This window comes from Micromonospora narathiwatensis, assembly GCF_900089605.1.
Classification (GTDB): domain Bacteria; phylum Actinomycetota; class Actinomycetes; order Mycobacteriales; family Micromonosporaceae; genus Micromonospora; species Micromonospora narathiwatensis.
The window spans coordinates 4,448,038-4,504,538 of the sequence record NZ_LT594324.1; the positions used below are offsets into that span (position 1 = coordinate 4,448,038).

Sequence of the window (56,501 nt, forward strand, 5' to 3'; positions counted from 1 at the left end):
CGCTTGTTGGCGCCACCGATGCCCATGCCCGTGAAGCCACTGGTCCCCTCGATCCCCGCCAGCGGCGCAACGGTCAGATTCAGCTCGGCCTGAACCTGGACCTGGTGCACCTGCGGAACCGACGGTCGAGCGGCAAGAGCCACCCGCACGGCCGACAGCGGAGCGCAGGCAGCTGGCAGCGCCGCCGGACGCTCGTAGACGTAGATCTCCATTGGTGCCACCTCCCTGACTTTCCTCGTGCCGACCATGGACTCATCCCCCCTGAGCAGCCCGAATGGCGCTGCTCGCGAGGTGTGCTCTGAGGCTATTCCTCGCCTCCGGGCGAGGGCAAACGATTTAAGGCCAGATCTAAAAACTTTTCTGTGGGCAGACATCGTCCACCGCCGCGCCCGCCACCAGGGCCAGTACGGTATCCCCGTAAAGTCCCAGTTTGCGGGGGCCGATCCCGGCGATCGCGATGAGTTCCTCGCTGCGTCCCGGCCGCCGCTCGGCCAGCGCGGTCAGCGTCGCGTCGGTGAAAACCACGTACGCCGGCACCCGCTGCGCCTCGGCCACCCGCTGCCGCCACTCGCGCAGCCGCTCGTGCAGCTCCTCGTCGAGGTCGGACGGACAGGTCGGGCAGCGCCCCAGCTTGCGATCCGCGCCGGCGAGCAGGGTGGCGCCGCAGATCCGGCAGGAGACCACCTGGGTCCGGCGCCGCTCGGTCCGCCGGGCCGCGCCGGCACCGGCCCGCTCGGTGCCGCCCGAGCGGTCGAGCTGCGGCAGAAAGCGGGACGGCCGCCGGGCCCGGCCGCCCGGCGAGCGGGCCCCGGCGTACGACAGCCAGAGCCACTCCCGAGCCCGGGTGATCCCGACGTAGAGCAGCCGCCGCTCCTCCTCGACCTGCTCCGGGGTCTTGGCGTAGGAGGTGGGCAGGGTGCCCTCGACGAGGCCGACCAGGAAGACCGCGTCCCACTCCAGGCCCTTGGCGGAGTGCAGCGAGGCCAGCGTCACCCCCTCGACGGTGGGTACGTGCTGCTGAGCCGCCCGCCGGGCCAGCTCCTCGTTGAAGTCCGCGAGGGTCACCGGGCGCTCGACCGCGGCGGCCTCCCCGATCGGCACCACCGGCGGGGTCGCCGCGTACTCCTCGGCGAGCTGGACCAGGGCGGCGAGTGCCTCCCACCGCTCGCGGGCGGCGCCGCCGGCCGGGGGCGCGTCGGGCGCCCAGCCGACCGCGGCGAGCCCCTCGACCACGGCGGCCGGCAGCGGGGTCTCCCCCGGGATGGACCGGGTGGCGGCACGCAGCGCCACCATCGCCTGCCGCACCTCGGGCCGCTCGAAGAAGCGTTCCGCCCCCTGCACCTGGTACGGCACCCGCGCCTCGGTGAGCGCCTTCTCGTACGCCTCGGACTGCGCGTTGGTGCGGAACAGCACCGCGATCTCCCGGGCCGGGGTGCCGCCGTCGATCAGCGCCCGGCAGCGGGCCGCGACCGCGCTGGCCTCGGCCGGCTCGTCGGTGAAGATCCGCAGCTCGGGTTCGGGGCCGGGCGGCCGCTGGCCGTGCAGCTCCAGCCGCAGCCGGGCCTCGGTGCCCCGGGCCTGCGAGATCACCGCGTTGGCCAGCCCGACCACCTGCGGCGTCGAGCGGTAGTCGCGGACCAGCCGGACCACCGTGGCGGTGCGGTGCCGGCGCGGGAAGTCGACCAGGTACGCCGAGGTCGCCCCGGTGAACGAGTAGATCGTCTGGCTGGCGTCGCCGACCACGGTGAGGTCGTCCCGGCCGCCGAGCCAGGCGTCCAGCAGCCGCTGCTGGAGCGGGTTGACGTCCTGGTACTCGTCGACGACGAAGTGCCGGTACTGGCCGCGTACCTGCTCGGCGACGTCGGCGTGCTCCTCGATGCCCCAGACGGCGGCGCGCAGCATGTCCTCGAAGTCGATCACGCCGTTGCCCCGCTTGAGCCGCTCGTACGCGGCGAAGACCTCGGCCACCTTCGCCGGCTCGTACGGGGTCTCGCGCAGCGCCTTGGCCGCGGCCACCACGTACTCCCCGGGCTCCACCAGGGACGACTTGGCCCACTCGATCTCACCGGCGAGGTCGCGGGCGGCGGCCCGGTCGGCGCGCAGGCCCACCTTGGCCGCGGCCAGGGTGACCACCCGGACCTTGCTGTCCAGCAGCTCGGGCATGGCACGCCCCTCCAGCAGCCGGGGCGCGAAGTAGCGCACCTGGCGCAGCGCCGCCGCGTGGAAGGTGCGTGCCTGTACGCCGGCCGCCCCGAGCGCGGTGAGCCGGGCTCTCATCTCGGCGGCGGCGCGGGCGGTGAAGGTCACCGCCAGCACGTGCCGGGCGGAGATGTCGCCGGTGAGCGCGCGGTGGGCGATCCGGGCGGTCACCGCCCGGGTCTTGCCGGTCCCGGCGCCGGCCAGGATGCACACCGGACCGGCCGGTGCGGTCACCGCGGACCGCTGCTCCGGATCCAGTCCGGCGAGCACCCGTTCCGCCGCTGAGTGAACCGCCACAGCCAGGAATCATCTCAGCCCTCCGTGATGTTGCAGCGGTTAGCCTGGCCTGATCGGACCGGGCGCGAGCCTTCCCCTTGGAGGACCTGACCATGTTGACGATGTATTCCACCCCGTGGTGCGGCTACTGCCATCGGCTGAAGTCGCAGCTCGACCGGGAGGGCATCGGGTACGAGGTGGTCGACATCGAGCAGGATCCGCAGGCCGCGGAGTTCGTGATGAGCGTCAACGGCGGCAACCAGACCGTCCCGACTCTGCGTTTCGCCGACGGCAGCGCGCTCACCAACCCCTCGATCACCCAGGTCAAGCAACACCTCGCCGCCCTCACCGCCTGACCCTGGAGCGCCCGCCCCGCCCCGGTGTTATCGCCCCCGAGCACGGCGTGTCGTGCCAACAACCTCGTGATCGACGGCGGCCTCGGGGGGCCGGCGGGGAGCGGGGATCGGGACGCGGGGGCCGGCAGACGAGGGCGGGGTGAGGCTGCGGTGCTGCCAGAGGTAGGCGCCGGCGGCGGTGGTCACCATCCCGACCAGGGCGAACAGCAGGCGGTAGTCGAAGACGCCGACGAGCAGTGCGCCGGTGCCGATGGAGACCGCCTGCGGGCCGCTGACCAGCGCCTCGGAGGCGGCGGCGACCCGGCCGAGCAGCTTCGGCGGGGTACGCCGCTGGACCAGCGTGTTGAGCCCCACCATGGTCAGCGGCAGCGACACCCCGGCGAGTAGCAGCGCCACCACGCCGAGCCAGAGCCGGGGGTACGCCAGCGCCAGCGCGGCCGGCCCGAAGAACGTGATCCCGGCGGCGAGCGCACCCAGTTCCCCGGCCCGGCGTACCACGCGGGCCGAGACGAGCCCGCCGACCAGCCCGCCGACGCCCTGCACGGTGACGAGCACGCCGACGAACGCGGCGTCCCGGTGCAGCCCCAGGTCGACGTACGCGAAGATCAGCGACTCGGTGAAGCCCATCACCAGCGAGCCAAGCCCGTAGCCGAGCAGGGCCCGGCGCAGCGCGGGCTCGCCGGCCAGGTGGCGCAGGCCGGCGCCGAGTTCGGCCGGCCAGCGCAGGACGGCGTCGGGCGGCCCGGACTCGCTGACCCGGAGCAGGCCGACCACGGCCGCGGCGGTGAGGAAACCGGTCATGGCGAGGGTGACCAGCAGCCACCCGCCGACGGCGGCGTAGAGCCCGGCCCCGGCGAGCGGGCCGACCAGCCGCAGGCCCTGCCGGACGGTCTGCAACACCCCATTCGCGTCGGCCAGCAGCTCGCTCGGCACGAGCTGGCGGATCAGCCCGCTCAGCGCCGCGCTCAGCGCGATGTACGACAGGCCGTAGCAGGCCGCCACCGCGTAGATGATCCAGACGTCGGCGCGATCGTGGACCGCGAAGAGCGGGCCGAGCAGCACCGCCGTGCCGAGGTTGGCGACCACGAAGAAGGGTCGACGGCGGTACCGGTCGACGACCCAGCCGACCAGCGGGGCCAAAGTCATCGGCGCGATGATCGCGAAGATGGTCGCCCCGGCCATGCCGTCCGAGCCCGTCACGTCCTTCGCCCAGACGGCGAGGGCCAGCAGCAGGATCGACTCGGCCGCCATACTGGCCAGCAGCGCGGCGAAGAGCAGGCGGAAGTCGGGGCGGCGCAGAACGATGCGCATCGGGTTCCCTTCGGCGGGGGTGCGTCGGGGGGTGCCTGACCGGCCCGGACCCTGCCGTCCGGACCGATCGGGTGACCCGCCACGGTCCTCTTTTTGTCTCAAGACACGCCCTCGCCGGAACCTCCGACACCGGTCGCGCCGTCCATACTGACCGTGGGGGGCGAACTTCATACAGTTACCGTCGCGTCCTGCGACGGTCGACGGAAAGAGGACACCGTGCCTCCTGCCGTACCAGGCCCGATCCTGCGCCGTCGCAGGCTCGGCACCGAGTTGCGCCGGCTGCGTGAGCGCGCCGGCCTCACCGGCGACCAGGTCATCGAGCGGATCGGCTGGGCCTCCGCGTCCAAACTGTCGCGTCTGGAGAACGGGCGCAGCCGTCCCGACCCCGACGACGTCGGCGTCCTGCTGACCCTCTACGACGCGGACGACGAGCTGCGCGAGGAGCTGCTGGGGATCACCCTGGAGGCCGGCGACATGCGGGGCTGGCTGCGCAACTTCCCGGTGATGACCCAGCAGCAGCGCGGCTTCGCCGAGCTGGAGGCCGGCTGCGCCGAAATCTGCGAGTACAACCCGGTGCTGGTCCCCGGGCTGCTCCAGACCCCGGGGTACGCCCGGCACCGGATCAGCTCCGCGTCCCGGGTGGCGGAGCAGGCCGGCGACCCGGAGGGCGAGGACCCGGAGACCGAGGTACGCGCCCGCCAGGCCCGCCAGTCGCTGCTGACCCGCTCCGCCGACGCGCCGCGCTACACGGCAGTGCTGGAGGAGGCGGCGCTCGGCCGACGGGCCGGCCCGCCGGCGGTGCTGCGCGAGCAGATCGTCCACCTCTGTGAGCTGGCCATGCTGCCGAACGTGACGCTGCACCTGCTGCAGCGCGACACCCGGATCGGCGACTGGTACCTCCCGCCGACCGCGTTCTCGGTCTACCGGTTCGCCGATCCGCTCGACCCGGAGACGCTGGCCATCGAAGGTGGGTTCACCGACGTCATGTCGACCGAGGCAAACACCCTAAATCGCTATAAAGTGGTGTTCGAGTGGCTACGCTCGGCGGCGCTCTCCGCATCGGACACCCTCGCCTGGCTCATCGAGGCGACGGGGCGGCTGGCCGACCCGGCAGTCGAGTCCACCGCGGCGTTCGGGCCGGCAACGGCGCCGGCCCAGCGCCGCCGCGGCTCGGGGCGCCTGACGACGGACCGGTGATCCACGCGCACCTGGCCGTCCGGCCCGCGCGGCGTCACTCGTCCCCATCGGAGCACTCCAGACCAGGAGCAGAACCATGAACGAGATCCGCAACAGCTCGTCCGACCTCGCGCAGCAGCTCGCCGGCGCCGCCTGGCGCAAGAGCACCCGCAGCCAGACCTCGAACTGCGTGGAGGTCGCGCCCCTGCGTACCGGTCCGGCGGCGGTGGCGCTCCGGGACAGCAAGGACCCGAGCGGGCCGGTGCTGCTGTTCAACCGGGCCGGATGGCTGGGCTTCATCGCCGGCGCGAAGAACGGCCAGTTCGCGCTGAACTGATCCACCGAGTGCACCGGGGCCGTCGGCGTCGCGCCGGCGGCCCCGTCGTGTATCCGCCCCTGACAATGGTGCTGACCTGGACTCGCCCGTTCGGTCGACGCCCACGAACGATCGTCGAGTTTCACTTGCTGGGAAGGGTGCCGGGCGTAACATGTCGAAAGAGTGACGTGGAAGTTCCAGCGCGTATCCGTCCGTCCCGGGGGATATCCATGCGGTTCCTGATCGTCCGCACCGAGATCCGTGCCGCCGCCGACACCGACATCGTCGCCGCCTGGGCCGGCGGGGGCCGGCTGCGGGACGAGACCACCGCGCCGGAGCCACGCCGTCAGGTCGTCCACGCCGAGGACCGGGACGCCGCCCTGCTGCTGGCCCGGGCGCTGGCGTGCGTGGGTGCCGTACGCGCCGGCCGACACCGGGTCAAGGTGCTCCCGGTCGAGGAGGCCGACCCCGGCCACCTCTACCGCTGGGACGGCAGCTGACCCCATCTCACGTCCGTCGTGGTCGGACCGGCTCCCCCGCCGTGTTCCCTGCCTCAACCGGCCGCGACGGCCCGTGTTCCCGGCCCGGGACCGCCGCGGCAACGACGGTCCTGGGCCGGGGCCGCGTCCCGCCCCCGCCGGTCAGCAGTGGCCGTCGAGCCAGCGGTGGACGAGAAACAGGGCGATCGAGGAGGGCGGCGGGAGGAGCAGCCGCTCCCCGCACGCGTCGACCGTCTCCCCGGCCAGCGCGGCACCGATCTCCCGCCGGGTGAACCAGCGGGCGTGGGCGATCTCGGCGGGGTCCACCCGGATCGGCTCGTCGGCGTCGGCGCGGGCCAGGAAGCCGAGCATCAGCGAGCCGGGGAACGGCCAGGACTGGCTGCCCGCGTACGCGATCTCCGCGACCTCGACGCCGACCTCCTCGCGGACCTCGCGGAGCACGGCGGCCTCGGCCGACTCCCCGGGCTCGACGTAGCCGGCCAGGCAGGAGTAGCGGCGCTCCCCCGGGGTGTGTGCCCAGGCGGCGTTGCTGCCGAGCAGGCAGCGCCCCTCCGGGCCGTCCACCGCGTCGTGGACCAACACGATCATGGCCGGGTCGGTGTGCGGCCAGACCCGCTCGCCGAGCGCGTCGACCCGCGACCAGCCCGCCTCGTCGACCTGAGTGGAATGCCCGCTGACCGACGAGTAGCCGTGCCGGACGTGCCAGTTCAGCAGGGCGAGCCCGGTGGTGAAGATCCCCGCGTCCCGGTCGACCAGCAGGTGCCCCACCTCGCGCAGGTTGGCCCGGCGGGTGCCGGGCAGCTCCGGCAGCGGCGCGTCCACCGCGAAGACCGGTACGCCGTCCGGCTCGACGCCGAGAAACATCGGCACCGACCGGGGCACCTCGGGCAGCTCGCCCGGGCCCACCAGCACCAGCTCCGGCGGGGCGGCCTCGCCGCGCACCAGCGCCCGGCCGTCGTCGGCCGAGTCCAGCACCAGCACCCGGGCCCGCTCCCACGCCTCGGCGAGCCAGTCCGGGTCGGTACGCCGGTGCGCCGCCCGGTCCAGCGTGGACCGCGCCAGTGGCGGGGCCGCCTCGCCGCTCACGCCGTCGCCCCGCTGCTGAGCCCGATGGTTCGCTCGCTCACGCCGCCTCCGTCCGGACCTCGGTGAGCGTGGCCAGCGGCCCCGCGATCCGCTCGGCGTCACCGAGGATCACGGTGACCGCCTTCGCCGGGGCGAGGTAGCGCGCCGCCGCCTCGGCCACATCGTCCACGGTCGCCTTCGCCAACCGGGCGGCGTGCTCGGCGAGGAAGTCCAGCCGCAGCCCGTTGCCGGCGTACGCGCTGGTCAGCGACGCCAGCCCGGCCTGGGTCGACATGCCGAGCTGGAGCGTGCCGAGGGCGTACTGGCGGGCCTGCTCCAGTTCCTCCGGCTTCGGCGGCAGGGCGGCGAGGCGCCCCAGCTCGTACGTCGTCTCCAGCAGCGCGGGCGCGGTGACCTCGGTGGCCACCTCGGCGGCGGCGATCAGCACCGACCCGGCCACCGAATGCTCCACCACCGAGTGCGGCCCGTACGTGTAGCCCTTGTCCTCCCGGATGTTCTCCACCCAGCGGGAGGAGAAGTAGCCGCCGAAGAGCAGGTTGGCCAGTTGCAGGGCGGCGTGGTCGGGATGGGTGCGGGGCACCGCCGGCAGGGCGATCCGCAGCGAGGACTGCACCGAGCCGGGCCGGTCGACCAACAGCAGCGGGCCGGGCTCCAGCGGCGGCGCGGGCGGCAGCTCGGCGACGTTCCCGGCCCCGTCCCAGCCGGCGAGCGCCTGCTCGGCGGCGTCCAGGGCCCGTTCCGGCTGCACGTCGCCGACCAGCACCAGCACCGCGCCGGCCGGGTGCACCCGCTCGGCGTGCAGCCGGCGCAGCACCGGTGAACGGACCGTCCGGACCTCGTCCGGCTCGGGGGTCTGCACCGCGTACGGGTGCTTGCCGTAGATCCGCTTCAGCAGCGCGGTCCGGGCCAGGTGGGCGGGCTGGCTCCGGGCGACCTGGATACGGTCGACCAACCGGTCCCGCTCGGTCTCCACCCAGTCCCCCGGGTACGTGGCCCCGGTCAGCACGTCGGCGAGCAGCTCCAGCATCCGGCCCAGGCCGGTGACCAGGCTGGCCCCGGAGAGCATCAGCCGGTCCGGATCGATCCCGGCGGAGAGCCCGCCGCCGACCTTCTGCAACTCGGCCGCGATCTGGGTCGCGGTGTGCGTCGCCGTACCCGAGAGGATGGTCTGCGCGAGCATCGCGCCGCGCGCCAGGTGGGTACGCCCGAACGGCATCCACAGCCGCAGCTCGACCAGCGGAATCGCCTGCCGGCGTACGGCGATCACGGTGAGCCCGTTGGCGAGCGTGCGCTCGGCCTGCGTGGGCACCTTGAGCTTGCGGGTGGGGCCGAGCGGCGGCAGCGGCCGGGTCCCGGTCTCCACGGTTGCCGTCACTGAACTTCCTCCGTTCGCGACTGCGGGGCTCGCAGAACCGGCTCACTCCTCGCGCTCACTGGACCGGCCACCGTTCGCGACTGCGGGGCTCGCAAAACCGGCTCACTCCTCGCGCTCACTGGGCACCCCCGGCGATGACCTCGATGGACGCGCGGCGCTCCGGCCGCAGGGTGGCGGCGGCAGCGAGGAGCTGCTCCTCGGTCACCTCGCCGACCAGCCGGGGCAGTTCGTTGAGCACGCCCGGCTCGCCGCGCTGCTGTTCGAGCACGGCCATCCGCAGCGCCCGGCCGAGCACCGCGTCGGTGTCCCGTAGCAGGTGGGTGGCCATCCGGGCCTGCGTGCGCGCCAGCTCCCCCTCGGTCAGCCCGTCGGTGGCGAGCCGGTCCAGTTCCTCGTCGATGGTGCGCAGCACCTTGTCGACGTCGCCGCCGGGCGGCAGGTGGGCCTGGAGCAGCAGCGCGGTGGGGTCGCGCACGTCGAACGGGTCGCCCATGAAGCCGAGGTAGCCACCGATACTGGTGACCGTGCGGTCCCGCTGGACCAGCCGCTCGACCAGCCGGGACGCGTCACCGTCGGTGAGCACCTCGGCCAGCACCACGTACGGCAGGTAGCCGGCGAAGTCGGTCACCGGGTCGGGCACCCGCCACGCCCCGGCCACCGCCGGCAGCGGGGCCAGCCTGTCGGTGTACGAGGTGCGCCGCTCGGCGGTCAGGTCCGGCTCGGCGAAGTCGGGCCGGCGCGGGGCCGGCCGGGCCGGCACGTCGCCGAAGTGCCGCTCGATCAGCGTGGTCGCCTCGGCCACGTCGATGTCTCCGCTGACGGCGAGGACGGCGTTGCCGCTGGCGTAGTAGCGCCGGAAGAAGTCGGCGGCGTCAGCGACGGTGGCCGACTCCAGGTCGTCGAAGGAGCCGTAGCCGTCGTGCGCGTTGGGGAAGGTGTCGAACATGACCGGCGGCAGGGTCAGCCAGGGAAATCCGCCGTACGGCCGGTTGAGCACGTTGACCCGGATCTCCTCCTTGACCACGTCGACCTGGTTGCGCAGGTTCTCCTCGGTCAGCCGAGGGCCGCGCATCCGGTCGGCCTCCAGGAAGAGCGCCCGTTCCAGCGCGTTGCTCGGCAGGGTCTCGAAGTAGTCGGTGTAGTCCAGGTGCGTGGAGCCGTTGAAGGTGCCCCCGGCGCCCTGGACGTGCCGGAAGTGGGCCAGCTTCTCCAGGTTCTCCGAGCCCTGGAACATCAGGTGTTCGAAGAGGTGGGCGAAGCCGGTGCGGCCCTCCGGCTCGGACCGGATGCCGACGTCGTAGACCACCGCCACCCCGATCACCGGGGCGCTGCGGTCGGGGGTGAGCACCACCCGCAGGCCGTTGTCGAGGGTGAACCGCTCGACCGGGTACTTCGTCGCTGGAATTCTCGCTCTCGGCGGCACGGATCGACCCTAACGTGTCCGCCCCGGCCGCACCGGCGGTGTGGCCCGCCACTCCGGACGGCCGTCGCGGCGATGGGCCGACCAGCTCCGCCTACTCCACCGAACAGGTAGGAAATATCGAGAACCCCCAGGTCGCGTTTCCCGGATCGTGGATGGGCCTTGACGCCGCTCCCCGCCTGACCCAGTCTTCCTACCAACTAAGTAGGAATACTGCGGATTGGAATCACGATGAGACGGCTCCCTTTCCGTCGGCTACTCTCCGTCGCGACCCTTGCCGTGGTCGGCGCGGCCACCCTGGGCACCACGGCGGCCTGCGGCGACGACACCGACGCCGCAGGCGGGTCCGGTCCGGTGACGCTGCGCCTCGGCTACTTCCCCAACATCACCCACGCGCCGGCGGTGGTCGGCGTGGAGAAGGGGATCTTCACCGAGAAGCTCGGCAGCGGCGTCAAGCTGGAGACCACCACCTTCAACGCCGGCCCGTCCGCCATCGAGGCGATCTTCTCCGGGGCGATCGACGTGACGTACATCGGTCCGAACCCGACCGTGAACGCCTTCTCCAAGTCCAAGGGTGAGGCGATCCGGGTCATCTCCGGCGCCGCCTCCGGCGGCGTCGCCCTGGTGGTCAAGCCGGAGATCACCTCGGCGGAGCAGTTGCGCGGCAAGAAGATCGCCACCCCGCAGCTCGGCAACACCCAGGACGTGGCGTTGCGCTACTGGCTCAAGGAGAAGGGCCTCACCGCCACCAAGGAGGGCGGCGGCGACGTCAAGGTCGTCCCGCAGGAGAACGCGCAGACGGTGGAGACCTTCAACAGCGGTGCGATCGACGGCGCCTGGGTGCCGGAGCCGTTCGTCTCCCGACTGGTCAACGCCGGCGGCAAGGTGCTGATCGACGAGCGCGACCTCTGGCCGGACAAGAAGTTCGTGATCACCAACCTGATCGTCAGCACCAAGTTCCTGAAGTCCCACCCCGACGTGGTGAAGAAGCTGGTCGAGGGGCAGGTCGCCGCGAACGAGTTCGTCAACACCAAGCCGGACGAGGCCCAGCAGGCCGTCTCCGACCACATCGGCAAGATCACCGGCAAGCCGCTGGACCTCAAGCTGATCAAGCAGGCGTGGCCCACCCTGGAGTTCACCAACGACCCGATCCCGGCCTCGCTGAAGACCGGCCTGGACCACGCGGTCGCCGTCGAGCTGACCCAGCCGGTCGACCTGAACGGCCTCTACGATCTGAAGTTCCTCAACGAGGTGCTCAAGGCGCAGGGCAAGGCCGAGGTCACCCAGCCATGACGTCGGCCACGACGAGCCCGCGCAGCGCGACCGGCTCGGTCGCGCTGCGCGGCGTGACAAAGGTGTACGGCCAGGGCGAGCACGCCGTCCTGGCCCTGGACGGGGTGTCGCTGGACGTCGACCCCGGCGAGTTCGTCTGCCTGGTCGGCGCCTCCGGCTGCGGCAAGAGCACCCTGCTCAACCTGGTGGCCGGTCTGGACCGGGTCAGCGGCGGCGGGATCGAGCTGAGCGACGGCGTCAACCCCGGCCTGATGTTCCAGGAACCGGCCCTGTTCCCGTGGCTCACCGTCGAGGCGAACGTCGAGGTGCCGCTCAAGCTGCGCGGGCTGCCCCGGGCCGAGCGCAAGGCCAGGGTCGCCGAGCTGCTGCGCACGGTCCACCTGGCCGACTTCGGTCGCAAGCGCCCGCACCAGCTCTCCGGCGGCATGCGGCAGCGGGTCGCGCTGGCCCGTACCCTCGCCCTGGACACGCCGGTGCTGCTGATGGACGAGCCGTTCGGCGCGCTCGACGCGATGACCCGGGACATCCTGCACGACGAGCTGGAACGGATCTGGTCCGAGCGGAAGCTCACCGTGCTCTTCGTGACCCACAACGTCCGTGAGGCGGCCCGCCTCGCCGACCGGATCATCCTGCTCTCCAGCCGACCCGGCCGGATCATCTGGTCCACCCGCGTCGACGTGCCCCGGCCCCGCCGGATCGATTCCCCGGAGATCGCGACCATCGCCGCCGAGGTCACCGAACGGCTGCGTACGGAGGTGGGCCGCCATGGCCAGTGACACGCTCGCCGGGTCCTCGCGTACCGACGCGGAGATCACCGGCCTGGACGCCCTGGAGATCGCGGGCCGCGAGCAGGGCCCGACCCGACTGCGCCGGGCCTGGTCGGCGCTGTGGCCGAAACTTGCCGCGCTGGCCCTGGCCGTCGCGATCTGGCAGGCCGTGGTCTGGACCGGCTGGAAGGAGGAGTGGGTCCTGCCCGGCCCGGCGACGGTCTTCGCCGACCTCGGCCACTACCTGGCCAGCTCGGCGCTCTGGGACGGCCTGGCCACCACCGGCCGGCGGGCCGCGATCGGCTTCGCCGCGGCTGTCGCGGTCGGGCTGGTGCTCGGCCTGGCGGTGGCCCGGGTGAAGGTGCTCCGGGCCGCGCTCGGCTCGATGATCACCGCGCTGCAGACCATGCCGTCGATCGCCTGGTTCCCGCTGGCCATCCTGCTCTTCCAGCTCAGCGAGCAGGCGATCTTCTTCGTGGTGGTGCTCGGCGCGGCGCCGTCGGTCGCCAACGGCGTCATCCACGGCGTCGACTACCTGCCGCCGCTGCTGGTCCGCGCCGGTCGTAATCTCGGCGCCCGGGGACTCAACCTCTACCGGTACGTCATCGCGCCGGCCGCGCTGCCCGCCATCGTGGCCGGGCTCAAGCAGGGCTGGGCGTTCGCCTGGCGCAGCCTGATGGCCGGCGAGCTGCTGGTGGTCATCGCCACCCGCACCTCGATCGGCGCGCAGCTCACCTACGCCCGGGAACTCAGCGAAGCGGCCCGGCTGATGTCGATCATGATCGTCATCCTGGTGGTGGGACTCGGCGTGGACGCCGCCTTCGGCGCGGCCGACAAGGCGATCCGGCGCCGGTGGGGCGTGCTGGACCAGGCCGGCAACTGACGCCGTGTACGTCTCAGCGCGCGCCGACTACGCGCTCCGGGCCATGCTCGCCGTCGCCGACGCCGCCGGGTCCCGCGACGGCGGCGAGTACGGCGACGGCGAGCTGGTGAAGGCGGCGGCCCTGGCCGAGAGTCAGGACATCCCGCTCAGCTTCCTTCAGGGCATCCTGCTCGAACTGCGCCGGGCCGGGCTGCTGCACAGCCACCGCGGCACCGAGGGCGGATACGCGCTCACCCGCCCCGCGGCCGAGATCAGCGTGGGCGACGTCCTGCGCGCGGTCGGCGGGGCGCTCACCAGCGTCCGGGGTCTGCCGGCCGATCATGCCGGCTATCACGGGGTGGCCGTCGGGCTGCGGGACGTCTGGCTGGCGGTCGACGGGGCGATCGCGCTGGTGGTCGACCGGACCACCCTCGCCGACCTGCTGGGCGACCGCACACCGACGGTCTGACCGGGTGGGACGCCGGGGCGGTGGCCTCAGCCGGCCCGGCGGCGGCTAGCCCGCGGTCGGCCCGGCCGCCGGAGGCTGCCCCTCGTCCGGCCCGTGCAGTTCGACCAGGCTGGCCGGGGCGGCGTGACCTGGCCACTGGGGCCAGGGCGCGAACGCCGCGAGCACGGCGAGCAGCAGGCCCGCGCCCGCGACCACCAACACCATCAGCAGCTCACGCGCCGTCCCCGACTCGGCATCGCCGGCCATGCGCACCCCTCCCGCGAGGCCGACTCCGCCGGCCCGTGCTCCCCCACGCCAAGCATTGATCACGCCGACGGCCCTGGCCAGTCGTCAATCGGACTCTTTCCCGCCCGATACCCGACTCGAGATCCCGGCCGCAAAAAGGAGGCGCGGCCGGCCGCCGAGGGAGGCGGGCCGGCCGCGCCGTCACGCCCGGGTGGGCGCGCCGCGTGTCCCGACGTGGGAAATGCGCCGGCTCAGAGCGGGCGGATGTTCTCCGCCTGCGGGCCCTTCTGGCCCTGGGTCACCTCGAACTCGACCCGCTGGTTCTCGTCCAGCGAGCGGTAGCCGGACGACTGGATGGCGGAGAAGTGGGCGAAGACGTCGGCGCCGCCGCCGTCCGGGGTGATGAAGCCGAAGCCCTTGTCAGCGTTGAACCACTTGACAGTGCCGATGGCCATTGTTCGTCTCCTTTGACGGAACGGTCCGACCCACGCCTGTCGCGGGCCGGAATGGTGGTGCGCCATCCGGCGCACCCGTCGCTGCTGGTCGCCCCGCCCGGAGAACTCCGGACACAACAAAAGCGCGCCTGGGGCCACAATCCGCCAGGCGCACACAGAGTCTCTGGAACCAAAACTGCAACGTCGTCAAGGTACCACGGTTCGCTGCCGTCCGCCCAGGAACGCGCCGACGACGTTCGCGCCCGGCCAGCCGCACCCGAGGTGTCAGGGCCGGTGGGTCGGAGCGGCCTCGCTCGGAGTCTCCGGCACGTCGGCGATCAGGGCGGTCAGCCCGTCGGCGTCGAGCAGGTCCGCCGGCCGGACGGTTGCCCCGTCCCGGACGTAGTGGAAGGCCGCCCCCACCCGCTCGACCGGCACACCGGCCAGCTCGGCCCAGGCCAGCCGGTAGACCGCGAGCTGCACCGCCGCCGCCTCGGCTTCCCGCCCGGTGGGCTGCCGGCCGGTCTTCCAGTCGACCACGTCGTACCGGCCACCGGGGCGGGCGAAGACAGCGTCCATCCGGCCCCGGACCACCACGCCGGCGAGCACGGTGGCGAACGGCACCTCGACCTCCACCGGCACCCGCTCGGCCCACTCACTGGCCAGGAAACGCTCCTGAAGCTCGGTGAGCGCCTCGTCCGGCGCGGCGTCGTCGTCCGCCGCGCCGGGCAGCTCGTCCACGTCCAGCAGCCGGTCACCGCCGAAGCGCTGCTCCAACCAGGTGTGGAAGGCGGTGCCGCGCCGGGCGTACGGGTTGGGTTCGGCGGGCAGCGGCCGGCGCAGCGCCCGGGCCAGGGCCACCGGGTCGCGGCGCAGCGCCACCAGCTGGGTCACCGACATGTGCCCCGGCAGTTCGATCTCGACCGCCTCGGCCCGACGGGCCAGCTCCGCCTGCTCGGCCAGCAGCAGGTCGGCCTCCCGCCGCCACCGGGCCACCTCGGGGTCGTCCTCCCGGGCATCGTCGTCCCCGGACACCTCCCGGTGGGCCGCCTCCGGGTCGGCGAGGTGGCGGCGGACCAGCGCGGCGGCCCCCGCCAGCGCCGGCCGACGGGCGCCGAGCGGGTCGGCCGGCCATTCCGTTCGGAGCACCACCTCGGTGGTCGGGTTCACCGCGTCCCCGGCCGGCTCGGGCGCCCACTCGTCGACCAGATGCCCGGCCGCGCCGTCCAGACAGGCGTCGTGCACCTCGCGCAGGAACACCGAGGGGCCGCGGAACCGCTTCGTCCCGTCCCCCCACCAGTAACCCGAGCAGAGCAGCAGCCGCCGGGGCCGGGTCACCGCCACGTACGCCAGCCGGCGTTCCTCCCGCTCGTCGTGCGCCCGCCAGGCGTCGGTGAAATCCTCCACCGCCCGAGCCACCCCGCGCTGGTCCTCCGCCTCGGCCAGGCCCAGCTCGGGCAGCCCGTCGGCGTCGCCACGCAGCGGGAACGGCAGCACGCCCAACCCGCCGAGCCAGTGGTCGGAGTTGCGCACCGGCCCCGGCCAGACGCCCCGGGTCAGCCCGGCCGCCGCCACCACGTCCCACTCCAGGCCCTTGGCGGCGTGCGCGGTGAGGATCTGCACCGCGCCCTCCACCACCTCGACCTCGCCGGGCGTCAGGCCGCGCTCCTCGTCCTCGGCGGCCGCCAGGTAGGCGAGGAAGCCGGCCAGGGTCGCGCCGGGCGTCTCGCCGCTGAACCGGGCCGCGACGTCGCCGAGCGCGTCCAGGTGCCCACGGGCCAGACCGGCGTCGCCGGTGCCGTCCCGGCCGGCCCGGACCGCCACCTCCACGTCCAGGCCGATGGTCCGCTCGATGTCCGCGATCAGCTCCGGCAGGGACTGGTCCAGCCGGTAACGCAGCAGCGCCAGCTCCATCCCGTACGAACGCAGCCGCGCGTACCCCTCCGCCGAGTACGCCTGCGCCGGCCCCAGGTCGGCGAGCGCCTCGACGAGGGTGGCCTCGTCGAGGGCGTCCACGGTGATCTCCGGCCCCCCGTCGCCGGCCAGCTCCCGGCGGGCCCTCGCGATGCCCTTCGCCCGCCGGTGCAGGGCGACCAGGTCGCGCGGGCCGATCCGCCAGCGCGCCCCGGTGAGCAGGCGCAGCAGCGCCGCCCCGTCGGTGGGGTCGGCGAGCACCCGCAGCGTGCAGACCACGTCCCGGACCTCGGGGGTGTCCAGCAGGCCGCCCAGCCCGACCACCTCGACCGGCAGGCCCCGGGCGCGCAGCGCGGACTCGATGGCGGGGATCTGGCTGCGCAGCCGGACCAGCACGGCGGTGGTGGGGCGGTACGGCACCGGAATGTGCTCGGGCAGCGCGTTCGGCATCCCGGCCGCCCCGCGCCAGGCGGCGAGCACGCTCTCCGCGATCCACTCGGCCTCGTCGGCGTACGTCTCCAGGAGCGCGCAGTGCACGGTGCCGGCGGCCTGCCCGCGCGGGCTGCGGTGCGGGATCGGGTCCTTGACGCTCAGCGCCGCACGCAGTTCCGGTACCCGGGCGCCGGCCGCCCGCAGCGGCACCGAGAGCGCGTTGGCGACGCCGAGGATCTCCGGCCGGTTGCGCCAGCTCGTGGTGAGGCCGAGCGCCGGGGCCGGGGTGCCGTCGGCGCGCGCGAAGTCGGTGGGGAACCGGTCCAGCGTGCCGGCGCTGGCGCCGCGCCAGCCGTAGATGGACTGGCAGGGGTCGCCGACGGCGGTGACCGGGTGGCCGCCGCCGAAGAGCGCGTTGAGCAGCACCACCTGGGCGTGGCTGGTGTCCTGGTATTCGTCGAGCAGCACCACCCGGAACCGGTCCCGCTCGATCACCCCGACGCCGGGATGGTCCCGGGCCACCCGCGCGGCCCGGGCGAGCTGGTCGGCGAAGTCCATCGCCTCGAAGTCGTCCTTGCGCCGGGCGTACGCCCGGACCAGCGGCAGCAGCTTCAGCCGGGTCCGCTGGACCTGCAACGCCTTCTTCACGTCCGCGTAGACCCGACCGGGGCGGGACTGCACGTCGGCGAAGAAGCGGCCGGTCCAGGCGGCCAGCTCGTCCGGGTCGACCAGGTGCTCGTCCAGCTCCCCGGCGAGGGCCAGCACGGCGTCGGTGACCGTGCTGGGCATCCGGTCCACCTCGGACATGTCGCCGTCGTAGTTGCGCACCAGCAGGTCGACGAGCTGCCAGCGGGACGCCTCGGTGAGCAGCCGGGTGGTCGGCTCGTACCCGGCGCGCAGCCCGTGCTCGGTGACGATCCGGCCGGCGTACGAGTGGTAGGTGGAGACGGTCGGCTCGCCGGCCAGCGGGTCGTCGTGCGGGTCCCGACCCTGCCGGCCCAGCCGGCGGATGAGCTGGTCGAGCCGGGTACGCACCCGGTGCGCCAGCTCACCGGCGGCCTTGCGGGTGAAGGTGAGGCCGAGTACCTGCTCGGGTCGCACGTACTGGTTGGCGACCAGCCAGACCACCCGGGCGGCCATCGTCTCGGTCTTGCCGGACCCGGCGCCCGCGACGACCAGCAGCGGCTCCACCGGCGCCGCGATGATCGCCGCCTGCTCCCGGGTCGGCGCCGGCAGCCGGAGCAGTTTCGCCAGCTCGACCGGGGTGTAGCGCGGGCCGGCGTCGGCGGTCCGGGGGGCCGGGGTGGCGGCGGCGCCGAACAGGGTCGGTTGGCTCGTCACGGCTCGACCACCTGTCGGCCCTGCCCGGACACCGGGCAGCTCGTCCGGACCGGGCAGACCCGGCACTTCGAGTTGGCGACCGCGGCGAAGGTGGCGGCGGCCATCGTATCGGCGGTACGCCGGACCAGCGCGGTGGCCCAGCCGGCCTCCGGCCCCTCCCCGGCGGCGGCCTGGGTCTGCTCCTTGGCGTCCTTGGCGCCCGTGCCGAGCTGCACCAGCGCGGCGCCCCCGGCCTCCTCGCCGAACTCGGCGAACGCCCCCGCCTCCACCGCCGCCTGGTACGCGCCGAGCTGCGGGTGCTCGGCCACCTCCCGTTCGGTGACCGCGGTGGACTTGCCGGTCTTCAGGTCGATCACCACGAGCCGCCCCTCGGCGTCCACCTCCAGCCGGTCGACCCGGCCGGTCAGCTCGACCGGCCGGTGCGGGTCGTCGAGGCGCACCGCGAACTCGTGCTCGATGGCCAGCAGCCGACGCGGGTTGCCGGCCAGCCAGCGCAGCAGCTTGTCCACCATCGCCTCGGCGCGGGTGCGTTCCGGGCCGACCATCCAGCGGGCGGCCAGCTCGATCGCGTCGAACCGGGCGGCCACGTACTCCAGCAGGGTGGCCCGGTCGACGCTGGCGTCCTCGGCCAGCATCGCGGCGGCGTGCACCAGGTTGCCGACCCCCTGCGCGGCGCTGGCCGGGGCGCTGCCGCCGTGCCGTTCCAACAGCCAGCGCAGGCTGCACCGGAGCGCGCTCTCCATCGCCGACGGGGTGACCCGGACCGGCTCGCCCTCGTCGACCAGCGGGCGGTCGTCGGAGAGGCCGCGCAGCCCCCACCAGTCGTCCGGGTGCGCGCCGGGCACCCCGGCGGTGGCCAGCCGGGCCAGCTCGACCGCCGCCGCGCGCCGCCGGGTGGGCGGCGCCGCCGGGTCGGTGACCGCGGTACGCAGCTCCGCCACCAGCGCGGACAGGGTGAGCCCGCGCGGCGGCAGGCTGACCGGCAGGACGGCCGGCGGCTCGTCCCGCGGTGCCTCGTCGCGGGTCGGCACCGGCCCGTCCGCCGCCGGGTGGGCCGGCTGGTCGGGACCGGTCGGTCGCGGCTTCGGGTCGGGTCCGGCCGGGGTCGAGCCGTCGCCGGCCCCGGGCGGCTCGGTGCCGCCCAGCTCGTGCAGGAAGCGGCTGGGCTGCTCCTCGTGGTCGTCGCCGCCCACCGCCGCCGAGGCGACCGCCGTGACCAGCAGCCGGTGCCGGGTCCGGCTGACCGCGACGTGGAACAGCCGGCGCTCCTCGTCGAGCAGCGCCGAGGTCTGCCCGACCAGGCTGGCCCGGACGCCGGTGCCGTCGGCCCGGCCGGCGAGCACGTCGACCAGCCGCTCGGAGCCGAGCAGACTGCCGCGCAGCCGCAGGTCCGGCCAGACGCCCTCCTGCACCCCGGCGACCGCGACCAGGTCCCATTCCAGGCCCTTGGCGGCGTGCGCGGTGAGCAGGCGTACCGCGTCGCCCCGGTCGGCGCTGGCGGCCAGGGTGTCCGCCGGCAGGTCCTGCCCGAGCACGTGGTCGAGGAAGACCTCGGTACGCGCGCCGGGCAGCCGGTCGGTGAACCGCGCCGCCGCGTCGAAGAGCACCAGCACCGCGTCGAGGTCCCGGTCGGCGGCCTCGGCGCGCCAGCGTTGGGCGGTCTCGTGCTCGCCGGTGGCCTCCCGGCCCCGGGTGATCGCCCCCGACCAGCGCTCGGCCAGGCCGCTCTCCCGCCACACCGCCCAGAGCACCTGCTCGGCGGTGGCCCCCGGGGTGGCCGCGGCCTGCCGGGCGGTCGCCAGCAGGTGGGCGACGGCCTGGGCGGGGGCCGCCCAGCGCCGCTCGATGGCGGCCAGTTCGGCCGGGTCGCGCAGCGCCTCGACGATCAGCTCGCCGGAGGGGCGGCGGTCGCCGGCGGCCAGCGCGAGCGCGCGCAGCCCCTGGCGCAGCCGGCGCTCGGCGAGCGGGTCGGCGCCGCCCAGCGGCGAGTGCAGCAGGGCGACCGCGGCCTCCTCGTCCAGCCGGTCGGGGTCCAGCGCGCAGCGGAGCAGGAGCAGCAGCGGAGCCACCCCGGGCTGGAGGTGCAGCGGCAGGTCCTCGCCGTGCACCACGGTCGGCACGCCGGCGGTGTGCAGGGCCCGCCGCAACGACGGCAACTGCCGGCCGGTGGAGCGGACCAGCACCGCCATCCGGGACCAGGGCACCCCGTCGAGCAGGTGCGCCTCACGCAGGGCGTGGGCCAGCCAGGCGGACTCGCTGGTCGCCGAGCGGAAGGTGCGTACCTCGACCGTGCCGGGCGGCGCGTCGGGCAGCGGGTGCAGCCGCCGGTGCGCCGCCGGCCCGCGCAGCCGGCGGGCCAGCCGGGCGGTCGCCGCCAGCAGCTCCGGGCCGGCCCGGTACGACGTGGTCAGCACGACCTGCGCGGCGGGCGCCCCGGAGGCGGTACGGAACCGGTGCGGGAAGCTGGTCACGCCCGCCGGGTCGGCGCCCCGGAAGGCGTACGTCGAGGAGTCCGGGTCGGCGAACGCGACCAGGGGCCTGCCTCCGCCGGCGATGACGGCGAGCAGGTCGAGCTGGGCCGGGTCGGTGTCGGCGAGCTCGTCGACGTAGACGTGGGCCAGCCGGCGGCGCTCGGCGGCCAGCAGTTCCGGGTCGTCGAGCAGCATGCCGGTGGCGGCCCGGACCAGCTCGGCCGGGTCGTACGCGATCGAGCCACGGTTGCTCACGTCGCGCAGGGCGAGGACGGCGACGTACTCCCGCAGGAAACGGGCGGCGGCCGGCCAGTCGGCGCGGCCCAGTTTCTCCCCCAGCCGGGCCAGCTCGACCGGGCCGACGCCGCGCTCGGCTGCGCGCATCAGCAGGTCGCGGAGCTGCTGCGCGAACGCCCTGGTCCGCAGGGCCGGCCGCAGGTCCTCGGGCCAGCCGACCGGGTCGTCACCCGGCTCCTCGCCGACCACGTCGAGCAGCTCGCGGATGATCAGATCCTGCTCGGGCCCGGTGAGCAGCCGGGGCGACGGCTCACCCCGTTCGGCGGCGGCCCGGCGGAGCAGCCCGAAGGCGTACGCCGGGAAGGTGCGGACCAGCGGCTCGCGGACCACCCGGGCGGCTCGGGTCGCGGGGCCGCTCGCCTCGGACGGACCGCTGGCCGCCCGCCCGCTCCGGTGCGGCTGGTCGGCCCCGGCGAGCCGCGCCTCGATCCGGTGACGCAGGTCGGTGGCGCCACGCCGACCGAAGGCGAGCACCAGGATGCGCTCCGGGTCGACGCCCTCGGCCACCCGCGCGGCGACCGCCTCGATCAGCGTGCTGGTCTTGCCGGTGCCCGGACCGCCGACGACCAGCATCGGCCCGGCGGTGTGCGCGACCACCTCGGCCTGCCCGGCATCCGGCCGACGCGGCGGGTACGCGGAATCGCCCGTCGACCCCCCGGATCGCGGCTCCGCTCCGGTCGCTTCAGGACCGACCCCCTGCCCCGCCCCGCCGGTGCGGGAGACCCCCGTCGCCACCCCGGCGGACCGGCGCACCAACCGGTACGCCATCACCTCATCCCACCATGCCCGTACGACACGTGGCTCAGGTGAGGTGGGTGTCGAGGAGGTCGAGGGCGGCGGGGACGGTGTCGGCGACCAGGAGGAGATCGAGGCCGGCGGGCTTGAGGAAGCGACGGTCGGCGAGGGTGCGCAGCCAGTCCAGCAGTGGCCGGTAGAAGCCGTCCGCGTCGACCAGCACCATGGGCTTGGCGTGCAGGGCCAGGGTGGCGGTGGTCCACACCTCGAACAGCTCGTCGAGGGTGCCGAGCCCGCCGGGCAGGGTGATGAAGGCGTCCGACTTCTCGATCATCAGCGTCTTGCGGCTGGCCATCCCGTCGGTGACCAGCAGTTCGTCGGCGGCCAGGTCGGCGACCTCCAGGTCGACCAGGGTCTGCGGGATCACCCCGACGGTGTAGCCACCGGCGGACCGCGCGCCGTCCGTCACCGCGCCCATCATGCCGACGCAGCCGCCGCCGCTGACCAGGGTGTGCCCACGCCGGGCCAGCTCCGCGCCGGTCTCGGCCGCCAGGTCCAGCCAGCGCTGGCCGAGGGTACGGGACGACGCGCAAAACACGCAGATCGCGGCCACCGGTCAGCCCCGCCCCGTCGGGCGCGACCCGGGTTCGTCTCCCGCCGGCCCCTCGGGCGCGGCCTCGGCGGCGGCCCGCTGATCGGCGGCGACCCGGGCGACCGCCTCCTCGCGGATCGCCTCCTGCTCGGCGGAGAGCACCGCCTCGGCCTCCACGATGTGCCGGACCGCCTGGTCGACGTCGTCGGTGAGGCAGATCAGCTCCAGGTCGGACGGGCCGATCTTGCCCTCGGCCGCCATGGTGTCCCGCAGCCAGTCGATCAGGCCCCGCCAGTAGTCGACGCCCATCAGCACCACCGGGAAGCGGGTGACCTTGCCGGTCTGCACCAGGGTCAGCGCCTCGAACAGCTCGTCCATGGTGCCGAAGCCACCGGGCAGCACGACGAACGCCTGCGCGTACTTGACGAACATGGTCTTGCGGGCGAAGAAGTATCGGAAGTCGATGGCCAGGTCGACCCAGTCGTTGAGGCCCTGTTCGAACGGCAGCTCGATGCCGAGCCCGACGGAGAGCCCGCCCGCCTCGCCGGCGCCCCGGTTGGCCGCCTCCATCACCCCCGGGCCGCCGCCGGTGATCACCGCGTACCCGGCCCGGGCCAGCGCGCCGCCCAGTTCCTCGGCCATCCGGCACTCGGGGCTCTCCGGCCTGCTGCGGGCCGAGCCGAAGACGCTGACCGCCGGCGGCAGGTCGGCCAGGGTGTCGAAGCCCTCGACGAACTCCGACAGGATGCGCAGCGCCCGCCAGGCGTCCTTGGTCTTCCAGTCGCCCCGGCCCCGGGAGTCCAGCAGCCGCTGGTCGGCGGTGCTGGTCGGGATGGCCCGGTTGCGCAGTGTGACGGCACCCCGGTGCCGCTCACCGCGCGGGCCGCGGCCGGGCTGCCGCCCGCTGCTGTGGCTCATGGGGCCACCGTAGTGGAGCCACGCCGGTCGGGTGCGGAGGCCGGCGAGCCGGAGAAATTCTTGGCGATCTTGGGCAACTAATTCGGTCGCCCGTACGTCTTACTATTCACATACGGGGTATGCCCCGGCGCGAGCTTTCGGGGGAGGAGCCAGCGTTGATCAGCAACACCGAGATGATCCGGATCCGCCGGCAGATGCAGCGGCGGATCCGCGACGTGGTGGCCGAGCGCCGCCGTGCCCGCATGATGGAAGCCCACCACACCGACCTCACCGGCGAGTCCGCCGAGCCGGACACCTCGCTGACCACGACCGTCTGAACCCAGTCGGTCCGACCTCGGGGGGTCCGCGTCACCGACGCGGGCCCCCCGGTCGCGTATCCGGGCTCAGGCGGGGGCCAGCCAGCGGTGCAGGGTGGCCGCGCCGTCACGGATCTTGGTCAGCTCGACGTGCTCGTCCGGATGGTGGGCCAGGTTCGGGTCGCCCGGGCCGAAGTTCAGCGCCGGAATGCCCAGGGCCGCGAACCGGGCCACGTCGGTCCAGCCCAGCTTGCCGATCGGGGCCGCGCCCACCGCGGCCAGGAACTCCCGCGCCGGCGCGGCCGTCAACCCGGGCAGCGCGCCGGCCGCCAGGTCGGTCACGGCCAACTCGAAGCCGGCGAAGACCTCCCGCAGGTGCGCCTCGGCCTGCTCCGGCGTACGGTCCGGGGCGAACCGGTAGTTGACCTCGATCTCGCACCGGTCCGGCACCACGTTGCCGGCGACCCCGCCGTGGATGCGGACCGCGTTCATGCCTTCCCGGTAGTCGCAGCCGTCGATGGTGACCCGCCGCGCCTCGTACGCCGTCAGCCGCCGCAGCACCTCCCCGGCCGCGTGGATGGCGTTCACACCACGCCAGGAGCGCGCCGAGTGGGCCCGTACGCCGGTGGTCGACACGATCGCCCGCATGGTGCCCTGGCAGCCGGCCTCGACGATCCCGTAGGTCGGTTCCAGCAGCACGGCGAAGTCGGCCTGGAGCCACTCCGGGTGGGCCTCGGAGACGAGCGTCAGGCCGTTGTACTGCGACTCGATCTCCTCGGCCTCGTAGAAGAAGTACGTGACGTCGTAGCGCGGGTCAGGCAGGGTCACCGCCAGGTGCAGCGCGAAGGCCACCCCGGATTTCATGTCGGAGGTGCCGCAGCCGTACATCAGGTCGCCGCGCATGGTCGACGGGAAGTTGTTGTTGAGCGGGACGGTGTCCAGGTGGCCGGCGAGCACCACCCGCTGCGACCGGCCGAGGTCGGTGCGGGCCATCACCGTGTTCCCGTGCCGGTACGTGGTCAGGTGCGGTACGCCCCGCAGCACCTCCTCGACACAGTCGGCGATCGCCTTCTCGTTGCGGGAGACGGACTCTATGTCGACCAGGGCGCGGGTGAGCGCCACCGGATCAGCCAGGACCTCGGGGGTCAGCGGGTTCTGCATGCCTCGCACGGTACCGTCAGCACTGGTGAGCGCGCGGAGTGAGCTTGCGAGCCCGGCGGCGGGCGCGCGGAGCGAGCTCGCTGGCCCCGCGGTCGCGAGCAGCAGCCGGCGTAGTCGCGAACGAGAGGTAGAGCTGTGACGTCCGATTCGGCCTGGGGCATCGGTCTGGCCACGACCACCGCTGACGACCTGGTGCTCGACACCTGGTACCCGACCGGCAAGCTCGGGCTCGGCGAGCTGCCGCTCGTCCCCGGAGAGGACCAGGCCGACGTACTCGACCTGCCGCCCGGCGCGGTCGGCGGACGGGCGCTGCCCGGCCTGCGTACGGTCCAGGTGGTCACCGTGATCGGCTCGCTGGACGACCCGATCAAGGACGCCGCCGACGCGTACCTCCGGTTGCACCTGCTCTCCCACCGCCTGGTCCGGCCCAACCAGCTCAACCTCGACGGCATCTTCGGCAAGCTGGCCAACGTGGCCTGGACCTCGGCCGGGCCGTGCCCGCCGGAGCGGGTGGACGAGCTGCGCGTCATCGAGCGCGCCGCCGGCCGCCACCTCGCCGTCCACGGGGTGGACAAGTTCCCCCGGATGACCGACTACGTGATCCCCTCCGGCGTACGGATCGCCGACGCGGACCGGGTCCGGCTCGGCGCCCATCTGGCCTCCGGCACCACCGTGATGCACGAGGGCTTCGTCAACTTCAACGCCGGCACGCTGGGCACCTCAATGGTCGAGGGCCGGATCGTGCAGGGCGTGGTGGTCGGCGACGGCTCCGACATCGGCGGCGGCGCCTCGATCATGGGCACCCTCTCCGGCGGCGGCACCGAGCGGGTCCGCATCGGCGAGCGGAGCCTGATCGGCGCGAACGCCGGCGTGGGCATCTCGCTCGGCGACGACTGCGTGGTGGAGGCCGGCTGCTACCTCACCGCCGCCTCGAAGATCACCCTGCCGGACGGCCGGGTGGTCAAGGCCCGCGAGCTCTCCGGCGTGAACGGGCTGCTCTTCTGGCGCAACTCGGTCACCGGTGCGCTGGAGGCGAAGCCGCGGACCGGCCGGGGCATCGAGCTGAACGCGGCCCTGCACGCCAACGACTGACCGGACCGGCCGGTAACCGGGCGGCACGAGCGACCGGACCCGGGCTGGGGTGGACGCCCCGGCCGGGTCCGCCGCCGATCCGGCACCCGTCGCGGTGCGGACGGGGCATGATCTGCCGGTGACCATCATGAGGGAACGCATGCTCGCCGGCGAGTTGTACATCGCCGACGACCCCGAGATCATCGCCGATCTGGAGCGGGCGGCCCGGCTCACCGAACGCTTCAACACCAGCTCCGCCGACGACCCGCAGGGCCGGCTCGCCGCGCTACGCGAGCTGCTCGGCTCGCTCGGCGAGGACGCCTGGGTACGGCCGCCGTTCCACTGCGACTACGGCTGGCAGACCCACATCGGGCCGCGCAGCTTCGTCAACTTCAACGCGGTCTTCCTCGACGTCGCCCGGATCACCATCGGCGCCGACGTCCAGATCGGACCGAACGTGCAGCTCCTCACGGCCACCCATCCGATCGAGCCGGCGGCCCGGCGGGACAAGTGGGAGGCGGCCAAACCGATCACCATCGGCGACAACGTCTGGCTCGGCGGCGGTGCCGTCGTGCTGGCCGGCGTCACCGTCGGCGAGAACACCGTGGTCGGCGCGGGCGCCGTGGTGACAAAGGACCTGCCGCCCAATGTGGTGGCCGTGGGCAATCCCGCTCGACCGGTACGCACCCTGGAAGAGGCCACCTGACCTGCAAAAACAGGCATCGTCGGTGGGGTGCGGATCCGCGTCGGACGATGCACTCTGGGTAGTGCCGGCTCACCCAGGGAGCGTCGATGGTGGAACGGGTGCTCGAACTGCGGGTGCACGGGGTGTCGAACACCCCGCCCGACCAACTCCTCGGCCTGCGCCCCGCCCCGGGCGGCGACGGGCCAACGCCCCGGCTCGTCGCCGGCGGTGCGGTCACCGGCTTCTACCGCTCCACCGCCGCCGGTCCCGACGACCCGATCACGGTCGAGGCGTACAGCTGGGGGCAGCTGACCTCGGGCGCGCGTACCGCCCGGGACGTCGAGCGCGCGTTGTGGACGCTGCTGCTCCCCTTCACCCTGGCCAACGTGGCGCTCTACGCCCGCACCGGCATCCCGTCCGACCCGGGCGAGGAACGCTGGAGCAGCCGCTCCGGCATCGCGGCCTGGCTCGTCCGGCTGTTCGCCCTGAGCCTCACCGGCACCCTGGTGATCACGGTGACCGGGGTCGGCGTGGACCTGATCGGCTGGCAGTGCGTCGGCCAGGACTGCCTTGACCACCTGCCCGGCCCGTGGGACTTCCTCGCCAACGACTGGTGGCGGCAGGACACCCGGGCGCTCGCCGTCGGCCTGCTGCTGCCACTGCTCACGCTCGTGGTGCTCGGCGCGGTCGCGTGGCGTACCTACCAGTACGAGGCGGAGATGCCCGCCGACCCCCACCTCCCGTCGTCGCCCCAGGGCCCGGACCCGGCGGTCGAGCCCGTGACGGAGCAGCCTGAGCCGCCGGAGAACCCGCTCCAGGATCCGACCTTCTGGTGCGGCGAGGGCCAGTTGCGCCGCAGCGGCGTCCTGCACCTCTGCGTCGGGGCGGTGGTCGCCGCGGCGGTGCCGGTCGCCGCGGTGATCATCATGGACCCGCCCCGGGGCTTCCGGGCCTTCGTCGCCTGGCCGACCGTCGTCGTGCTCGCGGCGGTCGTGGCGATCGCCGTGGTCGCGCTGGGCCGGCCCTGGCTCACCCGGCGGCAGGGGCACACCCCGCTCGGTCACTGGAGCACGACCGTCGCGCTGCTCACCGGGCTGGGGCTGCTCGGCACCTTCATGCTCCTGCTGCTCCCCGACGGGCCCGCCGGACGGCCACTGTCCGAATTCCGGCCGCCGACCGGCTGCGTCCGCGACCCGGGGCTCGTCGGCTGCCAGGCCGACCGGTCGCTGCCCGGGTACGACACGATGGTCGCCTGGCTCGCCACGTACCAGGCGCTGCTGCTGGTGGCGATCGGCGCGGTGACCCGTACCGGGCGGCGGGCGCTGGCCGCTCCGGTGGCCGGGGGCGTACTGCTGCCGCTCGGGCTGGTGTGGATCGAGCGGGGGCTGCCCGGCCTGCCGCCGGCACCTGACGGGGTACGGCCCTGGATGCTCGCCGTGCCGGCCATCGCCGTCGCGGCGACCGGGCTGCTGCTGCCACGTACCCGGCCTGCGGCCGAGCGGCCGGACGCGGACGGCGGCCTCGCCTGGGGCGGGCGGGGCCCGGCGGTCGTCGCCGGCTTCGGCTGGATGATGGCGGTCGCCTACTGCGCCGGCCTGCTCCACTGGGTCAGCGGCCTGCTCGACAGCCGGGCCGGGCCGGCCGGGCCCACCCGGGTGACACCCCCGCCAGCGGTGTCGTGGGCCGGGCTGGCCTGCGTGATCGGCCTGCTCGCGCTCGCCGGCGTGCTGATCCGGGCCGGCCTCGTCCTCCGCTCCCTGCGCCGGGCCGAGTACGCCGCCCTCACCGCGGCGGGCGCCGGCCTCTCCGCGCACGACCTGCGCCGCGCCCACGACGTCAGCACCTTCCGGGCACTGCACCGGCTCGTCGGCGAACACGCGATCCGGCTGGTCGGCTGCTACGCCGCGGGCTCGGCGGTGCTGGTGGCCTGCTGCTGCGCGGCGGCCCTCGCCGGCAGTCGCCCCGGCCCGCGGTCCCCGTCCGGCTGGGAGGTGCTCGTCGGCTGGACCGCCGACCTCGGGGACCGGGTGCTGGGCTGGCTTCCCCTGGTGGTCGCCGTGCTCGGCCTGCTGGTCTACCGCAGCGACGCGGTACGCCGCACGGTCGGCGTCATCTGGGACATCGGCACGTTCTGGCCACGCGCCGCGCACCCGCTCGCCCCGCCCAGCTACGCCGAACGCGCCGTGCCGGAACTCCAGACCCGGGTCGCCGGCCTGCTCGCGCTCACCCAGCACGATCCCCGCCGGATGGACGGGGTGATCCTCTCCGGACACAGCCAGGGCACCGTCATCTGCGCCGCCACGCTGCTCCAGCTCTCCCGGCGGTGGCGGCAGCGGATCTGGTTCTTCTCGTACGGCTGCCAGTTCACCCGGCTCTACGGCCGGGTCTTCCCGGCGTACTTCGGGCCGGCGCGGTTGCGGGTGCTCACCCGGGCGCTGACCCGGCCCGGCGGCGACATCAACTGGACCAACTTCTGGCGCGACACCGACCCGCTGGGCTGGCAGGTGAGCGCCGGGGAACGGGATGTGCCGGTCGCCGACCCGGAGGCCCTGCACCCCAGCGGCGGCGAGGTGGCCGATCCGCCGATCCGCAACCACAGCGGCTACCCGGACGCGATCGAGTTCCTCCGGGAACGGGCGGCGGTGGCCCGGCTGCTCCGCCGGACCGTGCCGTCACCCCGGCAGGGGGTCGGCTAGCCGGACCACCAGGTCCGCCCGGTCGGCCGTGCCGGCGACCCGGGCCGCGTTCGCCTCGTCGCTGCCCAGCGCCCAGGCACGCGCCTGCTCCGGGGTCTTGCCGTACGCCTCGTGCCGGGCGGTCAGCCGGCGCAGCCGCAGCTCGACGTCCAGGTCGAGGAACCAGGCCTGGTGCAGCAGGGGGCGCACCTCCTCCCACGGGTCGTCGCGCAGCAGCAGGTAGTTGCCCTCGGTCACCACCAGCCGAACCTCGGGCGGCACCTCGATCGCCCCGGCGATCGGCTCCTCCAGGTCGCGGCGGAACGCCGGCGCCCACACCGAGGTCGGCTCCAGCCGGTGCAGCCGGCGCAGAACGGCGACGAAACCGTTGGCGTCGAAGGTGTCCGGGGCACCCTTGCGGTCGGCCCGGCCCAGCCGGACCAGTTCGGACTGGGCCAGGTGGAAACCGTCCATCGGCACCAGCCGGGCGGCCGGGCCGACCTCGGCGACGATCCGCTCGGCCAGGGTGGACTTGCCCGCGCCGGGCGCGCCGGCGATGCCGAGCAGCTGCCGCGGACCGGCGTCGGCCAGGGCCCGCGCCCGGTCCACCAGCTCGCCGACCGGGAGCACCTGTGCCGGTGGCATCAGCCGAGCACCGGCTCGCTGATGGTGAACCGGGCCTCGACCGCCGCCTGCACCGGTTGCGGCTGCGGATCCAGCTCCAGCTCGGGCGGGGCGTCGCCGGCCCGCGCGAAGGCCGCCTTCGCCAGCATCGGCGGGGCGGCGGTCAGGCCGGTGTCGGCCAGCTCGACCAGGGCGGTCACCCGGGCGCCGAGCGCCTCCGCGTACTCCCGGGCGCGGGCCAGGGCGTCCGCGATGGCGGCGTGCCGCGCCTCCCGGTACGCCGGGCTGTCCGGCCGCAACGACCACGACGGACCGGCCACCTCGACCTGGTCCTGGTCGGCCAGGCGGAGCATCAGCTCGCCGAGCGCGGTGAAGTCGGCGACGGTCACCGCCGTGGTGACGCTGCCGTGGTACGCCACCACCCGCTCGCCCGACCGCTTCGTCTCCGGCCAGACCCGGAGCTGGCCGGTCTCCCGCCGTTCCACGACCGGCCCGGCCGCGTCCAGCAGCACCCGCACGGCGGCGGCCCGCTCGGCCAACCGGGTCAGCGTGGCCTCCCGGTCCCGGTCCCGGGCGGACGCGGTGACCGTGAACCGGGCCAGCTCCGGAGCGACCTCCCGGTACGCCTCGCCGCGTACCGCCACGACCGGTGCGTCCGCCATGTTCCTCACCCTAGTGGCGGGCCGGCCGGCAGGTGCGCCGTGTAGGTGACCGCGCCGGCCTCGACCCGGCAGCCGGTGAGGTGCCCACCGGCCGCCCCCAGTTCGCGGAGATACGCCAACTCCCCCGCGTGCTCCAGCTCGGCCGGAAACTCACACCGATGGGTGGTGTACGCGCGGGCACCCAGCGCGGCCCGGGCCGCCCGGGCCTCGTCGAGCCGAGCGGTGAGCGCCTCGGCGTCCCCGGCCTCCAGCGCGTCGGTGAGTTCGTCGAGGACGTTCCGGACCGCCCCCAGCTCGGCCAGTACCCGGTCGCGGTTGCCGAGCAGCATGTTCGCCGTCCGGACCGGCGGGCCGCCGGCCACCCGGGTGCCGTCGGTGAAGCTGCCGGCGGCGAGCGCGAGCACCGCGTCGCGCAGCGCGGCCCGCTGCACGGCCCCGGCCAACGCGCCGGCGAGCAGGTGCGGCACATGCGAGGCGAGCGCCGCGGCGGTGTCGTGCTCCGGCGCGGACATCGGCACCACCTGGGCGTGGAAGACGTCGATGAGCAGCGTGGCGAGCCGGCGGAACGCGGCCATCCCGCTCGGGGCCGGGCAGAGCACCCACGCTGCCCCGTCGAGCAGGGCCGGGGAGGCGGCGGCGAGGCCGGCCCGGTCGGCGCCGGCCATCGGGTGGCCGGGCACGAACCGGTGCCCGAGCCCCTGCGCGGTGGCGGCGGTGGCCACGTCCGCCTTGGTGCTGCCCACGTCGGTGAGCACGCACCGGTCGTCGGTGACGCCGGCCACCCGGGTCAGCGTCGCGGGCAGGGTGGGCAGGGGGCCGCAGAGGAAGACCACGTCCCGGCCGGCGACCGCCTCCTCCAGCGCGTCCGGGGCGACGACCCCCCGCTCGGCGACGTGCCGGCGGGTCGCCGGGTCCGGATCCCAGCCGGCGACGTCGAGACCGGCGTCCCGCAGCCGGAGCAGCAGCGAGCCGCCGATCAGGCCGGTGCCGACCACCGCCGCCCGCACCTGCCCGTTGGCTGCGCCCACCGTCACCTCGGTCCGCTCGTACGTCGGCGTCGCCGCTCCGCCACCGCGCCGAGGATATCGCCCCGGTTGCCGGCACGGTCCCGCTCGCCCGCCGTGCGGGGCCGCCGGGACCTGCCCGGGCCGACGGGGACGGAACGGGGTTGTCCGAGCGACGCTCACGTCGTACGGTCCCCCGGCGGCCCGCCCGGCAGAGAAGGCGGGCGCCTCTCACGGGGAAGGAAACACATGTCCGCGACGTACCGGGCACTCGCCTCGGTGGTCATGTTGATCGGTTTCTACGTCGTCGCGCTGCTCCAGCTCGCCGCCGTCGCCGCGCTCGGCGTCTGGCTGTTCAGCCACACCAGCGGCCTGCTGACCGGCAAGGTGCTGCTCCCGCTGGTCGTCGCGCTGGGCGCGGTCGCCGTCGGGCTCTGGAAGGCGATCCGCACGAAGAACGAGCCGCTGCCCGGCCCGATCCTGGGCGAGCGGGAGGCGCCGCAGCTCTGGGCCACCGTACGGGAGCTGGCCGCCGCGGTCGGCACCCGCGCGCCCGACGAGATCCGCCTGCTGCCGGACGTCAACGCGGCGGTCAGCGAGCAGAGCCGGCTGCTCGGCCTGCTCGGCGGCCGGCGCACCCTCTACGTCGGGCTGCCGCTGCTCCAGGGCCTGCGGGTCGACCAGTTGCGCTCGGTGCTCGCGCACGAACTGGGCCACTACTCCGGCCGGCACACCCGGCTCGGCGGGGTCGCCTACCGGGGTCGGCTGGCCATCGAGGAGACCGTCGAGCGGATCAGCCCGCGCAACCCGATCGGGTGGGTCTTCAAGGGCTACGCGTTGCTCTACCTGATGGTCGACAACGCGGCGTCGCGCCGGCAGGAGCTGGAGGCCGACCGGGCGTCGGTGCGGCTCGCCGGCCACGAGGCGGCGACCTCCGCGCTGCGTACGCTGCCCGCGCTCGACGCGGCCTGGGCGTTCTACATGCGCCAGTACGTCGAGGCGGGCTGGTCGGCCGGGCTCCTGCCGGACGACCTGTTCGGCGGCTTCGCCCAGTTGCTCGACGCGCGCCGGAACGAGATCGACGAGCTGCGCGAGAACGCGCCCGAGCGGAAGCCGTCCCGCTGGGACACCCACCCGCCGATCGGCGTACGGGTCGCCGCGATGGTCGAGACGCCGGCGGCGACGGAGGCACGGCCGGACGACCGGCCGGCCTCTATCGTGCTCGCCGACGTGGCCGGCGCCGGCCGGCAGCTCCAGAGCCTGGTGGTCGAGCACGGCTCGCGCCGGATCCTGCCGTGGCCCGAGTTCGTCGCCGAGTGGATGGCCGCGTCCACCCAGCAGCGGGCGGACGGCATCTACCGGGCGGCCGGCCGGTTCACCGGTACGGCGACGTCGGGCCTGCCCACGGTGCTGGATCTGGTCCGCGCCGGCCGGCTCGGCGAGTTCGCCGCACAGTTCTTTCCCGACGCCACCAGCCAGGAGGCGGCGACCGCCTTCGCCGGGCCGATGGAGACGCTGCTCGACAACGCGTCGATCCGCTCGGGGCGGGCCCGGTGGCAGCTCTCCTGGTCCGGGCCGGCCCGTCTGGTCGGCCCGGCCGGCGAGCCGTGGGACCTGGCCGAGATCGCCAAGCTGGCGGTGTCCCCGGAGACTCTGGACGAGGCGCTGGCCCGCCTCGCCGAGCGCGGCGTCGACCCGGCGCAGGCGACGGTGGTGCAGGCCCGGGCGTCCGCGCGCAACGCCGACCTGATCGGCGGGCTGGCCAACATCAAGATCGACGGCCGGGAGCACGACGTGCTCGTGCTGGACAACGGCCTGGTCCTGATCCCCGACCCGGGCAAGTCCAGCGAGGGCGAGAAGCGGCTCACGGCGCTGGTCGGCGCGGAGCCGGTGGGCGAGGTGGCCGCCCGGTACCCGTACCTGCCGTACGAGGAGATCACCTCGGTCGAGGTGCGGCGGGAGGTGCCGCTGAAGGCGACGCTGACCCTCTTCGACGGCCGGGTGGTGCAGGTGCAGGAGCTGATGGCCAGCGAGTTCCTGGAGAAGCACAGCCGGGACACCCTGCTGCGGGTGTTCGAGCGGATCAAGGACTGATCCGAGGCGGCGACGATCAGGGTTGGGCGAGCCGACCGGCGACCGCCGCGACGTGCTCGTCGGACTCGGTCAGCGCGACCCGGACGTGCCGGGCACCGGCCGGACCGTAGAAGATCCCGGCGGCGACCAGGATGCCCCGCCGGGCCAGCCAGTCGACGGTGTTCCAGCAGTCCTCGTCGCGGGTCATCCAGAGGTAGAGCCCGGCCTCGGAGTGCTCGATGGTGAAACCGGCGCCGGAGAACGCGGCACGCAGCCGCTCACGCCGGGCGCGGTACCGCTCCCGCTGCTCGTCGGCGTGCGCCTGGTCACCCAGCGCGGCGACCATCGCCGCCTGCACCGGGGCGGGCACGATCATGCCGGCGTGCTTACGGATCTTGAGCAGCTCGGCCACCAGCGCCGGGTCGCCGGCCACGAACCCGGCCCGGTAGCCGGCCAGGTTGGAGCGCTTGGAGAGCGAGTGCACCGCCAGCACGCCCTCGTACGACCCGCCGCAGACCTCGGGCGAGAGGATCGAGACCGGCTCGGCGTCCCAGCCCAGCGGCAGGTAGCACTCGTCGCTGGCGACCACCGCGCCGCGCTCGCGCGCCCAGTCGACCACCTTGCGCAGGTGGGTGGCGGGCAGCACCCGCCCGGTCGGGTTGCCGGGCGAGTTGACCCAGACCAGCCGTACCCGGGGGGTGGGGCCGACCGCGGTCAGCGAGTCGGTGCGTACGGTGGTGGCACCGGCCAGCCGGGCCCCGTCCTCGTACGTCGGGTAGGCGATCGACGGCACCACGACCACGTCGCCGGGGCCGGCGCCGAGCAGGGTGGGCAGCCAGCCGACCAGCTCCTTGGACCCGATCGTGGGCAGCACGCCGAGCCCGTCGACGCCCGCCCCGCAGGCCCGGGCCACCCAGGCCGCGATGGCGTCCCGCAGCGCGGGGGTGCCCGCGGTGAGCGGATAGCCGGGGGCGTTCGACGCCTCCGCGAGGGCCTGCCGGATCACCGGGGGCACCGGGTCGACCGGCGTGCCCATCGAGAGGTTGATGAGACCGTCCGGGTGCGCCGCGGCCGTCGCGGCCGCGGCGTCCAGGGTGTCCCAGGTGAAGTCGGGCAGCCGCGACGAGACCGGCGCGGGCCGGTTCAGTGGCCCTCTCCGCGCGGCGGCTGGGCCGCGACGAACGTCGCGTCCTTCTCCACCTTGCCGATCTTGGAGGCGCCGCCGGGCGAGCCGAGGTCCTCGAAGAACTCGTAGTTCGCCCCGGTGTAGTCCTTCCACTGCTCCGGAACGTCATCCTCGTAGAAGATCGCCTCGACCGGGCAGACCGGCTCACAGGCACCACAGTCGACGCACTCGTCGGGGTGGATGTAGAGCATCCGGTTGCCCTCGTAGATGCAGTCGACCGGGCACTCCTCGATGCATGCCTTGTCGAGCACGTCCACGCACGGCTCGGCGATGATGTAGGTCACCGGTCTTCTCCTCCGCAAGACTCGTCGCGATCACCTGCGACGGTAAGAGCCTAGTATCTCGCCGGGGAGGAGGTCGATCGTGCTCCGACAGCAGGATGTAGGACACCGGATCGTGGTCCGCCGGATTGTGGGGATTCGCGAAGGCCGGCCCCTGTTCTCCGACGCCCTCGGCGAGCTGGTCGAGCTGAGCGAGACCCACATCACCCTGGCCACCGACAGGGGTCGGCTACGGGTCCCGGTGGGGGAGGTGCACCGGGCGAAACGGGTGCCGCCGGCCCGCCGACCGACGGCCGGCGCCGTGGTCGCCCTGGAGTTGGCCGCCGACGAGGCGTGGCCCGCGCCGGTCCGCGCCCGGCTCGGCGACTGGCTGCTGCGCGCCGCCGAGGGCTGGACCGGCCGGGCCAACTCGGCGCTGCCGGTCGGCGACCCGGACCGACCGCTGCCCGCCGCGCTGGACGCCGTGGAGCGCTGGTACGCCGACCACGGCCAGCCCGCCCTCGTGAACACCCCGCTGCCGCTGGCCGCGCCGGTCGGCACGGAGCTGGACGCCCGGGGCTGGGACGCCCGGCCGCCGGTGCTGGTGCAGACCGCCCCGCTGGCCGCGCTCCCGCCAGGCCGCGCCGACCTGCCGCCGGCCACCCTGACCGGCAGGCCGACGGAGGACTGGCTCGCCGTCGCGGCCGGGCGCAAGGGCGACCTGCCGGACGCCGCACGGCACGTGCTCACCGCCGTGGACCGGGTCCGCTTCGCCCACCTGTACGCCGACGGCCGACTGCTCGCGGTGGGCCGGGGCACGGTCACCGGTGAGCGGCGGTGGCTCGGCCTGACCCTGGTCGAGGTGCTGCCCGAGGCGCGCCGGCAGGGGCTGGCCGGCCGGGTGATCCGGTCGCTGGTCGACTGGGGCGTGACGGAGGGCGCCACGCACGCCTTCCTCCAGGTCGAGCAGCGCAACACCCCGGCCGTGGCGCTCTACCGGGGGCTCGGCTTCACCACCCACCACACGTACCTGACCCGGGTCGCCCCGGCCTGACCCGCCACCTCGCCGCCCCGGGCGCCACACCTCAGCGGCGGACCACCTTGCGCGGCTTGGCGGCCTTCTGCTCGGCGTACCGCTTGAGCTGTCGGGAACGGAAGTCCCGGCCGAGCGCGGTGAGCGTCAGGTAGCCCACCAGCACGCCGGCCCCGGTGGCCGCCAGGTAGAGCCAGATCTGGGCGAAGAACGTCCCGGCACCGTCGACGAACGGGCTCCTGCCGACCAGCAGCGGGCCGACGAACAGGGTCAGCGCCAGTGCCACCCCGACCGCGGCGGCCAGGTCGCCGATCAGGCGACCCGCCGACCGTTCGCCGCCCCAGCGGAACGCCAGCACGGCGAGGATCAGCCCGATGGCCAGGAACATCGCCAGCGTGACGCGGTCAGCCACGGTGTCGTCGTCGGGGAAGCCGAACCTGATGACCAGCCGGGCCGCCACGTTCACCACGAACAGCGCCGCCGCCAGCACGCCGACCGCACCCCACCGCTCCCTCATCGCACGCCTCCCACCATCACCGCCCGCCCCGACAGCGGACTCCTGGCAGGAATATGTACCACCGCGACCTGTGCGGCGTCAGCACCTCAGCGGTCGGCCGGCGGCACCACGACCTGCCGGAAGCCCAGCACCGCGAAGGTGATCGCGCCCGCCAGGATCATGCCGAGGCCGACCAGGTTGTCGCCGGTGAGCACGAGATCACCCTCGGTGGTCTTGACGCTGCCCGCGACGATCACCACGAACCAGGGCAGGGCGGGCAGCACCACCGCCCAGCGCGTACCGGCGGCGGCGTTGGCGAACCAGCCCACCAGGACCGTCAGCACCACCACCGCGACGATCCCGCCGACCGCGAGCGCGGTGCCGACCGCCGTCCTCGGCAGGCCGCCCGGCCGACCCTTGACGACCTCCCAGGCCCAGGTGGCGAAGATCAGCTCCAGCACCGCGGCGAGCACGCCCGCCCAGACCGCGACGAGCCCGCCGGCGATCCGCAGGGCGGCGTCGGCCAGCCCCGACCGCGCGGGCGGCTCGGCGGGCGGTGGCTCGGGGGCGACCGACATCGGTACGGCCGGCAGCGTCACCGGAGGCCGGCCGCCGCGACCGGAGACCGGTCCGGTCCGTCCAGCGACAGCCCGGCGAAGAGGTCGTCCTCCCAGCCGTACGGGCCGTTGCCCGGCCCCTTGTCGCCGACCGCGAGGGTGAAATATTCCACGCCCATGAACTCGGCGCCGAAGTTGCCGGCGATCGAGTAGAGCCAGGAGGTGGCCGGGATCTGCGTGGCGTGTGCCCGCATCGCCGCCTCCTTGGCGGCGTGCTGGTCGGTGGCGTCGATCCGCGCGGCGATCTCCGGGTCGGGCGTGCCGAACGGCAGGTCGTCGACGCTGTCGATGCCGGCGAACGGGTTGTCGGAGGCCTCGGTGAAGGCGTTCAGGCCGGCATCCAGCACGCTGCGCGGCATCGCCGTCCAGTAGACCTTCGCCGGGGCGATCCCCTCGGCGGTGGCCAACTCGACGGCGCGCATCGCCACCCGGTGCGCCTGAATGTGGTCGGGGTGGCCGTAGAAGCCGTTGTCGTCGTACGTGATCATGACCTGCGGGCGGACCTCGCGCATGATCTCCAGCAGGTGCCCGGCGGCCTCGTCGAGGTCGGCCTGCCAGAAGGCGCGGGGGTGCTCGTTGGTGGCCAGGCCCATCATGCCGGAGTCCCGGTAGCGGCCCGCGCCACCGAGGAAGCGGTGGTCGGTGACGCCGAGCGCGGCGCAGGCCGCGGCCAGCTCGCCGATCCGGTACCCGCCGAGCTGGTCGGCCTCGGCCGCGACGAGCTGGGCCAGCTCCGGTACGTGGATCTCGCCTTCCTCGCCCAGCGTGCAGGTCACCAGGGTGACGTGGGCGCCGGTGGCGGCGTAGTGCGCCATCGTCGAGCCGGTGCCGATGGACTCGTCATCGGGGTGCGCGTGGACCAGCAGGAGGCGTCGGTCGGGCAGCGTCGTCACGACCGTCACTCTAACCGGCGGTCCTCCCCCGGCGATGCTTACGCGTCCGCCCAGGTCGGCCACATCACGCCCGAGCCGCCCTTACGATCCGAGTTGTGGACTTTCCCGAGCTGGCCGCCCGTACCCGTCGGTTCAGCCACGGGGCGCCGCGCGCTGTCTCAGTCGCGGACGACGGCTCCCGGGTGATCTTCCTGCGCTCGGCGGGACCGGAGGACCCGGCCGACGCGCTCTGGCTGCTGGACGTCGGCTCGGGCGAGGAACGGCTGGTCGCGGATCCGGCGGTGCTGCTCGGGTCGGACGGCGAGCCGGCCGCGCTGGCGCCGGGCGAACGGGCGCTGCGCGAGCGGCTGCGGCTCAGCGCCGCCGGCATCGGCTCGTACGCCCTGGACACGGCCGGCCGGGTCGCCGCGTTCGCGCTGGCCGGCCGGCTGTTCCGGGCCGACCTGGTGCACGGCGACGTGGTCGAGGTGGCCTCGGTCGGCCCGGTGATCGACCCGCGCCCCGACCCCACCGGCGAACGGCTGGCCTACGTCACCGACGCCGCCGAGGGGGTCCGCCGGGGCCAGCTCCGGGTGGTCGAGCCGGACGGCGCGGACAACCTCCTCGCCGGCGAGGACAGCGGGGTGACCTGGGGGCTCGCCGAGCACATCGCGGCGGAGGAGTTCGGCCGGTACCGCGGCTACTGGTGGGCCCCGGACGGGCGCACGGTGCTGGCCGCCCGGGTGGACGAGTCCCGGCTGCCGCACTGGCACCTGCACGACCCGGCCGACCCGGCGAGCCCGCCGACGACCGTCGCGTACCCCCGGGCGGGCGGGCCGAACGCGCAGGTCAGCCTGCACCTGCTCGACCTCGACGGCGGCTGGGTCGACGTGCACTGGGACCGCGAGACCTACCCGTACCTGACCTCGGTCGGCTGGGCGGACGGCGGGCCGCTGATCACCGTGCTACGCCGCTCGCAGCAGCACGGCCTGGTCCTCGCGGTGGACCCGCGTACCGGGGAGACGCAGGTGCACGCCGAGCTGGCCGACCCGCGCTGGGTGGAACCGATCCCCGGCACCCCGGCGCACCTGCCCGACGGCCGGGTTCTGGTCGGCGGCGAGCTGGCCCACGACGGCTACGATGCCCGCTGCCTCTTCGCCGACGGCACCCTGCTCACCCCGCCCTCGCTGTACGTGCGCCGGGTGGTGGGGCGGCTCCCCGCCGCCGGCAGCGCCCCGGCGGACCTGCTGGTGGAGGCGAGCGAGGGCGAGCCGAGCCAGCGCCACCTCTACCGGATCCGGACGGTGATCGGCGGTGGGGTGGACGCCCGCCGGATGGGCAGCGACCCAGGCTGGCACACCGGCGCGATCGGCGGCTCCACTCTGGTGGTCGGCACCGCCTCGCTGGAGCAGCCGGGCACCCGCTGGTCGGTGTGGCACGGCGACCAGGAGGTGGGCGAGCTGCGCTCGCTGGCCGCCACCCCGCCGTACGCGCCGCGCCCGATGATGGTGCGGGTGACCGACCGGCGGCTGCCGAGCGCGGTGCTCTACCCGTCCGAGCACGTCAAGGGTACGAAGCTGCCGGTGCTGCTGGACGTCTACGGCGGGCCGGGGCACCAGGAGGTGGTCGCCGCGCGGGCGGCCTGGTTGGAGCGGCAGTGGTGGGCCGACCAGGGCTTCGCGGTGGTGACCATCGACAACCGGGGCACCCCGGGCGTCGCCCCGTCGTTCGAGAAGGCGATCCACCGCCGGCTGGCCGACGTGATCCTGACCGACCAGGTGGACGCGCTGACCGCGCTCGCCGGCAAGCACCCGGACCTGGACCTGGCGCGGGTGGCGGTGCGGGGCTGGTCGTTCGGCGGCTGGCTGGCCGGGCTGGCGGTGCTGCGCCACCCGGAGCTGTTCCGCTGCGCGATCGTCGGCGCCCCGGTCACCGACTGGACGCTGTACGACACCGCGTACAGCGAGCGCTACCTGGGCCTGCCGGAGGACGGCATGGACGTCTACGCCCACCATTCGCTGGTCGAACTGGCCGCCGAGCCGGTCGGCGACCCGGCGCAGGCCCGGCCGATGCTGCTGGTGCACGGCCTGGTCGACGACAACGTGGTGGCCGCGCACACGCTGCGGCTCTCGGCGGCGCTGCTGGCTGCCGGCCGGCCGCACGCGGTGCTGCCACTGACCGGGGCCACCCACATGGCCGCCGGCGGCACCGCCGAACGCCTGCTCAAGCTGGAACTCGACTTCCTCCGCCGGAATCTGTAAGGGCCCCTTCTCCACGCCGAGGCGTGGAGAAGGGGCCCCTGCGCTCAGGCCGTCACTGCTTCACGTAGGCGTTGGTGAGGGCCGGGTAGCCGAAGATGCTGGACAGGTAGATCCCGCCCGTCTTGGAGCCGTGCAGGTAGTAGCCCTGCTCGACGAAGAGCGGCACGGCCGGGGCCAGCTCGGTCATGATTCGCTTGTCGAGCTTGGCCCACTCCCCGCCCTGCTCACCGGCGGGCATTGCGAGCACCCGGTCGAACTCCTTGTTGATGTCGTCGCTGTTGACGAAGGAGGTGTTGCTGTTGCTCTCCGGCTTGATGGTGCGGCCGTCGAAGAGCACCGGCAGGATCGCCGCCCCGCTGGGCCAGTCGGCGGCCCACTGGTCGAGGTAGAGGTCCCAGGGGTTGTCCTTCTTCTTCGTCTCGTCGAGCTTGGCGTCGGCCGGGATGCTCTTCAAGGTGATCTTGAAGCCGGCCTTCTCCAGGTTGCTCTTGAGCTGGGTACCGTACTCCGGGTTGTCGTCGCCGATGCCGAGCACCAGCTCGGGGGTCTTGCCGGCGAGCAGTTCCTTGGCCTTGTCGGGGTTGCCCGTCGGGCCGGCCGGGTAGGCGTCGTAGTTCTGCCAGCCGATGGTCGACGGCGGCATCAGGGTGGTGACCGCCTTGGCGGTCGCCTCACCGCCGTACACCTTGATGAATCCGTCCCGGTCGATGGCGTAGTTCAACGCCTGCCGGACCGACAGGTCGGTGACCCGGCCGGTGTTGATGGTGAGCCGCCACATGCTCGGGGTCTGGCCCTGCACCGAGCGGCCCTTCAGCGCCGCGTCGCCGGCCACCCGGGCGACCAGCGCCGAGGGCACACCGTTCCAGGCCAGCGCCGTCTGGTCGTCACCGTTGTCGGCGATCACCCGGTTGGCGCCCGCCTCGGCGTCCGGGCCGAAGGTCCAGACGACCTTGTCCGGGTACGCGTGCCGCACCGGGTCGGTGTTCGGGTCCCAGTTCTCGTTCCGCTCCATCACCAGCTCGACACCGGCGGTGTTCTTGGTGATCTTGTATGGTCCGGAGGAGAACGGCTGGTTGTCCAGGTTGACCCCGGTGTCCTTCTCCGCCTTGAGCGGGGCGGTGTACGGCAGCGACGCGGCGAACGGCAGGTCGCAGTGCGGCTTGGCGAACTCGAACTTCAGCGTCTTCGCGTCCGGCGCGGTCAGGCCCGGCGGTAGCGAGGTCTTGTTCGCCTTGAAGTCCCACTTGGTGTCGTACTGCGGGGAGTCGGCGAGCCACTCCTGGAGGTAGGTCGGGCCGCCGGTCAGGTCGGGGTCGAAGGAGCGGGCGATGCCGTACGCGATCTCCTTCGAGGTGATCGGGCTGCCGTCCTCGAACTTCACCCCGTCCTTGATCTTGAATTCCCAGACCTTGCAGTCCTTGTTGACGTCCGTGCCCGGGGTCTCGGCGAGGTCACCGACCAGGGTCACCTTGCCCGAGCCGTCGTCCTTGAAGGTGGTCAGGAAGCGGCTGTAGAGCGGGGCGTTCATCAGGCCGGCGAACGAGTAGACCCGCTGCGGGTCCAGGTGCGAGATCTTGGTCTCCCGGATCACCCGGAAGGTGCCACCCTTGCTGGCGCCGGGGACCTCGGGAGCGGGCCCCATCGACTCCTTCGGGTCGGTGGCGATCGAACCGCTCTGCACCCGGTCGGCGCCGGTGTCGCCGCCGGTGCCCTTGTTCTCGCTGCACGCCCCCATCACCACGAGCAGTGCGAGCGCTCCGCCGGCGGCGGCTGCCCTCTTCAGGCGCATCTCGCGCCCTCCTCCCTTATCTGGTGCCCCGTCAGGCTCCACGTCCGGAGCATCGTCAGGCGACGTAGAAAAACTACGGCGTGTGTAACAGAGAGCGGTGGATTTCTCCATGCCCTGTCGGGTGCCGTTGCGCTATCGCAACCGGACCCGCGGGTCGATGGCCGCGTAGAGCATGTCCACCACGATGTTGGCGACCACGATGAAGACCGCCGAGATCAGCACGGTGGCCATGATGGTCGGCAGATCACCCGACCGGACGGCGTCCACGGCGGTCCGGCCGAGGCCCTGGATGCCGAAGGTGGTCTCGGTGATCACCGTGCCGCCGAGCGCGCTGCCCACGTCCAGGCCGGCGATGGTCACGATCGGGGTGATCGCCGCGCGCAGCGCGTGCCGCCCGTACACCTTGGGTTTGGCCAGGCCCTTGGCCCGCGCGGTCCGGACGAAGTCCTCCGACAGCGTCTCCAGCATCTGCGCCCGGGACAGCCGGGCGTAGATCGCGGAGAAGAGGAAGGCCAGGCACACCCAGGCGAGGACGAGACCGCTGGCCCACTTCACCGGATTCTCGAAGATCGAGGTGTAGCCCGGGGTCGGGGTGATCCGCAGGTTGTAGGTGAAGACCAGCAGCAGCACCGCGCCGACGAAGTAGAGCTGCATCGACGCACCCGCCAGCGAGAAGCCGATCGCCAGCCGGTCCAGCAGCGTGCCCCGTCTCAGCGCGGAGATCATGCCGAGCCCGACGCCGACAATCAACCAGAGGACGGCCGCCGGGAGGACGATGCTCAGCGTCACCGGGAGCACCCGGCTGAGCGTGTCCGTGACGGCCTCGCTGTTGACGTACGAGTAGCCGAGACAGGGCGCGTCGCACCGGCCGCCCTGGGAGCTGCCCAGATCGCGCCCGGTGACGATGCCCTTCATATAGTTGGCGTACTGCTCGGGCAGCGGGTCACGCAGGCCCAGCTCCTGCCGGACCCGCTCCAGCCGTTCGGCGTTGCAGTTCTTCGGGCACATGCCGCTGACCGGGTCGCGGGGCAGCCCGAAGAACATCAGGAAGCTGAGCACGCTCACCGCGAAGAGGGTGAGCACGGCGGTGAGCAGCCGGCGTACCAGGAATCGGGTCATCAGAGTCTTCCTTCATTCGCGACTGCGGGGCTCCGCTCCGCTGCACTCCTCGCGCTCATCACGACACCCCTACCGGGACGACTTCGGGTCGAGCGCGTCACGCAGCGCGTCGCCGAGCAGGTTGAAGGCGAGCACGAGGATGAAGATCGTGACGCCGGGGAAGAAGACGTACGCCGGGTCGGTCTGCAGGTACGGGATGCTCTGGAAGATCATCCGACCGAAGTCGGCGGTCGGTTCGAGGATGCCGATGCCGAGGAAGGACAGTGCCGCCTCGCCGGTGATGTACTGCGGCACCGCCAGCGAGAACGCGACCAGGATCGGCGCCCAGAGGTTCGGCAGGAGCTGCCGGAAGAGCATGTGCCCCAGCCCGGCCCCGCTGGCCCGGGCGGCCTCCACGAACTCCCGTTCGCGCAGCGATATCACCTGACCGCGGACCAGCCGCGCGGTACTCGTCCAGCCGAACGCGGCGAAGATGCCGATGAGGACGGCCACCTGGAACGCCGGCGGCACCTCCTCGCGGGGGCCGTAGAAGCGCAGCCCGACGGTCGGCACCACAGCCAGGGCGAAGATGAGGAACGGCAGGGCCAGCGCCACATCGGTGATCCAGCTGATCACCGTGTCGACGATCCCGCCCAGGAACCCGGCGAGGATGCCGGCCGCCACACCGATGGCGGTGGTGACCAGGGCGGCGGCGAACGCGATGAACAGCGAGGTCCGCATGCCGTACACCATCCGGACGAAGATGTCCCGGCCCAGCCGGGGTTCCAGCCCGAACCAGTGGTCGCCGGTGATGCCGCCTACGTATCCCAGCGGCATGCCGTTGCCGTCCAGAAGCTGCTGGAACTGCTCGTTCGGGCCGACCCCGTACAGCTTGGAGACCAGCGGCGCGGCGAGGGCCAGCACGATGAAGAACAGCAGCACCACGCCGCTGACCATGGCCGTACGGTCCCGGCGCAGCCGGGCCCAGGCGAGTTGGCCGGGAGACCTCCCGACGATCCCCCGCTCGTCGGGCTTGACGGTGTCGGCGGCCGGCTCGATCTCGGCCCGCGCCGCGCCCTCAACCGGAGACAGGCTCACTGCGACACCTCAATTCGCGACTGCGGGGCTCGCAACACCGGCTCGCTCCTCGCGCTCACTGCGACACCTCAATTCGCGACTGCGGGGCTCGCAACACCGGCTCGCTCCTCGCGCTCACTGCGACACCTCAATTCGCGACTGCGGGGCTCGCAACACCGGCTCGCTCCTCGCGCTCACTGCGACACCTCCACGGATTCGCTGGTCCCGACGCCGAGCGGCCCCTGTTCGGGGTAGTGGCAGGCGGTGAGTTGGTTGCCGCCGTCGCGGGTGATCAGGGTGGGTTCGTCGGTGGCGCAGTTGTCCTGGGCTTTCCAGCAGCGGGTGCGGAAGCGGCAGCCCGAGGGTGGGTTGAGTGGGGTGGGTACGTCGCCGGTGAGGCGGATCCGTCCGGCCGGGCCGAGGGTGGTGACGTCGGGGATGGCGGAGAGCAGGGCGCGGGTGTACGGGTGTTGGGGTCGGGTGTAGATGTCGTCGCGGTCGCCGATCTCGACGATTTTGCCGAGGTACATGACGGCGACGCGGTGGCAGAAGTGGCGGACGACGGCGAGGTCGTGGGCGATGAACACGAAGGCCAGGTCGAGGTCGCGTTGCAGGTCGCGTAGCAGGTTGATGACCTGGGCCTGGATGGAGACGTCGAGGGCGGAGACGGGTTCGTCGGCGACGATGAGTTTGGGGCGCAGCGCGAGGGCGCGGGCGATGCCGATGCGTTGGCGTTGCCCGCCGGAGAACTCGTGGGGGTAGCGGTTGTAGTGCTCGGGGTTCAGGCCGACGAGTTCGAGGAGTTCCTGGACGCGTTTGCGGGTGCCGCCGGGTGGGTTGATCCGGTTGACCTGCAGTGGCATGGCGACGATCCGGCCGACGGTGTGGCGGGGGTTCAGCGAGGCGTACGGGTCCTGGAAGATGATCTGGAGGTCCTGCCGCAGCGGCCGTAACTCGCCACGGCGGGCGTGGGTGATGTCCCGGCCGGCGAACTCGATCGTCCCGGCGGTGGGTTCGAGCAGGCGTACCAGCATCCGTCCGGTGGTGGTCTTGCCGCACCCGGACTCCCCGACCAGGCCCAACGTCTCACCCGGACGTACCTCGAAATCCAGGCCGTCGACCGCCCGCACGGCACTCTTGGCCCGAAAGCCCTCACGGACCGGGAAATGCTTGGTCAGCCCACGCACCCTGAGCAGTGGCTCGGTCATTGCGCGACTCCCACCTGGGCGATGTCCTGCCGGTAGAGCCTGGTGCGTTCCTCGGCGGGCAGATGGCAGGCGACCAGGTGGCCCGCCTCCCCGGCCGCGCGCAGCTCCGGCACCACCGTGGCCGAGCGGTCGCCGTTGCGGCCGGCGTACCGGCAACGCGGATGGAACGCACACCCCGACGGCAAATTGATCAACGACGGCGGATTACCCCGAATCGGCACCAGATCCGCGCCCGCGTCACCACGCAACGACGGCACACTCGACAACAACCCCCACGTGTACGGATGCTGCGGCCGACGCAACACCTGCTCCACACCACCGTGCTCGACCGCCCGCCCCCCATACATCACCAACACGTCATCAGCCACCTGAGACACCACACCCAGGTCATGCGTGATCAAAACAATCGCCGACCGGAACTCCGCCTGCAGATCCGCCAACAAATCCAGAATCTGCGCCTGCACCGTCACATCCAACGCCGTCGTCGGCTCATCCGCGATCAACAGATCCGGATCGTTCACCAACGCCATCGCGATCATCGCCCGCTGCCGCATCCCACCCGAAAACTCATGCGGATACTGATCGAACCGCCGCCCCGGCTGCGGAATCCCCACCCGACCCAACATGTCCACCGCCCGCCGCCGCGCCTCCCGCCTCCCCGCCCCCGGGTGATGCACCCGAAACGCCTCAGCGATCTGCCGACCCACCGTGTAGTACGGATGCAACGCCGACAACGGATCCTGAAAGACCATCGCCATGTCCCGACCCCGCAGCCGCCGCACCTCCTCCTCCGGAAGCCCGACCAACTGACGGCCCCCGACGGAGATCTCCCCCGTGATGCTCGTGCGCTTGGCGTTGTGCAGACCCAGAATCGCCAGCGACGTCACACTCTTACCCGAGCCCGACTCACCGACGATCCCCAACGTGCGCCCCCGCGCCACCGAGAACGACACCCCGTCCACCGCCCGGACCACACCGTCCTCGGTGTCGAACCGCACCCGCAGATCCTTCACCCGCAGATAGGGACCCTCACCCGAGCGCTGCTCCGGGACCTCATGGCGGTCCGGTTCCCCGGACGGCGCCGACTCCGACCTGCCCACGACCGCCTCCCCCTCAGTGATGAAGAGAACTTACAACAAAGTTCTGGAGGCGAAAATAAGCTACAAAACGTGGGATGTCAGTGGGCTGAGCGTAACGAGTGGGTTTCGGGCTTGACCAGCCCTCAGCCCGCCGCCGCACGTCGGGTGTGGCCATGGCCGGAGGACTCAGGTGAAGATGTCCGCCCGGGAGCTGTCGGTGACCAAGCCCGGCGAGGTGCTGGAGTTGAGTGAGCCCGTACGCGCCACGATCCGGCCGGAGGATCTCGTCTCCTGACGGATGTCGGTCCGCTCGCCTAGGGTCGGCGCATGAGCGAGCGCCAGCGAGCGAAGCGGGACCCGGCATGAGCGAATTCGATGCGGCGTCCGACGCCGTCCAGGCCGCCCTCGACGCGGGAGCACGGTACGCGGACGTCCGGGTGATGCACCGCCGCTACGAGTCGATGTCGGCCCGCAACGGCGACATCGAGGAGCTGACCCAGGACGAGAGCATCGGGCTGGGCGTCCGGGCGCTGGTCGGGTCGAGCTGGGGCTTTCACGCCGTACCCGAGCTGTCGGAAGCCCGCGACGCCGGCCGGCGCGCCGCGGCGATCGCCACCGCGAGCGCGCGCGTCCCCGGCCCGCCGATCGACCTGGTCCCCGTCGAGGCGACCGTCGCGAGCTGGGCCTCGGGGTGCGAGGTGGACCCGCTCGGCGTCCCGCTCTCCGACAAGGGTGACCTGCTGGTCCGCGCCACCGAGACGATGCGCGCGCACGGCGCCGACCTGGCCGAGGGCCTCTACCAGATCTGGGACACCACGAAGTGGTTCGTCTCCAGCGAGGGGCACCGGATCGACCAGCGCATCCGCGAGTGCGGTGGCGGCATCTCGGCCACCTCGATCGGCGACGGCGAGACCCAGCGCCGGTCCTACCCGAGCTACCGCGGGCAGTACGGCACCACCGGCTGGGAGCTGGTCACCTCGCTCGACCTGGCCGCGCACGCCGCCCGGGTCGCCGAGGAGTCCCGGGAGCTGCTCACCGCGGCGGAGTGCCCGGCCGGCGAGACCGACCTGATCCTCGGCGGCGAGCAGCTCGCCCTGCAGATCCACGAATCGGTCGGGCACGCCATCGAGTTGGACCGGATCCTCGGCTGGGAGGCCGCCTTCGCCGGGACGTCCTGGTTGGATCTGACCCGGCTCGGGGCGCTGCGTTACGGCTCCGAGCTGATGAACGTCACCATCGACCCGACCATCCCGGGCGCGCTGGGCAGCTTCGGCTTCGACGACGAGGGCTCACCGGCGGTCAAGCGGGACGCGGTCCGCGCGGGACGCTGGGTGGGGGTGCTCGCCGGCCGGGACTCGGCCGCCGTCGCCGGTCTCGGCTACGGCGGCAGCGTACGGGCGGACGGCTGGGCCCGACTGCCGATGGTGCGGATGACCAACGTGGGCCTGGAACCGGGCCCGCACACCCTCGACGAGATCATCGAGGCCACCGACGACGGGGTGCTGATGGACATCAACCGCTCCTGGTCGATCGACGACAAGCGACTCAACTTCCAGTTCGGTTGCGAGGTCGGCTGGGAGGTGCGGAAGGGCCGGCGGGGGCGGATGCTGCGCAACCCCACCTACACCGGCATCGGGCCGGTCTTCTGGCGCTCGATGGACATGCTCTCCTCCGAGATCGTGCCGTGGGGCACGCCGAACTGCGGCAAGGGTCAGCCGGGCCAGGTCGGGCACACCGGTCACCCGGCCGCCCCCGCCCGCTTCCGCAACGTCCGGGTGGGGGTAAGGGCATGAGTGAGCTGGAGATCGCCGGTCAGGTCGTCGAGCTGGTCCGCCGGCTCGCCGGGCCGGACGCGCAGGCCGAGGTCACGGTGACCCGGGCCGACCTGGCACTGACCCGGTTCGCGAACTCGTTCATCCATCAGAACGTCGCCGAGTCGGGCACGGCGGTGCGGCTGCGGCTGCACGCCGGTGGGCGGACGGCGGCCGGCAGCGGCAGCCTGGTCGACCGCGACGGGCTGACCGCCCTGGTCGAGCGGACCCTGGCGGCGGCCCGGCTCGCCCCGCCCGATCCGGCCTGGCCGGGGCTCACCCCGCCGTCGCCGGTCCCGCCGGGGACGGCCCTCGACGAGGCCACCGCGTACGCGTCTCCCGACGAGCGGGCCGCCCGGGTACGCGCCTTCGTGGACGCGGCCGGCGGGCTGGAGACGGCCGGCTACTGCCGGACGGCGTACCGGTCGGGGGCGTTCGCCAACTCGGCCGGGCACTCGGCGGTGGGGCGGATGGCCGAGGCGGCGATGGACGGCATCGCGCGTACGGGCGGGGCCGACGGGGTGGCCCGGCGCTGCGCCGACCGGCTCGGCGAGCTGGACGGCGGGGTGCTCGGCGCGCGGGCGGCGGCGAAGGCGCGGGCCGCGACGGATCCGGTCGAGCTGCCGCCGGGGCGGTACGACGTGGTGCTCGAACCGGCCGCGGTCGCCGACCTGCTGCAGAACCTCGCCTGGTTCGGCTTCAACGGCAAGCGGCACGCCGAGCGGCAGTCCTTCGTCGAACTCGGCACCGCCCAGTTCGATCCGTCGGTGACCCTGGTCGACGATCCGCCGCACGCCTCCGCCCTGCCGTACGACATGGAGGGCACCTCCCGGGGCGCGCTGACCCTGGTGGACGAAGGCACCACCGTGGCGGTGGCGCACGACCGACGCAGCGGCGCCGAGGCGGGGGCCGCCTCCACCGGTCACGGGATGCCCGGCGCGTCCACCTTCGGCCCGATCCCGCACAACCTCCGCCTGCTCCCGGCCGCCGCCCGTGCGGTCGGTGGCGACAGCCCGTCGCCGGTCGGGCCGGGCGGCGACGGGACGGCGGCCGGGGCGGTGGCCGACGCGGACACTGCGGCGCTGGTCGCCGGGGTGAAGCGTGGGCTGCTGGTCAGCGACTTCTGGTACACCCGGGTGCTCGACCCGAAGCGCCTGGTCATCACCGGGCTGACCCGGAACGGGGTCTGGCTGGTCGAGGACGGGGTGCCCACCCGGGCGGTCCGCGACTTCCGCTTCACCGAGTCGTACCCGCGCGCGCTGGGGCCCGGCCGGGTGCTCGGTCTGGGCCGGCAGCCGGTCCGCCAGCCGGACCGGGTCGACGGCTCCTGGTGGGAGGCGCCGCCGCTGCGGCTGGCGTCGTGGAACTTCACCGGTGGCGCGTCGGGCTGACCGAACCCGCCGTTTCAAGATATTGATCTTGCTTCGGGTCTTTCCAACCTGCTGGACACACGGGACACTGCGTTGCGCGGCCACGCCGCGAAGATCGGCGTAACGTGTGTCATTTAGCTGCGCCGGTTTGACGGCGTGGTCGTTGGTGTGCGCAAGACGTGGCAGTGGACGCGGTCTCGCCGGTCCACTGGCCGGTAACGGAAGGTGATCCGCCGCCCCCGCGAGGGCGCCGTCAGGGAGACGACTGGAATGACATCAACGGCAACGAGGCCGCGTGGGGCGCGAGCACGCGCCGCGATCGCGGCGAAGACGTTGCGGACCGACCGCTGGTGGTTCGCGCCACTGATCACCGTCGTCGGCCTCAGCGCCTGGATCATCTACGCGACGGTCCGGGTCTTCATGCACAAGTGGTACTGGGTCGGGGAGTTCCACTACCTGACGCCGTTCTACTCCCCGTGCGTGACCGACCGGTGCGTCGAGGGCTCGGCCCACGTGGGCACCTACCTGCCCGGCTGGTGGATCATCCCGGACGCGGCGTTCACCCTGCCGTTCCTGCTGCTGTTCCGGCTGACCTGCTACTACTACCGCAAGGCCTACTACCGGTCGTTCTGGCTCTCGCCGCCGGCCTGCGCGGTCCCGGACGGGCACCAGGCGTACGGCGGGGAGACCCGGTTCCCGCTGCTCGGGCAGAACCTGCACCGCTACTTCTTCTACGCCGCCGCGATCATCTCGATCATCAACACGTACGACGCCGTCTACGCCTTCCACTCCCCCAAGGGGTTCGGCTTCGGGCTCGGCAACCTGGTCCTGATCGGGAACGTCGTGATGCTCTGGGCGTACACCATCTCCTGCCACTCGTGCCGGCACATCATCGGCGGCCGGCTCAAGCACTTCTCGAAGCACCCGGTGCGCTACAAGGCCTGGACCTTCGTCTCCTGGCTCAACGTCCGGCACATGCAGCTCGCCTGGATCACCCTCGGCACCCTGGCCCTCACCGACTTCTACGTCATGGCGGTCGCGGCCGGCTGGTTCAACGACCTGCGGTTCATCAACTGAAGGCCCTCACATGACTGAAACGCGAATCGAACGACACCACTACGACGTCGTCGTGATCGGGGCCGGCGGTGCCGGCCTGCGCGCGGCGATCGAGGCCCGGCTGGCCGGCAAGAAGACCGCGATCATCTCGAAGTCGCTGTTCGGCAAGGCGCACACCGTGATGGCCGAGGGTGGCGCCGCGGCCGCGATGGGGAACGTGAACTCCCGGGACAACTGGCAGGTGCACTACCGCGACACGATGCGCGGCGGCAAGTTCCTCAACAACTTCCGGATGGCCGAGCTGCACGCGAAGGAGTCGCCGCAGCGGATCTGGGAGCTGGAGACGTACGGCGCGCTGTTCGACCGTACGAAGGACGGGAAGATCTCCCAGCGCAACTTCGGCGGTCACGAGTACCCGCGGCTCGCGCACGTCGGCGACCGGACCGGGCTGGAGCTGATCCGCACCCTCCAGCAGAAGATCGTCTCCCTCCAGCAGGAGGACATGCAGGAGTTCGGCAACTACGAGGCGCGGATCAAGGTCTTCGCCGAGACCACCATCACCGAGCTGCTGCTCGACGGCGACCGGGTCGCCGGCGCGTTCGGCTACTACCGGGAGTCCGGGGAGTTCATCCTCTTCGAGGCGCCGGCCGTGGTGCTGGCCACCGGCGGCGTGGGTCGCTCCTACAAGGTCACCTCGAACTCCTGGGAGTACACCGGTGACGGTCACGCGCTGGCGCTGCGCGCCGGGGCGACGCTGATCAACATGGAGTTCCTCCAGTTCCACCCGACCGGCATGGTCTGGCCGCCCTCGGTGAAGGGCATCCTGGTCACCGAGTCGGTCCGCGGCGACGGCGGCGTGCTGAAGAACTCCGACGGCAAGCGGTTCATGTTCGACTACGTGCCGGACGTGTTCCGCAAGCAGTACGCGGACAACGAGGCCGAGGCGGACCGCTGGTACACCGACCCGGACAACAACCGGCGTCCGCCTGAACTGCTCCCCCGCGACGAGGTCGCCCGCGCGATCAACAGCGAGGTCAAGGCCGGTCGGGGTACGCCGGCCGGCGGCGTCTACCTGGACATCGCCTCGCGGCTGCCGGCCGAGGAGATCCGCCGCCGCCTGCCGTCGATGTACCACCAGTTCAAGGAACTGGCCGACGTCGACATCACCAAGGAGCCGATGGAGGTCGGCCCGACCTGCCACTACGTGATGGGCGGCGTCGAGGTGGACCCGGACTCCGGCGCGGCGGCGGGCACCGTACGCGGGCTCTTCGCCGCCGGTGAGGTCTCCGGCGGTATGCACGGCTCCAACCGGCTGGGCGGCAACTCGCTCTCCGACCTGCTGGTCTTCGGCAAGCGGGCGGGCGGTCACGCCGCCTCGTACGCCGAACAGCTCACCTCGCGCCCGGCGGTGCCGGTGGCGGCGGTGGAGGCCGCGGTGGAGACGGCGCTGGCGCCGCTGCAACGCGACACCGGTGAGAGCCCGTACGCCCTCCAGCGGGACCTCCAGGCGGTGATGGGAGACCTAGTAGGAATCATCCGCCGGCAAAGCGAGCTTGAGGACGCGATGGGCAGGCTCGCGGAGCTGCGGGAGCGGGTGGCCAAAGTGAGCGCGGCCGGCGGCCGGCGCTACAACCCGGGCTGGCACCTGGCGCTGGACCTGCGCAACATGCTGGTGGTCTCGGAGTGCACGGCGAAGGCCGCGCTGGAGCGGCAGGAGTCGCGCGGCGGGCACACCCGGGAGGACTTCCCGAAGATGGAGCCGAAGTGGCGGCGGGTGAACCTGGTCTGCTCGCTCGACGGCGACAAGGTCCACCTGGCGCACAAGCCGCTGCCGAAGATGCGCCCGGAGCTGATCGCCCTCTTCGACCGGGCGGAGCTGGCCAAGTACCTGACCGACGAGGAACTCGCCGAGTTCGACGCCCTCGCTGAGGAGGCGAGCAAGTAATGGGGACCAAGAGGCAGTTCCGCATCTGGCGGGGCGACGAGACCGGCGGCGACCTGCAGGACTACTCCGTCGAGGTCAACGAGGGCGAGGTCGTTCTCGACGTCATCCACCGGCTGCAGAACACGGAGGCGCCGGACCTGGCCTGCCGGTGGAACTGCAAGGCCGGCAAGTGCGGCTCCTGCTCCATGGAGATCAACGGCAAGCCGCGGCTGAGCTGCATGACCCGGATGTCGACGTTCGAGGAGGACGAGACCGTCACGGTCACCCCGCTGCGGACGTTCCCGGTCATCCGGGACCTGGTCACCGACGTCTCGTTCAACTACGAGAAGGCCCGGGAGACCCCGGCGTTCGCGCCGCCGGCCGGCGTGGCCCCCGGCGAGTACCGGATGCAGCAGGTGGACGTCGAGCGCTCGCAGGAGTTCCGCAAGTGCATCGAATGCTTCCTGTGCCAGAACGTCTGCCACGTGATCCGCGACCACGAGGAGAACAAGCCGGCGTTCTCCGGTCCCCGGTTCTTCATCCGGGCGGCCGAGCTGGACATGCACCCGCTCGACGCGAAGCCGGACCGCAAGGAGTACGCGCAGGCCGAGATGGGACTCGGCTTCTGCAACATCACCAAGTGCTGCACGGAGGTCTGCCCCGAGCACATCAAGATCACCGACAACGGGATCATCCCCATGAAGGAACGGGTCGTGGACCGCAGGTACGATCCCCTCGTGTGGCTTGGTAGCAAGATATTCCGGAGGGGTCAGGTGCCTCAGACCAGCGTGACCAGCGGGCATCACAGCGGCACCGCGACCGCCAGCGGCGAACAGCCGGTGCACTCGCACGCCGGCGGCTCGCACGACGCGCGGTCCGAGACGCAGGCGCAGCAGGGCGTCAACTGGCACCGCGAGGTGCCGCACCCGACGGCTCCCGCCGTCGACGCCAACGGCAAGCTGCCGCTGACCGAGCTGACCCTCGACCGGGCCGCGGCGCCGTCGCCGTTCGGTGACGACGTCAAGTTCCCGCTGCCGCCGCAGCACCTCAACTTCGCTCACCCGCAGCAGGACGAGCCGAAGCACTGAGCACGACACGAACGACGACGGGGGCCGCGGCACATGCCGCAGGCCCCCGTCCCGTTTCCGCCCCGGTGTCCGTTCTCCCTGCTCAGGGCCCGACGTTCCCGGTCCGGGCCCGGTGCTTCCCCACTCAGGACGCGGCGAGCAGGGGACGCAGGGCGGCGACGATCGGCACGTCGGCGGGCAGCCAGGGCACGGTGTCCAGCTCGGCGGCGGAGAGCCAACGCAGCTCGGAGTGCTCCAGGGCCTTCGGCTGGTCACCGTGGAGGAGGCGGGCCACGTACACCCGGAGGACGGAACGGCCGTGGGCCATTCGTACGTCGCGGCCGACCCGCGCGCCGATCTCCACGCGTACGCCGAGTTCCTCGACGCACTCGCGGGCCAGCGCGACCGTGTCGGTCTCCCCCGGCTCCACCTTGCCGCCCGGGAACTCCCAGCGGCCGGCCACCTCGGGTGGCGCGGAGCGGGCACAGGCCAGCACCCTGCCGTCGACGATGATGGCCGCGCCGACGACCACCTTCGGCTCACGCCGGTCGTCCTGCCCGCTGCCGCTAGCCCGTTCGGTCCGCACGGGCGTCCAGGGTGCCAGATCAATCGGCGGTTTGGGTACCTGAGCGCGCCGTCAGGACAGCAGAACCCGGAAATGTGGGCGTGGACACACCATCTGTGCGGCGACAGACTAGAGACCGTCGACTAGGACACGGGACGGCGACGATTTGGCCACAAGCCGGCAACGACGCCTGGGAGGTACGGTGAAGCGCGTGCTGTTCAGCGGCCGGGCCAAGCACGACTATCTCAGCGACGCCCTCACTCTGCTGTCCGGATGGACCCGCGAGGGCGAGGAGATCCGCCGCACGCTCGTCTTGGACGACACCCAGCACGCCGCGTTGACCGAGCGGGTCAAGGTGGTCGCCGACGCGCTGCGCCTGCGTCCCGAGATCAGCCGTCGCGCCGACCGTACGCAGATCCGGGTGGGCCACGGCGACGGGGAGCCGCTGACCGAGGGCGAGGTCCTGCTGGCCGCCCGCATCGAGGACGCGGTCCGCGCCGTCACCCAGCCCTGAGCGGCTGGCACGCCCCGCCTAACGTCGTGGGCATGACCACCCCCACGTACGACCGCAAGGAACAGTTCCAGCAGATCCAGAGCGGGCTCCTGGCCGGTGAGCAGATCATCGCCGTCTACGACGCGGTCGGGACGGGCACCGGATTCATCGGCCTGACCGACCGCCGTGTGATCATCCAGGACCGTTCCTTCGTCGGCAAGCGGTACGCCATCACCAGCATCCCGTACTCGAAGATCACCAGCGTCAGCGTGGTCAGCAACAAGTCGTGGGGCGGTTCGTTCTTCTCCACCGGGGCGATCGCGATCCACGTCGGGTCGCAGACCTACGAGGTCGAGTTCCGGGGCGACCAGAAGAGCCACCACGTGCACAACGTGATCCTCCACCACATCTCCTGACCCCGGCGCTGGCAACAGGCGCTCATGGTGCTGCCCATGCTCGGCGGTCCGGCATCGACCCGTGACGGGACGACCAGCGGATGCACCCGCCTGGGATACTCGTGGGCATGCGGGGGTGGTCCGGGGTCGTCAAACGGTGGTGGAACGTTCGCCGGGTCCGTTGGGCGCTGATCGCGGTCGCCGCCTGCGCGGTGCTGGCCACCGTGGGCAGCGTGGCCAGCGTGGCGTGGCTGCGCAGCGGCGCCGAGGGCCACATCTTCACCGAGACCGACGTGCCGGAGGCGCCCGTCGCCCTGGTCCTGGGCACCAAGGTGGACGCGGACGGCACCCCGTCGGCGTTCCTCACCGCCCGGCTGGAACTCGCCCAGCGGCTGTTCGCCGCCGGCAAGGTCCGCGCGATCCTGGTGTCCGGCGACAACATGCACGCCGACTACAACGAGCCCGAGGCGATGCGACGCTGGTTGGTCGACCAGGGCGTGCCGACGGGCAAGGTGGTGCTGGACTACGCCGGCTTCGACACGTACGACTCGTGCGCGCGGGCCAAACGGATCTTCGGGGTGGACCGCCTGACGGTGGTGACCCAGTCCTTCCACCTCCCCCGCGCCGTGGCGCTGTGCCGGCACTTCGGCATCGAGGCCAACGGCGTGGGCGACGACACCGTCCGGCGGTACGCCAAGTGGCGGATCGGCTCGACCCGCGAGTACGGCGCCTCGGTGAAGGCGGCGGTGGACGTGCTCTCCGGCCGCGACCCCGCCCACCTCGGCCGCCGCGAGACCGGCGTCGACGACGCTCTCCGCGCCGGCTGACGACGCTCAGCGGGTCAGCCGGCGGGTACACGGCCCGTCGTGGTCGGCCCGGAGCAGGCAGCGCCGGCCGCCGGGCAGCCGCAGATCGCAGAAGACCCGATGGCGTACGCCCTGCTCGTCCTCGGCCGAGACGGTGGTCTCGCCCGGGTCGGCCGCGGAGAGCAGGCCGGCCCAGCGGGCGACCACCCGGGCCAGGCGTACCGCGCCGGCCAGGTCCGTGGCGGCCACCGGCAGGTGGATGACGAACCGCTCCCGCTCGACCATCAGCGGTGCCGCCCGGCGTCGGTTCGCCGCGCCTGCTCGGTCTGCCAGCGCTTCAGCGCGTCCTTGATCCGGGCCGTCTCCTGCCGGCTGACGCCCAGCGCCCGGTAGGCGGCGGCGAGATCGTCGGCCACCCGGTCGAGGAATTCCTGCACCTCCTCCGGGTCGAGCCCGCGCCGGCCGACCCGGGTCGGCCGGAACCGCCGCTGGCGTACCTGCCAGGGCGCCAGCGGGACGTAGGTCGAGGATCGGTAGCTGGTTGGTCCAGCACGTCCCGGCCGCTGGTTCCGCCGCAGCCCGCGCAGGAAGCCACGCATCGTCGTTCCGCCTCTCTGGTCCAGGAATGGAAGGGGTGGGCGACCCGCCCGCCGCGCGCGGGCCGACCACCCCGCCCCACCACCGCAGCTCCAATCAGCGGTACGGCAGCAGGGCTGGTCCGCCACAGCCGCACGTTCGAGCGTTTTCACCCGAGCACGGGCTGTGACTGGAACTCTAGGCATAAGGGCCTTTGTGCACAAGCACTTGTTGCCACAGGGCCACACCAGATTTTGCCAATAGGGCCATAAGGCTTTCCGCATGTCCATCGATCCGTACTCGCACACGCCGGTGTATGTGCAGCTCGCCGACCTCCTACGGCAGCGCATCGAGTCCGGAGAGTTGGCGGCCGGGGCAAACGTCGGTAGCGAATTCCGCCTGGCGCAGGAATTCGGGATAGGCCGGGACGCTGTCCGCATGGCCAT

The 56,501-nt window shown here is 73.0% G+C and carries 53 protein-coding genes (2 of these 53 only partly in view); 24 read left to right on the plus strand and 29 right to left on the minus strand.

Features of this window, described 5'->3' with window-relative positions; genetic code table 11:
• Together GA0070621_RS19180 and GA0070621_RS19185 are read right to left on the minus strand one after the other, a co-directional pair.
• On the minus strand, positions 1–212 hold the 5' portion of the coding sequence (locus tag GA0070621_RS19180) for a hypothetical protein (protein WP_091197846.1). Its footprint begins 43 nt before the window's first position; only the first 212 of its 255 coding nucleotides appear in the window; its start codon is at positions 210–212; the stop codon falls past the left edge of the window.
• Between the two features lie 136 nt (positions 213–348).
• Positions 349–2,496 carry an ATP-dependent DNA helicase UvrD2 gene (locus GA0070621_RS19185; RefSeq protein ID WP_091197849.1) on the minus strand — a complete coding sequence of 716 codons (2,148 nt, stop codon included), beginning with the start codon at positions 2,494–2,496 and terminating at the stop codon, positions 349–351.
• A gap of 92 nt (positions 2,497–2,588) precedes the next feature.
• Here GA0070621_RS19185 and GA0070621_RS19190 point away from each other — a divergent pair, with 92 nt between their 5' ends.
• Complete coding sequence (locus tag GA0070621_RS19190) at positions 2,589–2,831, plus strand: mycoredoxin (RefSeq protein WP_091202623.1); 243 nt, start codon at positions 2,589–2,591, stop codon at positions 2,829–2,831.
• A gap of 27 nt (positions 2,832–2,858) precedes the next feature.
• Here GA0070621_RS19190 and GA0070621_RS19195 read toward each other — a convergent pair whose 3' ends face one another.
• The gene (locus GA0070621_RS19195; RefSeq protein ID WP_091197852.1) at positions 2,859–4,142 is read right to left on the minus strand and encodes an MFS transporter; all 1,284 of its coding nucleotides are present in this window, start codon (positions 4,140–4,142) and stop codon (positions 2,859–2,861) included.
• A gap of 216 nt (positions 4,143–4,358) precedes the next feature.
• Here GA0070621_RS19195 and GA0070621_RS19200 point away from each other — a divergent pair, with 216 nt between their 5' ends.
• The 3 genes from GA0070621_RS19200 (at position 4,359) to GA0070621_RS19210 (ending at position 6,134) form a co-directional block, all read left to right on the plus strand.
• On the plus strand, positions 4,359–5,339 hold the full coding sequence (locus tag GA0070621_RS19200; RefSeq protein WP_091197855.1) for a helix-turn-helix domain-containing protein: 981 nt from the start codon (positions 4,359–4,361) through the stop codon (positions 5,337–5,339).
• Positions 5,340–5,415: 76 nt separating this feature from the next.
• Positions 5,416–5,655, plus strand: coding sequence for a DUF397 domain-containing protein (locus GA0070621_RS19205; protein ID WP_091197857.1), 240 nt, complete (start codon positions 5,416–5,418; stop codon positions 5,653–5,655).
• A gap of 209 nt (positions 5,656–5,864) precedes the next feature.
• Positions 5,865–6,134 (plus strand): hypothetical protein, encoded by a 270-nt coding sequence (locus GA0070621_RS19210; RefSeq protein WP_091197860.1) that lies wholly within the window; start codon positions 5,865–5,867, stop codon positions 6,132–6,134.
• A gap of 141 nt (positions 6,135–6,275) precedes the next feature.
• Here the strand turns inward: GA0070621_RS19210 and nudC are convergent, their stop codons facing one another.
• The 3 genes from nudC to GA0070621_RS19225 all read right to left on the minus strand — a co-directional run bounded on the left by nudC (position 6,276) and on the right by GA0070621_RS19225 (position 10,018).
• Positions 6,276–7,220 (minus strand): NAD(+) diphosphatase, encoded by a 945-nt coding sequence (gene nudC / locus GA0070621_RS19215; protein ID WP_091197863.1) that lies wholly within the window; start codon positions 7,218–7,220, stop codon positions 6,276–6,278.
• 37 nt (positions 7,221–7,257) lie between these two features.
• Entirely contained in the window at positions 7,258–8,595 is a 1,338-nt protein-coding gene (locus GA0070621_RS19220) for a M16 family metallopeptidase (protein ID WP_091197866.1), read from the minus strand.
• A gap of 115 nt (positions 8,596–8,710) precedes the next feature.
• Complete coding sequence (locus tag GA0070621_RS19225) at positions 8,711–10,018, minus strand: M16 family metallopeptidase (protein ID WP_091197870.1); 1,308 nt, start codon at positions 10,016–10,018, stop codon at positions 8,711–8,713.
• A 228-nt stretch (positions 10,019–10,246) separates the two neighbouring features.
• Between GA0070621_RS19225 and GA0070621_RS19230 the strand changes: the two genes are divergently transcribed.
• The 4 genes from GA0070621_RS19230 to GA0070621_RS19245 are packed head-to-tail and all read left to right on the plus strand — an operon-like array spanning position 10,247 to position 13,406.
• Positions 10,247–11,308 (plus strand): ABC transporter substrate-binding protein, encoded by a 1,062-nt coding sequence (locus tag GA0070621_RS19230; protein WP_091197873.1) that lies wholly within the window; start codon positions 10,247–10,249, stop codon positions 11,306–11,308.
• Positions 11,305–12,084: an ABC transporter ATP-binding protein gene (locus GA0070621_RS19235; RefSeq protein ID WP_091197876.1), complete on the plus strand. Its 780-nt coding sequence runs from the start codon at positions 11,305–11,307 to the stop codon at positions 12,082–12,084. Before GA0070621_RS19230 ends, GA0070621_RS19235 begins: the two co-directional genes overlap by 4 nt.
• The gene (locus GA0070621_RS19240; RefSeq protein ID WP_091197878.1) at positions 12,074–12,958 is read left to right on the plus strand and encodes an ABC transporter permease; all 885 of its coding nucleotides are present in this window, start codon (positions 12,074–12,076) and stop codon (positions 12,956–12,958) included. The genes GA0070621_RS19235 and GA0070621_RS19240 overlap by 11 nt, the downstream gene beginning before the upstream one ends.
• 4 nt (positions 12,959–12,962) lie before the next feature.
• Complete coding sequence (locus tag GA0070621_RS19245; protein WP_091197881.1) at positions 12,963–13,406, plus strand: RrF2 family transcriptional regulator; 444 nt, start codon at positions 12,963–12,965, stop codon at positions 13,404–13,406.
• Positions 13,407–13,451: 45 nt separating this feature from the next.
• Here the strand turns inward: GA0070621_RS19245 and GA0070621_RS19250 are convergent, their stop codons facing one another.
• The 6 genes from GA0070621_RS19250 to GA0070621_RS19275 all read right to left on the minus strand — a co-directional run bounded on the left by GA0070621_RS19250 (position 13,452) and on the right by GA0070621_RS19275 (position 22,765).
• Positions 13,452–13,652 carry a hypothetical protein gene (locus GA0070621_RS19250; RefSeq protein WP_091197884.1) on the minus strand — a complete coding sequence of 67 codons (201 nt, stop codon included), beginning with the start codon at positions 13,650–13,652 and terminating at the stop codon, positions 13,452–13,454.
• 230 nt (positions 13,653–13,882) lie between these two features.
• Complete coding sequence (gene cspE / locus GA0070621_RS19255) at positions 13,883–14,086, minus strand: transcription antiterminator/RNA stability regulator CspE (RefSeq protein ID WP_007464836.1); 204 nt, start codon at positions 14,084–14,086, stop codon at positions 13,883–13,885.
• A gap of 264 nt (positions 14,087–14,350) precedes the next feature.
• Positions 14,351–17,752: an ATP-dependent helicase gene (locus tag GA0070621_RS19260; RefSeq protein ID WP_091197887.1), complete on the minus strand. Its 3,402-nt coding sequence runs from the start codon at positions 17,750–17,752 to the stop codon at positions 14,351–14,353.
• Entirely contained in the window at positions 17,749–21,291 is a 3,543-nt protein-coding gene (locus tag GA0070621_RS19265; protein WP_091197890.1) for an ATP-dependent helicase, read from the minus strand. Before GA0070621_RS19265 ends, GA0070621_RS19260 begins: the two co-directional genes overlap by 4 nt.
• A gap of 31 nt (positions 21,292–21,322) precedes the next feature.
• Entirely contained in the window at positions 21,323–21,868 is a 546-nt protein-coding gene (locus GA0070621_RS19270) for an LOG family protein (protein ID WP_091197893.1), read from the minus strand.
• A gap of 3 nt (positions 21,869–21,871) precedes the next feature.
• Positions 21,872–22,765: an LOG family protein gene (locus GA0070621_RS19275; RefSeq protein WP_091197896.1), complete on the minus strand. Its 894-nt coding sequence runs from the start codon at positions 22,763–22,765 to the stop codon at positions 21,872–21,874.
• A 155-nt stretch (positions 22,766–22,920) separates the two neighbouring features.
• On the opposite strand from GA0070621_RS19275, the gene GA0070621_RS30085 reads away from it, so the two are divergent.
• Positions 22,921–23,082, plus strand: coding sequence for a hypothetical protein (locus tag GA0070621_RS30085; RefSeq protein ID WP_167667066.1), 162 nt, complete (start codon positions 22,921–22,923; stop codon positions 23,080–23,082).
• A gap of 66 nt (positions 23,083–23,148) precedes the next feature.
• Here the strand turns inward: GA0070621_RS30085 and dapE are convergent, their stop codons facing one another.
• The gene (gene dapE / locus GA0070621_RS19280) at positions 23,149–24,222 is read right to left on the minus strand and encodes a succinyl-diaminopimelate desuccinylase (RefSeq protein ID WP_091197899.1); all 1,074 of its coding nucleotides are present in this window, start codon (positions 24,220–24,222) and stop codon (positions 23,149–23,151) included.
• 135 nt (positions 24,223–24,357) lie between these two features.
• Between dapE and dapD the strand changes: the two genes are divergently transcribed.
• The 3 genes from dapD to GA0070621_RS19295 all read left to right on the plus strand — a co-directional run bounded on the left by dapD (position 24,358) and on the right by GA0070621_RS19295 (position 28,674).
• Positions 24,358–25,314, plus strand: coding sequence for a 2,3,4,5-tetrahydropyridine-2,6-dicarboxylate N-succinyltransferase (gene dapD / locus GA0070621_RS19285; RefSeq protein WP_091197902.1), 957 nt, complete (start codon positions 24,358–24,360; stop codon positions 25,312–25,314).
• Between the two features lie 118 nt (positions 25,315–25,432).
• The gene (locus tag GA0070621_RS19290; protein WP_091202624.1) at positions 25,433–25,999 is read left to right on the plus strand and encodes a sugar O-acetyltransferase; all 567 of its coding nucleotides are present in this window, start codon (positions 25,433–25,435) and stop codon (positions 25,997–25,999) included.
• 86 nt (positions 26,000–26,085) lie between these two features.
• The gene (locus GA0070621_RS19295) at positions 26,086–28,674 is read left to right on the plus strand and encodes a hypothetical protein (protein ID WP_167667067.1); all 2,589 of its coding nucleotides are present in this window, start codon (positions 26,086–26,088) and stop codon (positions 28,672–28,674) included.
• Here the strand turns inward: GA0070621_RS19295 and GA0070621_RS19300 are convergent.
• The 3 genes from GA0070621_RS19300 to GA0070621_RS19310 are packed head-to-tail and all read right to left on the minus strand — an operon-like array spanning position 28,651 to position 30,967.
• On the minus strand, positions 28,651–29,298 hold the full coding sequence (locus GA0070621_RS19300) for a nucleoside/nucleotide kinase family protein (RefSeq protein WP_091197907.1): 648 nt from the start codon (positions 29,296–29,298) through the stop codon (positions 28,651–28,653). The two genes, GA0070621_RS19295 and GA0070621_RS19300, sit on opposite strands and share 24 nt — an antisense overlap.
• Complete coding sequence (locus GA0070621_RS19305; protein ID WP_091197909.1) at positions 29,298–29,939, minus strand: SIMPL domain-containing protein; 642 nt, start codon at positions 29,937–29,939, stop codon at positions 29,298–29,300. Before GA0070621_RS19305 ends, GA0070621_RS19300 begins: the two co-directional genes overlap by 1 nt.
• A gap of 5 nt (positions 29,940–29,944) precedes the next feature.
• Entirely contained in the window at positions 29,945–30,967 is a 1,023-nt protein-coding gene (locus GA0070621_RS19310; protein WP_091202626.1) for a prephenate dehydrogenase, read from the minus strand.
• Positions 30,968–31,192: 225 nt separating this feature from the next.
• On the opposite strand from GA0070621_RS19310, the gene GA0070621_RS19315 reads away from it, so the two are divergent.
• Positions 31,193–33,037 carry a M48 family metallopeptidase gene (locus GA0070621_RS19315; RefSeq protein ID WP_091197911.1) on the plus strand — a complete coding sequence of 615 codons (1,845 nt, stop codon included), beginning with the start codon at positions 31,193–31,195 and terminating at the stop codon, positions 33,035–33,037.
• Positions 33,038–33,053: 16 nt separating this feature from the next.
• Here the strand turns inward: GA0070621_RS19315 and dapC are convergent, their stop codons facing one another.
• A complete protein-coding gene (gene dapC, locus GA0070621_RS19320; protein WP_091202628.1) occupies positions 33,054–34,163 on the minus strand; it encodes a succinyldiaminopimelate transaminase in 1,110 nt (369 codons plus the stop codon).
• Positions 34,160–34,486, minus strand: coding sequence for a ferredoxin (gene fdxA, locus GA0070621_RS19325; protein WP_007464872.1), 327 nt, complete (start codon positions 34,484–34,486; stop codon positions 34,160–34,162). The genes dapC and fdxA overlap by 4 nt, the downstream gene beginning before the upstream one ends.
• Before the next feature lie 79 nt (positions 34,487–34,565).
• On the opposite strand from fdxA, the gene GA0070621_RS19330 reads away from it, so the two are divergent.
• The gene (locus GA0070621_RS19330; protein WP_091197914.1) at positions 34,566–35,516 is read left to right on the plus strand and encodes a GNAT family N-acetyltransferase; all 951 of its coding nucleotides are present in this window, start codon (positions 34,566–34,568) and stop codon (positions 35,514–35,516) included.
• A gap of 31 nt (positions 35,517–35,547) precedes the next feature.
• On the opposite strand, the gene GA0070621_RS19335 is transcribed toward GA0070621_RS19330, so the two are convergent.
• The 3 genes from GA0070621_RS19335 to mshB form a co-directional block, all read right to left on the minus strand.
• On the minus strand, positions 35,548–36,012 hold the full coding sequence (locus tag GA0070621_RS19335) for a hypothetical protein (protein ID WP_091197916.1): 465 nt from the start codon (positions 36,010–36,012) through the stop codon (positions 35,548–35,550).
• Positions 36,013–36,098: 86 nt separating this feature from the next.
• Positions 36,099–36,569: a hypothetical protein gene (locus tag GA0070621_RS19340; RefSeq protein ID WP_167667068.1), complete on the minus strand. Its 471-nt coding sequence runs from the start codon at positions 36,567–36,569 to the stop codon at positions 36,099–36,101.
• 17 nt (positions 36,570–36,586) lie between these two features.
• Positions 36,587–37,510: an N-acetyl-1-D-myo-inositol-2-amino-2-deoxy-alpha-D-glucopyranoside deacetylase gene (mshB, locus tag GA0070621_RS19345; RefSeq protein ID WP_197673916.1), complete on the minus strand. Its 924-nt coding sequence runs from the start codon at positions 37,508–37,510 to the stop codon at positions 36,587–36,589.
• 86 nt (positions 37,511–37,596) lie between these two features.
• Between mshB and GA0070621_RS19350 the strand changes: the two genes are divergently transcribed.
• On the plus strand, positions 37,597–39,741 hold the full coding sequence (locus GA0070621_RS19350) for a S9 family peptidase (protein WP_091197923.1): 2,145 nt from the start codon (positions 37,597–37,599) through the stop codon (positions 39,739–39,741).
• A gap of 52 nt (positions 39,742–39,793) precedes the next feature.
• Here GA0070621_RS19350 and GA0070621_RS19355 read toward each other — a convergent pair whose 3' ends face one another.
• The 5 genes from GA0070621_RS19355 to GA0070621_RS19375 form a co-directional block, all read right to left on the minus strand.
• The gene (locus tag GA0070621_RS19355; protein ID WP_091197925.1) at positions 39,794–41,530 is read right to left on the minus strand and encodes an ABC transporter substrate-binding protein; all 1,737 of its coding nucleotides are present in this window, start codon (positions 41,528–41,530) and stop codon (positions 39,794–39,796) included.
• 132 nt (positions 41,531–41,662) lie between these two features.
• Positions 41,663–42,649 carry an ABC transporter permease gene (locus GA0070621_RS19360; protein WP_091197927.1) on the minus strand — a complete coding sequence of 329 codons (987 nt, stop codon included), beginning with the start codon at positions 42,647–42,649 and terminating at the stop codon, positions 41,663–41,665.
• Positions 42,650–42,718: 69 nt separating this feature from the next.
• Complete coding sequence (locus tag GA0070621_RS19365) at positions 42,719–43,726, minus strand: ABC transporter permease (RefSeq protein WP_091197929.1); 1,008 nt, start codon at positions 43,724–43,726, stop codon at positions 42,719–42,721.
• A gap of 173 nt (positions 43,727–43,899) precedes the next feature.
• Positions 43,900–44,913: an ABC transporter ATP-binding protein gene (locus GA0070621_RS19370; protein ID WP_091197930.1), complete on the minus strand. Its 1,014-nt coding sequence runs from the start codon at positions 44,911–44,913 to the stop codon at positions 43,900–43,902.
• Complete coding sequence (locus GA0070621_RS19375; protein WP_091197932.1) at positions 44,910–46,013, minus strand: ABC transporter ATP-binding protein; 1,104 nt, start codon at positions 46,011–46,013, stop codon at positions 44,910–44,912. Before GA0070621_RS19375 ends, GA0070621_RS19370 begins: the two co-directional genes overlap by 4 nt.
• Before the next feature lie 341 nt (positions 46,014–46,354).
• Here GA0070621_RS19375 and GA0070621_RS19380 point away from each other — a divergent pair, with 341 nt between their 5' ends.
• The 5 genes from GA0070621_RS19380 (at position 46,355) to GA0070621_RS19400 (ending at position 53,241) form a co-directional block, all read left to right on the plus strand.
• Positions 46,355–47,785, plus strand: coding sequence for a TldD/PmbA family protein (locus tag GA0070621_RS19380; RefSeq protein WP_091197934.1), 1,431 nt, complete (start codon positions 46,355–46,357; stop codon positions 47,783–47,785).
• Positions 47,782–49,194, plus strand: a complete 1,413-nt coding sequence (locus tag GA0070621_RS19385; protein WP_091197936.1) for a TldD/PmbA family protein — start codon at positions 47,782–47,784, stop codon at positions 49,192–49,194. The genes GA0070621_RS19380 and GA0070621_RS19385 overlap by 4 nt, the downstream gene beginning before the upstream one ends.
• A gap of 249 nt (positions 49,195–49,443) precedes the next feature.
• On the plus strand, positions 49,444–50,250 hold the full coding sequence (locus tag GA0070621_RS19390; RefSeq protein WP_091197938.1) for a hypothetical protein: 807 nt from the start codon (positions 49,444–49,446) through the stop codon (positions 50,248–50,250).
• Positions 50,251–50,260: 10 nt separating this feature from the next.
• Positions 50,261–52,174, plus strand: coding sequence for a fumarate reductase/succinate dehydrogenase flavoprotein subunit (locus GA0070621_RS19395; protein WP_091197940.1), 1,914 nt, complete (start codon positions 50,261–50,263; stop codon positions 52,172–52,174).
• A complete protein-coding gene (locus GA0070621_RS19400; RefSeq protein ID WP_091197943.1) occupies positions 52,174–53,241 on the plus strand; it encodes a succinate dehydrogenase/fumarate reductase iron-sulfur subunit in 1,068 nt (355 codons plus the stop codon). Before GA0070621_RS19395 ends, GA0070621_RS19400 begins: the two co-directional genes overlap by 1 nt.
• Before the next feature lie 124 nt (positions 53,242–53,365).
• Here the strand turns inward: GA0070621_RS19400 and GA0070621_RS19405 are convergent, their stop codons facing one another.
• Positions 53,366–53,806: a (deoxy)nucleoside triphosphate pyrophosphohydrolase gene (locus GA0070621_RS19405; RefSeq protein WP_167667070.1), complete on the minus strand. Its 441-nt coding sequence runs from the start codon at positions 53,804–53,806 to the stop codon at positions 53,366–53,368.
• 181 nt (positions 53,807–53,987) lie between these two features.
• Here GA0070621_RS19405 and GA0070621_RS19410 point away from each other — a divergent pair, with 181 nt between their 5' ends.
• The 3 genes from GA0070621_RS19410 (at position 53,988) to GA0070621_RS19420 (ending at position 55,500) form a co-directional block, all read left to right on the plus strand.
• A complete protein-coding gene (locus GA0070621_RS19410) occupies positions 53,988–54,299 on the plus strand; it encodes a 4a-hydroxytetrahydrobiopterin dehydratase (RefSeq protein WP_091197945.1) in 312 nt (103 codons plus the stop codon).
• Positions 54,300–54,331: 32 nt separating this feature from the next.
• Positions 54,332–54,694 (plus strand): PH domain-containing protein, encoded by a 363-nt coding sequence (locus GA0070621_RS19415; protein WP_091197946.1) that lies wholly within the window; start codon positions 54,332–54,334, stop codon positions 54,692–54,694.
• A gap of 107 nt (positions 54,695–54,801) precedes the next feature.
• Positions 54,802–55,500 carry a SanA/YdcF family protein gene (locus tag GA0070621_RS19420; protein ID WP_091197948.1) on the plus strand — a complete coding sequence of 233 codons (699 nt, stop codon included), beginning with the start codon at positions 54,802–54,804 and terminating at the stop codon, positions 55,498–55,500.
• Positions 55,501–55,506: 6 nt separating this feature from the next.
• Here the strand turns inward: GA0070621_RS19420 and GA0070621_RS19425 are convergent, their stop codons facing one another.
• Together GA0070621_RS19425 and GA0070621_RS19430 are read right to left on the minus strand one after the other, a co-directional pair.
• The gene (locus tag GA0070621_RS19425; RefSeq protein ID WP_091197950.1) at positions 55,507–55,764 is read right to left on the minus strand and encodes a hypothetical protein; all 258 of its coding nucleotides are present in this window, start codon (positions 55,762–55,764) and stop codon (positions 55,507–55,509) included.
• A complete protein-coding gene (locus GA0070621_RS19430) occupies positions 55,764–56,078 on the minus strand; it encodes a DivIVA domain-containing protein (protein ID WP_091197952.1) in 315 nt (104 codons plus the stop codon). Before GA0070621_RS19430 ends, GA0070621_RS19425 begins: the two co-directional genes overlap by 1 nt.
• A 259-nt stretch (positions 56,079–56,337) precedes the next feature.
• On the opposite strand from GA0070621_RS19430, the gene GA0070621_RS19435 reads away from it, so the two are divergent.
• Positions 56,338–56,501, plus strand: the start of a protein-coding gene (locus GA0070621_RS19435) for a GntR family transcriptional regulator (RefSeq protein ID WP_091197954.1). The gene runs 247 nt beyond the window's last position; 164 of the gene's 411 nt are visible here — the first part of the coding sequence; the start codon lies at positions 56,338–56,340; its stop codon lies off the right edge, out of view.

Coding starts and splice junctions, on each gene's coding strand:
- GA0070621_RS19190 (WP_091202623.1), top strand. CDS start 2,589: ATGTTGACGATGTATTCCACCCCGTGGTGCGGCTACTGCCATCGGCTG.
- GA0070621_RS19195 (WP_091197852.1), bottom strand. CDS start 4,142: ATGCGCATCGTTCTGCGCCGCCCCGACTTCCGCCTGCTCTTCGCCGCG.
- GA0070621_RS19205 (WP_091197857.1), top strand. CDS start 5,416: ATGAACGAGATCCGCAACAGCTCGTCCGACCTCGCGCAGCAGCTCGCC.
- GA0070621_RS19210 (WP_091197860.1), top strand. CDS start 5,865: ATGCGGTTCCTGATCGTCCGCACCGAGATCCGTGCCGCCGCCGACACC.
- GA0070621_RS19230 (WP_091197873.1), top strand. CDS start 10,247: ATGAGACGGCTCCCTTTCCGTCGGCTACTCTCCGTCGCGACCCTTGCC.
- GA0070621_RS19235 (WP_091197876.1), top strand. CDS start 11,305: ATGACGTCGGCCACGACGAGCCCGCGCAGCGCGACCGGCTCGGTCGCG.
- GA0070621_RS19240 (WP_091197878.1), top strand. CDS start 12,074: ATGGCCAGTGACACGCTCGCCGGGTCCTCGCGTACCGACGCGGAGATC.
- GA0070621_RS19250 (WP_091197884.1), bottom strand. CDS start 13,652: ATGGCCGGCGATGCCGAGTCGGGGACGGCGCGTGAGCTGCTGATGGTG.
- cspE (WP_007464836.1), bottom strand. CDS start 14,086: ATGGCCATCGGCACTGTCAAGTGGTTCAACGCTGACAAGGGCTTCGGC.
- GA0070621_RS19275 (WP_091197896.1), bottom strand. CDS start 22,765: ATGAGCCACAGCAGCGGGCGGCAGCCCGGCCGCGGCCCGCGCGGTGAG.
- dapE (WP_091197899.1), bottom strand. CDS start 24,222: ATGCAGAACCCGCTGACCCCCGAGGTCCTGGCTGATCCGGTGGCGCTC.
- GA0070621_RS19295 (WP_167667067.1), top strand. CDS start 26,086: ATGGTGGAACGGGTGCTCGAACTGCGGGTGCACGGGGTGTCGAACACC.
- GA0070621_RS19300 (WP_091197907.1), bottom strand. CDS start 29,298: ATGCCACCGGCACAGGTGCTCCCGGTCGGCGAGCTGGTGGACCGGGCG.
- GA0070621_RS19305 (WP_091197909.1), bottom strand. CDS start 29,939: ATGGCGGACGCACCGGTCGTGGCGGTACGCGGCGAGGCGTACCGGGAG.
- GA0070621_RS19315 (WP_091197911.1), top strand. CDS start 31,193: ATGTCCGCGACGTACCGGGCACTCGCCTCGGTGGTCATGTTGATCGGT.
- GA0070621_RS19335 (WP_091197916.1), bottom strand. CDS start 36,012: ATGAGGGAGCGGTGGGGTGCGGTCGGCGTGCTGGCGGCGGCGCTGTTC.
- GA0070621_RS19340 (WP_167667068.1), bottom strand. CDS start 36,569: ATGTCGGTCGCCCCCGAGCCACCGCCCGCCGAGCCGCCCGCGCGGTCG.
- GA0070621_RS19355 (WP_091197925.1), bottom strand. CDS start 41,530: ATGCGCCTGAAGAGGGCAGCCGCCGCCGGCGGAGCGCTCGCACTGCTC.
- GA0070621_RS19360 (WP_091197927.1), bottom strand. CDS start 42,649: ATGACCCGATTCCTGGTACGCCGGCTGCTCACCGCCGTGCTCACCCTC.
- GA0070621_RS19370 (WP_091197930.1), bottom strand. CDS start 44,913: ATGACCGAGCCACTGCTCAGGGTGCGTGGGCTGACCAAGCATTTCCCG.
- GA0070621_RS19380 (WP_091197934.1), top strand. CDS start 46,355: ATGAGCGAATTCGATGCGGCGTCCGACGCCGTCCAGGCCGCCCTCGAC.
- GA0070621_RS19385 (WP_091197936.1), top strand. CDS start 47,782: ATGAGTGAGCTGGAGATCGCCGGTCAGGTCGTCGAGCTGGTCCGCCGG.
- GA0070621_RS19390 (WP_091197938.1), top strand. CDS start 49,444: ATGACATCAACGGCAACGAGGCCGCGTGGGGCGCGAGCACGCGCCGCG.
- GA0070621_RS19395 (WP_091197940.1), top strand. CDS start 50,261: ATGACTGAAACGCGAATCGAACGACACCACTACGACGTCGTCGTGATC.
- GA0070621_RS19400 (WP_091197943.1), top strand. CDS start 52,174: ATGGGGACCAAGAGGCAGTTCCGCATCTGGCGGGGCGACGAGACCGGC.
- GA0070621_RS19415 (WP_091197946.1), top strand. CDS start 54,332: ATGACCACCCCCACGTACGACCGCAAGGAACAGTTCCAGCAGATCCAG.
- GA0070621_RS19420 (WP_091197948.1), top strand. CDS start 54,802: ATGCGGGGGTGGTCCGGGGTCGTCAAACGGTGGTGGAACGTTCGCCGG.
- GA0070621_RS19425 (WP_091197950.1), bottom strand. CDS start 55,764: ATGGTCGAGCGGGAGCGGTTCGTCATCCACCTGCCGGTGGCCGCCACG.
- GA0070621_RS19430 (WP_091197952.1), bottom strand. CDS start 56,078: ATGCGTGGCTTCCTGCGCGGGCTGCGGCGGAACCAGCGGCCGGGACGT.